The organism is Streptomyces sp. NPDC051740 (assembly GCF_044453165.1).
Lineage (GTDB): Bacteria > Actinomycetota > Actinomycetes > Streptomycetales > Streptomycetaceae > Streptomyces > Streptomyces atrovirens.
Genome location: NZ_JBITCL010000001.1, coordinates 168,319 through 223,271 on the forward strand (window position 1 = coordinate 168,319; position 54,953 = coordinate 223,271).

Sequence of the window (54,953 nt, forward strand, 5' to 3'; positions counted from 1 at the left end):
GTCCGGCCGTCGGTGAGACGCGCGCCGCACAGCAGCAGCGGGGCCGGATCGACCGCAGCCGGAGCCGGAGCCGGATCCGAGGACGAGGGCGGACGGGACGGTGGCTGCGGCCGGCTGTCGGGCATCGCGTTCCAGGGGCTCGGGCTGCGTACGGGGAGCAGGGGCACGCAGGCAAGATCACGCAGAGTGAGTCCGAGCCTAGGCCGGGGGCCCGTCCCTCGCCGGGAGGAGCCCAATAGTCGTACCGGCGTGGTCCACCCGGGAGAGGGGGGCCGAAACGGATTTGGGCGATCGGCGGCGGACCGTGTAATGTCTTCATCGCTCGCCCCAATAGCTCAGTCGGCAGAGCGTCTCCATGGTAAGGAGAAGGTCAACGGTTCGATTCCGTTTTGGGGCTCTGGTGTGAGAGGTTCCCGCCGCGAGGCGGGGCCCGATCGCATCAAAGCGGTGTAGCTCAGTCGGTAGAGCAAGCGGCTCATAATCGCTGTGTCACCGGTTCAAGTCCGGTCACCGCTACAGACAGTAGCCGATTGCGGGGTCGGTCCTTCGATCGGCTACTCTTCATTGCGTAAATACAGTCAATCCGTTCGTCAAGGAGCACTCACGTGGCTGCCACCGACGTCCGCCCGAAGATCACGCTGGCCTGCGTGGAGTGCAAGGAGCGGAACTACATCACCAAGAAGAACCGGCGTAACAACCCGGACCGTCTTGAGATGAAGAAGCACTGCCCGCGTTGCAACGCGCACACCGCGCACCGCGAAACGCGATAAAACAGGCTCGTACACGAGGCCGTCCCCCCAGCCAGGGGGGCGGCCTCGTGTCGTTTTCCCGTTGGCCGGATACGGTCAGGACCGGCCGACCGCAGGCAGACACCCGCAGAGACAGCCAGACACAGGAGGTGCCGCGCGCATGGCGCTCGACCAGTCCTTCGTGGGGCGGAGCTACCCGCCCACCGAGCCCTACGAGGTGGGCCGGGAGAAGATCCGCGAGTTCGCCGAGGCGGTGGGGGACGCCAACCCGGCGTACACGGACGCGGAGGCCGCCAAGGCGCTCGGCCACCCCGATGTGATCGCCCCGCCCACCTTCGTGTTCGCGATCACCTTCAAGGCCGCCGGACAGGTCGTCGCCGACCCGCAGCTCGGCCTCGACTACAGCCGGGTGGTGCACGGCGACCAGAAGTTCGCCTACGTCCGTCCCGTGCGCGCCGGTGACCGGCTCACGGTCACCTCGACCATCGAGGCGGTCAAGTCGATGGCGGGCAACGACATACTGGACATCCGCGGCGAGGTGCACGACCAGGCCGGCGAACACGTCGTGACCGCCTGGACCAAGCTGGTGGCCCGCGCGGCCGAGGAGGCGTGACCAACACCATGACGGCGAAGATCTCCTACGCCGACGTCGAGGTCGGCACCGAGCTGCCCGCACAGACGTTCCCCGTGACCCGGGCCACCCTCGTCCAGTACGCGGGCGCCTCCGGCGACTTCAACCCCATCCACTGGAACGAGAAGTTCGCCAAGGAGGTCGGCCTCCCCGACGTCATCGCGCACGGCATGTTCACCATGGCCGAGGCGATCCGCGTGGTGACCGACTGGACGGGCGACCCGGGCGCGGTCGTCGAGTACGGCGTCCGCTTCACCCGGCCGGTCGTCGTCCCCGATGACGACCGGGGCGCCGTCATCGAGGTCAGTGGCAAGGTCGCCGCCAAGCTCGACGACCACACGGTCCGCGTCGACCTCACCGCGACCAGCGCCGGACAGAAGGTGCTGGGCATGTCGCGGGCGGTCGTCCGGCTGAGCTGAGCCGAGCCGGACGCGGCGGGGGCTTGTCGGTGCCGTCTCGTAGTCTTGGGCCCGTGCAGGAACTCCACGACGCCCCCCTCGCCCCGCTGACCACCTTCCGGCTGGGCGGCCCCGCGACCCGGCTGGTCACCGCGACGACCGACGACGAGGTGATCGCCGTCGTCCGCGAGGCCGACGACAGCGGTACGCCGCTGCTGGTCATCGGCGGCGGCTCCAACCTGGTCATCGGCGACAAGGGCTTCGACGGCACCGCCCTCGTCGTCGCGACCAAGGGCTTCACCCTGGACGGCACACGCCTGGAGCTGGCCGCCGGCGAGGTGTGGACCGACGCCGTCGCCCGCACCGTGGAGGCGGGTCTCGCCGGCATCGAGTGCCTGGCCGGCATCCCCGGCTCGGCGGGCGCCACCCCGATCCAGAACGTCGGGGCGTACGGCCAGGAGGTCTCCTCCACCATCACCGAGGTCGTCGCCTACGACCGCCGCACCCGCGAGACCGTCACCCTCGGCAACGAGGAGTGCGCCTTCTCGTACCGCCACAGCCGCCTCAAGGCCGACCCCGAGCGTTACGTCGTCCTGCGGGTGCGTTTCGAACTGGAGGACGCGGGCGGCCTCTCCGGGCCCGTCAAGTACGCCGAGACGGCCCGTGTCCTCGGTGTCGCGCCGGGCGACCGGGTACCGCTGGCCACAGCCCGCGAGACGGTGCTGAAGCTCCGCGCGGGCAAGGGCATGGTCCTGGACCCCGAGGACCACGACACCTGGTCGGCCGGCTCCTTCTTCACCAACCCGATCCTCGACGACGAGGCGTTCGCGGCCTTCCGCGCGCGTGTACGGGAGCGGCTCGGCGACGGCGTGGAGCCCCCCGCGTATCCCGCGGGCGAGGGACACACCAAGACGTCCGCGGCCTGGCTGATCGACAAGGCCGGCTTCACCAAGGGCTACGGCCAGGGCCCGGCCCGCATCTCCACCAAGCACACCCTCGCCCTCACCAACCGGGGCGAGGCGACGACCGAAGACCTCCTCGCCCTGGCCCGGGAAGTCGTCGCGGGCGTCCGCGGCGCGTTCGGCGTCACCCTGGTCAACGAACCGGTCACGGTGGGCGTCAGCCTGTAGCCGAATCTCCGTCGCCGTCCGGCGCACGGGTCCGCGATCCTGGGCGCGTGAAGCCGGCCCCATGCATCTGAGACTGCGCGAGTTCCGTCCCCGGACCGGCCCGCGCGAGCACCGCGTCGTCCAGCCCCGGCACATCCTGCGCCGCACCTCGCCGCGTGCCCCGGAACCGATCGGCCTGCTCCTCGGCGACCACGACGGGCTGAACCGGCTCGTCGTCCTGTTCTCCTTCGCCGCGTACTCGCGCCGCACGATCGTCCATGTGCCGCTGTGCCCACCCGTGCCGCCCTGGGGGTATCTCCCAGGCCCTTGAGGCACTGGGGGAGGCACGATCGCCGACAGTTACGCCGGGGCGGTGAGCCAGTCGTCCACCCCTGCCAGCAGCTTTGCCTTCACGTCCTCCGGGGCCGTTGAGCCTCGTACCGACTGGCGGGCCAGTTCGGCCAGTTCCGGGTCCGTGAAGCCGTGGTGGTTCCGTGCGATCTCGTACTGGGCCGCCAGGCGGGAGCCGAACAGCAGGGGGTCGTCCGCGCCCAGCGCCAGGGGTACGCCCGCTTCGAAGAGGGTCCGCAGCGGTACGTCCTCGGGCTTGTCGTAGACGCCCAGCGCCACGTTCGACGCCGGGCACACCTCGCACGTCACCTGGCGGTCCGCGAGCCGCTTCAGCAGCCGTGGGTCCTCCGCCGCCCGTACGCCGTGTCCGATGCGGTCCGCCTCCAGGTCGTCCAGGCAGTCCCGTACCGACGCCGGGCCCGTCAGCTCGCCGCCGTGCGGCGCCGACAGCAGCCCGCCCTCACGCGCGATCGCGAACGCGCGGTCGAAGTCGCGGGCCATCCCGCGCCGCTCGTCGTTGGAGAGGCCGAACCCCACGATCCCCCGGTCCGCGTACCGCACCGCCAGCCGGGCCAGCGTGCGCGCGTCCAGGGGATGCTTCATCCGGTTGGCCGCCACCAGCACCCGCATCCCGATCCCGGTGTCCCGCGCCGCCGCGTCCACCGCGTCCAGGATGATCTCCAGTGCCGGGATCAGCCCGCCCAGCCGGGGCGCGTACGACGTCGGGTCCACCTGGATCTCCAGCCAGCCCGAGCCGTCCCGCACCTCCTCCTCCGCCGCCTCCCGCACAAGGCGCCGGATGTCGTCCGGCTCCCTGAGGCACGAGCGCGCCGCGTCGTACAGCCGCTGGAAGCGGAACCAGCCGCGCTCGTCCGTGGCCCGCAGTCTCGGCGGCTCCCCGCTCGTCAGGGCGTCGGTCAGCGCCTCGGGCAGGCGCACGCCGTACTTGTCGGCCAGCTCCAGCAGGGTGGTGGGCCGCATGGACCCGGTGAAGTGCAGGTGCAGATGGGCTTTCGGCAGCTCAGAGAGATCACGTACACGCGGGGGGTTCGGGGGGTACCCCCCTGAAGAGCTCAGCATTCGCCGATCCTGCCGCACGCTCCCGCCGTCCCGGTAGCGGTTTCCCCATTCGTGGTCTTGCTCGCACAAACAAACAGGGGCGCACGGGAGGAGACCCGGGCGCCCCTGTGGGGGAGGGCGACGTCAGTCGCGCGCCTCCGCCAGCAGCTTCTGGATCCGGCTCACGCCCTCGACGAGGTCCTCGTCGCCCAGCGCGTACGACAGCCGCAGGTAGCCCGGCGTGCCGAACGCCTCACCCGGCACCACCGCGACCTCGGCCTCCTCCAGGATGAGTGCCGCCAGCTCGACGGAGCTCTGCGGCCGCTTGCCCCGGATCTCCTTGCCGATCAGCGCCTTCACCGAGGGATAGGCGTAGAACGCGCCCTCGGGCTCCGGGCAGACCACGCCGTCGATCTCGTCGAGCATCCGCACGATGGTCTTCCGCCGGCGGTCGAAGGCCTCACGCATGGTCGCGACGGCGTCCAGGTCGCCGGAGACGGCGGCGAGTGCGGCCACCTGGGCGACGTTGGAGACGTTCGACGTGGCGTGCGACTGGAGGTTGGTCGCGGCCTTCACCACGTCCTTCGGGCCGATGATCCAGCCGACCCGCCAGCCCGTCATCGCGTACGTCTTCGCGACACCGTTGACCACGATGCACTTGTCGCGCAGCTCGGGCAGGAGCGCGGGCAGCGACACCGACACGGCGTCGCCGTAGACCAGGTGCTCGTAGATCTCGTCCGTCAGCACCCACAGGCCGTGCTCGACGGCCCAGCGGCCGATCGCCTCGGTCTCGGCCTCGCTGTAGACCGCGCCGGTCGGGTTCGACGGGGAGACGAAGAGGACGACCTTCGTCTTCTCGGTGCGGGCCGCCTCCAGCTGCTCCACGCTCACCCGGTAACCGGTCGTCTCGTCGGCGACCACCTCGACCGGGACACCGCCGGCCAGCCGGATCGACTCCGGGTACGTCGTCCAGTACGGCGCCGGGACGATGACCTCGTCGCCCGGGTCGAGGATCGCGGCGAAGGCCTCGTAGATGGCCTGCTTGCCGCCGTTGGTGACCAGGATCTGCGACGGGTCGACCTCGTAGCCGGAGTCGCGCAGCGTCTTCGCGGCGATCGCGGCCTTCAGCTCCGGCAGACCGCCGGCCGGCGTGTACCGGTGGTACTTCGGGTTCTTGCAGGCCTCGATCGCGGCCTCGACGATGTAGTCAGGCGTCGGGAAGTCGGGCTCACCGGCACCGAAGCCGATCACCGGTCGCCCGGCGGCCTTGAGGGCCTTGGCCTTGGCGTCCACGGCGAGGGTGGCGGACTCGGAGATCGCACCGACTCGGGCGGAGACCCGGCGCTCGGTGGGAGGGGTTGCAGCGCTCATGGGGCCCATCGTTCCAGACCGGAAACCCACGCGGCACGAGGGTTTCACGTACTGAACAACACCGGGCAAACCCCTGAACACCAGTCCGGATCGATGCCGCCGGTCCACCACGGCCGGGACGGTCCTCCGCCGGAACGGTGCCTCCCGCGTACTTTCTGTTCGACGCCCGGCCCAGGAACACGTACACTCTCACCTCGTTGGCCTTCAGCGGCCCGCGCTCAGCCGGTGCACACCAAGCATCCGGTCGGATGCGGTACGTTGGGGGACACACAAAGGGTCGTAGCTCAATTGGTAGAGCACTGGTCTCCAAAACCAGCGGTTGGGGGTTCAAGTCCCTCCGGCCCTGCTACACACACCTTCGCCAGGATGTGTGCGCATGTACGTACAGCAATGCACCGCCGTGCGGGCTCAGACCGGGCGCGGCACGGCCACGACCCGGAATCAGGTGAGGACGAGTGACGGACGCCGTGGGCTCCATCGACATGCCTGATGCCCAGGACGAGGCGCCGGACTCCCAGAAGAAGACCCGCAAGGGCGGCAAGCGGGCCAAGAAAGGCCCGCTGAAGCGCCTCGCGCTCTTCTACCGCCAGATCATCTCGGAGCTCCGCAAGGTCGTCTGGCCGACCCGAAACCAGCTGACGTCGTACACGACCGTCGTGATCGTCTTCGTCGTCCTGATGATCGGTCTGGTCACCCTGATCGACTATGGTCTCAGTCACGCCGCCAAGTACGTCTTCGGCTGAGCCGAGAGCGAAGAGCGCCGAGGTATCCGGCGCTCCTTTTCGCATGTTCCACCCCTTGTATCCAGGAAGAAGCAGCCACCGTGTCTGACCCGAACGTGAACGACGCCGTTGAGCCTTACGGCGAAGGGGCCGAGTCCGCCGAGGACGCGCTCGCCGCCGTCGAGGGCCCGGACGTCGAGGACACCGAGGCCTTCGCCGAGGCCGAGGCTGCCGACACCACCGCGGACGAGAGCGCCGAGACGGACGAGAGCGCCGAGACGGAAGAGAGCGCCGAGGCCGTGGAAGCGGCCGAGGAGCCCGAGGACGACCGTGACCCGGTCGAGAAGCTCCGTGAGGAACTGCGGACGCTGCCCGGCGAGTGGTACGTCATCCACACGTACGCGGGTTACGAGAACCGGGTGAAGACCAACCTGGAGCAGCGCGCCGTCTCGCTGAACGTCGAGGACTACATCTTCCAGGCCGAGGTGCCGCAGGAAGAGGTCGTCCAGATCAAGAACGGCGACCGCAAGACGATCCGCCAGAACAAGCTGCCGGGCTACGTCCTGGTCCGCATGGACCTGACGAACGAGTCCTGGGGCGTCGTCCGCAACACCCCCGGTGTCACCGGCTTCGTGGGCAACGCCTACGACCCGTACCCGCTGACGTTGGACGAGATCGTCAAGATGCTCGCCCCGGAGGCCGAGGAGAAGGCCGCCCGCGAGGCCGCCGAGGCCGAGGGCAAGCCGGCCCCGCAGCGCAAGGTCGAGGTCCAGGTGCTGGACTTCGAGGTCGGCGACTCGGTCACCGTCACCGACGGCCCGTTCGCCACGCTGCAGGCGACCATCAACGAGATCAACCCCGACTCCAAGAAGGTCAAGGGCCTGGTGGAGATCTTCGGCCGCGAGACCCCGGTCGAGCTCTCCTTCGACCAGATCCAGAAGAACTAGCTCTTCTGGCACACAGCTTCCGAACAGGTCAGGCGGGCGTGCGAGCGTCCGTCTGACCTGCTCGGTTTTTGGCCGCGCATCTATACCCGTTATCGTTGTGCGGTATGCCTGCGTCCGGGTTGTCCCCATGACGCGGGCAGGACCCGAACCGAAAGGACCCGGAGAGCCATGCCTCCCAAGAAGAAGAAGGTCACGGGGCTCATCAAGCTCCAGATCCAGGCCGGTGCCGCGAACCCGGCTCCGCCGGTCGGCCCCGCGCTGGGTCAGCACGGCGTGAACATCATGGAGTTCTGCAAGGCCTACAACGCCGCGACCGAGTCGCAGCGCGGCTGGGTCATCCCGGTGGAGATCACGGTCTACGAGGACCGTTCCTTCACCTTCGTCACCAAGACCCCGCCGGCCGCCAAGATGATCCTCAAGGCCGCGGGTGTGGAGAAGGGCTCCGGCGAGCCGCACAAGACCAAGGTCGCGAAGATCACCGCCGACCAGGTCCGTGAGATCGCCACGACCAAGATGCCCGACCTCAACGCCAACGACCTGGACGCCGCGTCGAAGATCATCGCCGGCACCGCCCGTTCCATGGGCATCACGGTCGAGGGCTGACCTCCACCCCCGTAAGCCAAGCAGTAGTGGAAGGGCCGGCTCGGCCCGGACCACGACTCCTCGACAATTCACAGGAGCTTTCAGTGAGCAAGCGCAGCAAGTCTCTCCGCGCTGCGGACGCCAAGATCGACCGGGAGAAGCTGTACGCCCCGCTCGAGGCCGTCCGTCTCGCCAAGGAGACGTCCACGACCAAGTTCGACGGCACCGTCGAGGTCGCCTTCCGTCTGGGTGTCGACCCGCGCAAGGCCGACCAGATGGTCCGTGGCACCGTGAACCTCCCGCACGGCACCGGTAAGACCGCCCGGGTCCTGGTCTTCGCGACCGGTGACCGTGCCGAGGCCGCGCGTGCCGCGGGCGCCGACATCGTCGGCGCCGACGAGCTGATCGACGAGGTGTCGAAGGGCCGTCTGGACTTCGACGCCGTCGTCGCCACCCCGGACCTCATGGGCAAGGTCGGCCGCCTCGGCCGCGTGCTCGGTCCCCGTGGCCTGATGCCGAACCCGAAGACCGGCACCGTGACCCCGGACGTCACCAAGGCCGTCAACGACATCAAGGGCGGCAAGATCGAGTTCCGCGTCGACAAGCACTCGAACCTGCACTTCATCATCGGCAAGACGTCGTTCGACGACACCAAGCTGGTGGAGAACTACGCAGCGGCGCTGGAGGAGATCCTCCGTCTGAAGCCGTCCGCCGCCAAGGGCCGCTACATCAAGAAGGCCGCCATCACCACCACGATGGGCCCCGGCATTCCGCTCGACTCCAACCGCACCCGCAACCTCCTCGTCGAGGAGGACCCGGCCGCCGTCTGAGCCGGGCGGGCCGGGTGACCGGCCCGTGCACACCGCGAAAAACCCGTCCCCGCGTCTCGTCCGAGGCGCGGGGGCGGGTTTTTTCGTACGACAGTGTCAGTGGCGTGGGTTACCTTTCTTCTGACTTCACAGGTGTGACACAGCGAAACAACCAGGGGTGGGATTCATGGGCATGGCCGCATGGAAGCGCGTGGGTGTCTGTCTGACGGCCGCGGCCGTCGTCGCGGGCGTCGCGGGCTGTCAGGACGGTGACGGGGGCGGGACGAAGAAGAAGGCCGCCGACTCGGCGGAGTCCGGGGTCCAGACGCAGAACGAGATGACGAAGGTCCTCCAGGCGGCCTTCAGGAACACCTCGGAGGCCAAGTCCTCCAAGGTCCGGATGACCATGACGACGCCGGCCGGGGTGGACGGCGGCGGCACCATGGAGCTCTCCGGCGTACAGGGCTGGGACCCGGCCGTCATGGACGTCACCATGAAGGGCTCCATGCTCACGGCGGGCGACCCGGACGCGCCCGAGCGGGTCCGCATGATCATGCTCGACAACGTCATGTACATGGACATGGGCGCGAAGCAGGCCGCCGAGATGGACGGCAAGCGCTGGATGAAGATGGACTTCGCCGCCATCGCCGAGGCGTCCGGCGACCCCGAGATCCAGAAGCAGATGACCGGCGGCCTGGAGAACATGAACCAGGACCCGGCGAAGCAGCTCGCCCTCCTGCTGGAGTCGCCGAGCCTGAAGCACGTCGGCCCGGAGAAGGTCGACGGCGTCCAGACGCAGCGCTACAAGGGCACGCTGAGCTTCGAGGAGATGATCGACGCCAACAAGTCGTTCGACCTGCTCTCCGAGAAGGAGCGCGAGGACCTGATCGCCACCGCCAAGAAGTCGGGCCTGAAGGGGTACGACACCCAGGTCTGGGTGAACGAGGACAACTACCCGGTCAAGATGGCCGTCGGCATGAAGACGCCGCAGGGCACGATGAACATGACGGCCAACTACTCCGACTACGGTGCCAAGGCCGAGGTCGAGGCACCGTCGGCGAGCGAGACCTTCGACCTCATGGAAATGCTGAAGGAGCTGGAGGACCTCGGGGCGGACCCCGAGGCCGGCCTCGACTCCTGAAGGACCTGACGCTCCCGATCGGCCGATTTGCTTGACGCCGATCCGTTCGCGTACTCTTCCACGGAAGCCAAAGACCGCTGGTCGTTGCCGTGAGCTCGTCAGAGTTCACGGTGGCCGAAGGATCCGCTGAACTGCGGACGACCCGCGCAGGTGTCAGTGGAAGAGTTCCCGGAGTTCGCTGCCGCAAGGAAGCGAGCAACCGGTTGAGCTACGCCCCGTGCGCCTGCGCCGGGGCGTTTCGTTTTCCCCAGTCCTCCTTCGGGTCCGCGCGGTCCGAATCACCCGGAAGGAGGCCGAGGCTCTATGGCGAGGCCCGACAAGGCTGCCGCGGTTGCCGAGTTGACGGACCAGTTCCGCAACTCCAGCGCCGCCGTGCTGACCGAGTACCGCGGTCTCACCGTGGCCCAGCTCAAGCAGCTGCGCCGTTCGCTCGGTGAGAACGCCCAGTACGCCGTGGTGAAGAACACGCTGACCAAGATTGCGGCCAACGAGGCCGGGATCTCGACGCTGGACGACCTGTTCAACGGTCCGACGGCAGTCGCCTTCGTCACCGGTGACCCGGTGGAGTCGGCGAAGGGTCTTCGTGACTTCGCCAAGGACAACCCGAATCTCGTCATCAAGGGCGGTGTCCTTGACGGCAAGGCGCTGTCCGCCGACGAGATCAAGAAGCTTGCGGACCTCGAGTCCCGCGAGGTTCTGCTCGCCAAGCTGGCGGGCGCTTTCAAGGGCAAGCAGACGCAGACTGCTCAGCTCTTCCAGGCGCTCCCCTCGAAGCTCGTCCGCACCGTGGACGCGCTCCGTGCCAAGCAGGACGAGCAGGGCGGTGCCGAGTAATTCGGCTCGCTCCCCGATCCTCGCCGCGTGAACCGCACGCGATGAGGATCGACGCGGGCCCGACGTCTACGGAGTAATGCCGTCAGGCATACGCCCGCCTCACCCCGTACACCCGGCACCTGCCGATTTAGTGGAAGGACCGCCATCATGGCGAAGCTCAGCCAGGAAGACCTGCTCGCCCAGTTCGAGGAGATGACCCTCATCGAGCTCTCCGAGTTCGTGAAGGCCTTCGAGGAGAAGTTCGACGTCACCGCCGCCGCCGCCGTCGCCGTCGCCGGCCCGGCCGGTCCGGCCGCCCCGACCGAGGCCGCCGAGGAGAAGGACGAGTTCGACGTCATCCTCACCGGTGCCGGCGACAAGAAGATCCAGGTCATCAAGGTCGTGCGTGAGCTGACCTCCCTGGGTCTGAAGGAGGCCAAGGACCTCGTGGACGGCGCCCCGAAGCCCGTCCTCGAGAAGGTCGCCAAGGACGCCGCCGAGAAGGCCGCCGAGTCCCTCAAGGGCGCCGGCGCCTCCGTCGAGGTCAAGTAACACCTTCGGGGTCCCCACGGGTCCCCTGCGCGTCCCCAGGGACGTGTAACGCTCAAGCGCTGAGGAGCGATCATCCATCCGGGTGGTCGCTCCTCGGCGTATGAGGGGTCCGGCGGCCGCTGCCTTGCACCCGGGACGGCGGGGAGTAAGGTGATCTTCGTTGTGCCTCCGGGGACCACGAAGATCTGCCTGGTGGCAGGCGGTTCCGGCGAGAGGGGCCTTGACGAACCGCACGCAGCGCGCAATTCTCAGGACGCGTCGTCACAAGGATCCGAATCCGAGGCATGGATCGACGGCAAAGAGGGCAGTATCAACGTGCGTTGAGGGCAGCGCCGTGTCGCAGGAGTTGAGAAGAACGAGGGCCTCCACCGGTTCCGTAAACCGGCATTGGACATCAGTGTGCCAAATGGCTACACTGACCCTTTGCGCTGCCTGTTAGCTGTCCCCTGCCCGTCACCAGGGGCATGCCCTCGCTCGAGCACCGACGACTAGATCATCTCTGACCTGGGATGTCTGTCTCTCTGCCCAGTGGGGGGCCGGTACGCGCGTAGTGAGTCCGAGCCCTCGGAAGGACCCCCTCTTGGCCGCCTCGCGCAACGCCTCGACCGCGAATACGAACAACGGTGCCAGCACCGCCCCGCTGCGCATCTCCTTTGCAAAGATCAAGGAGCCTCTCGAGGTTCCGAACCTGCTCGCGCTGCAGACCGAAAGCTTCGACTGGCTGCTCGGGAACACCGCTTGGCAGAGTCGGGTCGAGGAGGCTCTCGAGAGCGGGCACGACGTCCCCACCAAGTCCGGTCTGGAGGAGATCTTCGAAGAGATCTCCCCGATCGAGGACTTCTCCGGGTCGATGTCGCTGACCTTCCGCGACCACCGCTTCGAGCCGCCGAAGAACTCCATCGACGAGTGCAAGGACCGCGACTTCACGTACGCGGCCCCGCTCTTCGTCACCGCCGAGTTCACCAACAACGAGACCGGCGAGATCAAGTCCCAGACCGTCTTCATGGGCGACTTCCCGCTCATGACGAACAAGGGCACGTTCGTCATCAACGGCACCGAGCGTGTCGTGGTGTCGCAGCTCGTCCGTTCGCCGGGTGTCTACTTCGACTCCTCCATCGACAAGACGTCCGACAAGGACATCTTCTCCGCCAAGATCATCCCGTCCCGGGGTGCCTGGCTGGAGATGGAGATCGACAAGCGCGACATGGTCGGTGTCCGTATCGACCGCAAGCGCAAGCAGTCCGTCACCGTCCTCCTGAAGGCGCTCGGCTGGACCACCGAGCAGATCCTCGAGGAGTTCGGCGAGTACGAGTCCATGCGCGCCACCCTGGAGAAGGACCACACCCAGGGCCAGGACGACGCGCTGCTCGACATCTACCGCAAGCTGCGTCCGGGCGAGCCCCCCACGCGTGAGGCCGCGCAGACGCTGCTGGAGAACCTGTACTTCAACCCCAAGCGCTACGACCTCGCGAAGGTCGGCCGCTACAAGGTGAACAAGAAGCTCGGCGGGGACGAGCCGCTGGACGCCGGCGTGCTCACCACCGACGACATCATCGCCACCATCAAGTACCTGGTGAAGCTGCACGCCGGGGAGACCGAGACGGTCGGCGAGTCCGGTCGCTCGATCATGGTCGAGACCGACGACATCGACCACTTCGGCAACCGTCGTATCCGCAACGTCGGCGAGCTGATCCAGAACCAGGTCCGTACGGGTCTCGCCCGTATGGAGCGCGTCGTGCGCGAGCGCATGACCACCCAGGACGTCGAGGCGATCACGCCGCAGACCCTGATCAACATCCGGCCGGTCGTCGCCTCCATCAAGGAGTTCTTCGGCACCAGCCAGCTGTCGCAGTTCATGGACCAGAACAACCCGCTGTCGGGGCTGACGCACAAGCGTCGTCTGAACGCCCTCGGCCCGGGTGGTCTCTCCCGTGAGCGGGCCGGCTTCGAGGTCCGTGACGTGCACCCGTCGCACTACGGCCGCATGTGCCCGATCGAGACGCCCGAAGGCCCGAACATCGGTCTGATCGGTTCGCTCGCCTCGTACGGCCGGATCAACCCGTTCGGCTTCATCGAGACGCCGTACCGCAAGGTCGTCGAGGGCCAGGTCACCGACGAGGTCGACTACCTGACCGCCGACGAGGAGGACCGCTTCGTCATCGCGCAGGCCAACGCCCCGCTCAACGACGACATGCGGTTCGTCGAGAACCGGATCCTGGTCCGCCGCCGTGGCGGCGAGGTCGACTACGTCCCCGGTGACGACGTCGACTACATGGACGTCTCGCCGCGCCAGATGGTGTCGGTCGCGACCGCCATGATCCCGTTCCTCGAGCACGACGACGCCAACCGCGCCCTCATGGGCGCGAACATGATGCGCCAGGCCGTGCCGCTGATCAAGAGCGAGTCCCCGCTCGTCGGCACCGGCATGGAGTACCGCTCCGCCGTCGACGCCGGCGACGTGGTCAAGGCCGAGAAGGACGGTGTGGTCCAGGAGGTCTCCGCGGACTACATCACCACCGCCAACGACGACGGCACGTACATCACGTACCGCCTGGCCAAGTTCTCGCGCTCCAACCAGGGCACCTCGGTCAACCAGAAGGTCATCGTCAACGAGGGCGACCGGATCATCACCGGCCAGGTCCTCGCCGACGGCCCGGCCACCGAGAACGGCGAGATGGCGCTCGGCAAGAACCTGCTGGTCGCGTTCATGCCGTGGGAGGGTCACAACTACGAGGACGCGATCATCCTGTCGCAGCGCCTCGTGCAGGACGACGTCCTCTCCTCGATCCACATCGAGGAGCACGAGGTCGACGCCCGTGACACCAAGCTCGGCCCCGAGGAGATCACCCGGGACATCCCGAACGTCTCCGAGGAGGTCCTCGCCGACCTCGACGAGCGCGGCATCATCCGCATCGGTGCCGAGGTCGTCGCCGGCGACATCCTCGTCGGCAAGGTCACGCCCAAGGGTGAGACCGAGCTGACCCCCGAGGAGCGGCTGCTGCGCGCGATCTTCGGTGAGAAGGCCCGCGAGGTCCGTGACACCTCGCTGAAGGTGCCGCACGGCGAGATCGGCAAGGTCATCGGCGTCCGCGTCTTCGACCGCGAGGAGGGCGACGAGCTGCCGCCGGGCGTGAACCAGCTGGTCCGCGTCTACGTCGCGCAGAAGCGCAAGATCACCGACGGTGACAAGCTCGCCGGCCGCCACGGCAACAAGGGCGTCATCTCCAAGATCAACCCGATCGAGGACATGCCGTTCCTGGAGGACGGCACCCCGGTCGACATCATCCTCAACCCGCTGGGTGTCCCGTCCCGAATGAACCCGGGACAGGTCCTGGAGATTCACCTCGGCTGGCTCGCCAGCCGCGGCTGGGACGTCTCCGGCCTCGCGGAGGAGTGGGCCGAGCGGCTCCAGGCCATCGGCGCCGACAAGGTCGAGCCCGGCACCAACGTCGCCACCCCGGTCTTCGACGGTGCGCGTGAGGACGAGCTCGCGGGTCTGCTCCAGCACACCATCCCGAACCGCGACGGCGAGCGCATGGTGCTCCCGTCCGGCAAGGCGCGGCTGTACGACGGCCGCTCGGGCGAGCCGTTCCCGGAGCCGATCTCGGTCGGCTACATGTACATCCTGAAGCTGCACCACCTGGTCGACGACAAGCTGCACGCCCGTTCGACCGGCCCGTACTCCATGATCACCCAGCAGCCGCTGGGTGGTAAGGCTCAGTTCGGTGGCCAGCGGTTCGGCGAGATGGAGGTGTGGGCACTCGAGGCGTACGGCGCCGCCTACGCCCTCCAGGAGCTGCTGACCATCAAGTCCGACGACGTCACCGGCCGCGTGAAGGTCTACGAGGCCATCGTCAAGGGCGAGAACATCCCCGAGCCCGGCATCCCCGAGTCCTTCAAGGTCCTCATCAAGGAGATGCAGTCCCTGTGCCTGAACGTGGAGGTGCTGTCCAGCGACGGTATGTCCATCGAGATGCGTGACACCGACGAGGACGTCTTCCGCGCTGCGGAGGAGCTCGGCATCGACCTGTCCCGGCGCGAGCCGAGCAGCGTCGAAGAGGTCTGACGGGAGTGGGGCGGCCTTCCCCGTGAAGGCCGCCCGCCCCAGGACCCCCGTATCAGACCCCAAGACTTACAACCCTGAGAGGGATTGACGCATAGTGCTCGACGTCAACTTCTTCGACGAGCTCCGGATCGGTCTGGCCACCGCTGACGACATCCGTCAGTGGAGCCACGGCGAGGTCAAGAAGCCCGAGACCATCAACTACCGCACCCTCAAGCCCGAGAAGGACGGACTCTTCTGCGAGAAGATCTTCGGTCCGACCCGGGACTGGGAGTGCTACTGCGGCAAGTACAAGCGCGTCCGCTTCAAGGGCATCATCTGTGAGCGCTGTGGCGTCGAGGTCACGCGCGCCAAGGTGCGCCGCGAGCGGATGGGCCACATCGAACTGGCCGCGCCCGTCACGCACATCTGGTACTTCAAGGGCGTTCCGTCGCGCCTCGGCTACCTGCTCGACCTCGCCCCGAAGGACCTGGAGAAGGTCATCTACTTCGCGGCGTACATGATCACGTACGTCGACGAGGAGCGCCGCACCCGCGACCTGCCCTCGCTGGAGGCCCACGTCTCCGTCGAGCGCCAGCAGGTCGAGAACCGCCGCGACGCCGACCTGGAGGCCCGCGCCAAGAAGCTCGAGACCGACCTGGCCGAGCTGGAGGCCGAGGGCGCCAAGGCCGACGTGCGCCGCAAGGTGCGCGAGGGTGCCGAGCGCGAGATGAAGCAGCTGCGCGACCGCGCGCAGCGCGAGATCGACCGCCTCGACGAGGTGTGGACCCGGTTCAAGAACCTCAAGGTCCAGGACCTCGAGGGCGACGAGCTCCTCTACCGCGAGCTGCGTGACCGCTTCGGCACGTACTTCGACGGCTCGATGGGTGCCGCGGCGCTGCAGAAGCGCCTGGAGTCCTTCGACCTCGAGGAGGAGGCCGAGCGTCTCCGCGAGATCATCCGCACCGGCAAGGGCCAGAAGAAGACCCGTGCGCTCAAGCGGCTGAAGGTCGTCTCCGCGTTCCTGCAGACGTCCAACAGCCCCAAGGGCATGGTGCTCGACTGCGTGCCGGTCATCCCGCCGGACCTGCGTCCGATGGTGCAGCTCGACGGTGGCCGCTTCGCGACCTCCGACCTGAACGACCTGTACCGCCGTGTCATCAACCGCAACAACCGCCTGAAGCGGCTTCTCGACCTCGGCGCGCCCGAGATCATCGTGAACAACGAGAAGCGCATGCTCCAGGAGGCCGTCGACGCGCTCTTCGACAACGGCCGTCGTGGCCGCCCGGTGACGGGCCCCGGCAACCGTCCGCTGAAGTCGCTGTCCGACATGCTCAAGGGCAAGCAGGGCCGCTTCCGTCAGAACCTGCTCGGCAAGCGAGTCGACTACTCGGCGCGTTCCGTGATCGTCGTCGGCCCGCAGCTCAAGCTGCACCAGTGCGGTCTGCCGAAGGCCATGGCGCTGGAGCTCTTCAAGCCGTTCGTGATGAAGCGCCTGGTCGACCTGAACCACGCGCAGAACATCAAGTCGGCCAAGCGCATGGTCGAGCGCGGCCGCACGGTCGTGTACGACGTGCTCGAAGAGGTCATCGCGGAGCACCCGGTTCTGCTGAACCGTGCGCCCACCCTGCACCGCCTCGGCATCCAGGCCTTCGAGCCGCAGCTGGTCGAGGGCAAGGCCATCCAGATCCACCCGCTCGTCTGCACCGCGTTCAACGCGGACTTCGACGGTGACCAGATGGCCGTGCACCTGCCGCTGTCCGCGGAGGCGCAGGCCGAGGCCCGCATCCTGATGCTGTCCTCGAACAACATCCTCAAGCCGGCCGACGGCCGTCCGGTGACGATGCCGACCCAGGACATGGTCCTCGGTCTGTTCTTCCTCACCACCGACGGCGAGATGCGCGACCTCAAGGGCGAGGGCCGTTCCTTCGCCTCGGTCGCGGAGGCGATCATGGCCTTCGACGCGGGCGAGCTGTCGCTCCAGTCGAGGATCGACGTCCGCTTCCCGGTCGGCACCATCCCGCCGCGCGGCTGGACCCCGCCGGCGCGCGAGGAGGGCGAGCCCGAGTGGCAGCAGGGTGACAGCTTCCGGCTGAACACCACCCTGGGCCGCGCGCTCTTCAACGAGCTGCTGCCCGAGGACTACCCGTTCGTCGACTACGAGGTCGGCAAGAAGCAGCTCTCCGAGATCGTCAACGACCTCGCCGAGCGCTACCCGAAGGTCATCGTGGCGGCGACGCTCGACAACCTGAAGGCGTCCGGCTTCTTCTGGGCCACCCGCTCCGGTGTCACCGTCGCCATCTCCGACGTCGTCGTTCCCGAGGCGAAGAAGGAGATCGTCAAGGGTTACGAGGCGCAGGACGAGAAGGTCCAGAAGCAGTACGAGCGCGGTCTGATCACCAAGGACGAGCGCACGCAGGAGCTCATCAACATCTGGACCAAGGCGACCAACGAGGTCGCCGAGGCGATGAACGACAACTTCCCGAAGACCAACCCGATCTTCATGATGGTGAACTCGGGCGCACGAGGCAACATGATGCAGATGCGTCAGATCGCCGGTATGCGTGGTCTGGTGTCGAACGCGAAGAACGAGACGATCCCGCGTCCGATCAAGGCGTCGTTCCGTGAGGGCCTGTCCGTGCTGGAGTACTTCATCTCCACGCACGGTGCCCGTAAGGGTCTGGCGGACACCGCTCTGCGTACCGCCGACTCGGGTTACCTCACCCGTCGTCTGGTCGACGTCTCCCAGGACGTCATCATCCGCGAGGAGGACTGCGGCACCGACCGCGGTCTGCGTCTCAAGATCGCGAGCCGGGACGAGACGGGCGTGCTCCGCAAGGAGGGCGACGTCGAGACCTCCGTGTACGCGCGCTGCCTCGCCGAGGACATCGTGGTCGACGGACAGGTGCTGGCCCCGGCCGGCACCGACCTGGGCGACGTCCTCATCGAGGAGCTCGTCTCCCGCGGCGTCGAGGAGGTCAAGACCCGCTCGGTCCTGACCTGCGAGTCCGCCGTCGGCACCTGCGCGATGTGCTACGGCCGTTCGCTGGCCACCGGCAAGCTGGTCGACATCGGTGAGGCGGTCGGCATCATCGCCGCCCAGTCCATCGGTGAGCCCGGTACCCAGCTGACGATGCGTACCTTCCACACCGGTGGTGTGGCCGGTGACGACATCACCCAGGGTCTGCCCCGTGTCGTCGAGCTCTTCGAGGCCCGTACGCCGAAGGGTGTCGCCCCGATCTCCGAGGCCTCCGGCCGCGTGCGGATCGAGGAGACCGAGAAGACCAAGAAGATCGTCGTCACCCCGGACGACGGCAGCGACGAGACGGCGTTCCCGATCTCGAAGCGCGCCAAGGTCCTGGTCGGCGAGGGCGACCACGTCGAGGTGGGCCAGCAGCTCACCGTGGGTGCCACCAACCCGCACGACGTGCTGCGCATCCTGGGTCAGCGTGCCGTCCAGGTCCACCTGGTCGGCGAGGTCCAGAAGGTCTACAACTCGCAGGGTGTGTCGATCCACGACAAGCACATCGAGATCATCATCCGGCAGATGCTGCGCCGTGTGACGATCATCGAGTCGGGCGACGCCGAGCTGCTGCCCGGCGAGCTGGTCGAGCGCTCCAAGTTCGAGACCGAGAACCGTCGTGTGGTCCAGGAGGGCGGTCACCCGGCCTCCGGTCGTCCGCAGCTGATGGGTATCACCAAGGCCTCGCTGGCGACGGAGTCCTGGCTGTCGGCCGCCTCCTTCCAGGAGACGACCCGAGTCCTGACGGACGCGGCGATCAACGCCAAGTCCGACAGCCTCATCGGCCTCAAGGAGAACGTCATCATCGGTAAGCTCATCCCGGCCGGTACGGGCCTGTCCCGCTACCGCAACATCCGGGTCGAGCCGACCGAGGAGGCCAAGGCCGCGATGTACTCGGCCGTCGGCTACGACGACATCGACTACTCGCCGTTCGGCACGGGCTCCGGCCAGGCCGTTCCGCTGGAGGACTACGACTACGGTCCGTACAACCAGTAAGGCGTACGTCTGAAGCACTGAGGGGCGGTCACTCCGTACGGGGTGGCCGCCCCTCGGCTTCGTGTGCCGAACCGGTGCCGGAACGGCCGTCCGAGTGCATCATGGAGGGACCCGGTGTGACGGGGGAGATGGTGTCCGGTGTCGTATTCGCCGTATCCGCAGGGACAGCCCTGGCAGCCCTGGCAGCAGGGGCCCGGTGTGCCGCAGCCGTGGGGCGGGCAGGCCGTCCCGTCGATGCTGGCCTCGCACGCCGACCGGGAGCGGGCCGTGGACGTCCTCAGAGCCGGGTACGGGGAGGGGCGGCTGGAGAAGCCCGAGTTCGACCGGAGGGTCGCGCGGGCGTACGCCGCCCGTACGGTGGGGGAGCTGGCGCTGCTGGTGGCCGACCTGCCGCAGGGGCCCGTACCGCATGCGGCGCCCGTCGTGCCGGCGGTGTTCCGGCCGGTGTCCCGGGCGCGGGTGAACGGCAAGGCGGTCGCCTCCGCCGTCTGCGGCGGGCTCTGCCTGTTCACCTTCGGGCTCACCGGCATCCCGGCGGTGATCCTGGGGCACATGGCGCGGGCCGAGATCGCGCGTACGGGGGAGGAGGGCGACGGACTGGCGCTGACCGGTCTGGCGCTCGGCTGGCTGGCGAACGGGGCGTGGGTGGTCCTGATGCTGCTGTCGTTCGCGCTCGCGCTGGCCTCCGGTTGACAATCGAAGACCGGCGTGTTCCGCCTGGCGGCGCGGGCCGGGCCCATTTGTTTTGACCGCAGCGAATGCGATAGGTACGCTCAGACCTTGTGCCTGGGGTGTGCCCTGGCCTTCGTGCGTGCCATCACACCGCACCGGGGGCTGAGAAACGGCCACCGCAATCCACACGTTCTTTCCGTCGTGCGGCGGAGGTTCGCGGGATTCGACACACCCGACCGCGTGGGTCGGCGATGTTCCAGGTTAGCTTCACCATTCGGCACACAGAAACCGGAGAAGTAGTGCCTACGATCCAGCAGCTGGTCCGGAAGGGCCGGCAGGACAAGGTCGAGAAGAACAAGACGCCCGCACTCGAGGGTTCGCCCCAGCGTCGCGGCGTCTGCACGCGTGTGTTCACGACCACCCCGAAGAAGCCGAACTCGGCCCTGCGTAAGGTCGCGCGTGTGCGTCTGACCAGCGGGATCGAGGTCACCGCTTACATTCCGGGTGAGGGGCACAACCTGCAGGAGCACTCCATCGTGCTCGTGCGCGGCGGCCGTGTGAAGGACCTGCCGGGTGTTCGCTACAAGATCATCCGCGGTTCGCTTGACACCCAGGGTGTGAAGAACCGCAAGCAGGCCCGCAGCCGCTACGGCGCCAAGAAGGAGAAGTAAGAATGCCTCGTAAGGGCCCCGCCCCGAAGCGCCCGGTCATCATCGACCCGGTCTACGGTTCTCCTCTGGTGACCTCCCTGATCAACAAGGTGCTGCTCAACGGCAAGCGCTCCACCGCCGAGCGCATCGTCTACGGCGCCATGGAGGGTCTGCGTGAGAAGACGGGCAACGACCCGATCATCACGCTGAAGCGCGCGCTGGAGAACATCAAGCCGACCCTCGAGGTCAAGTCCCGCCGTGTCGGTGGTGCGACGTACCAGGTTCCGATCGAGGTCAAGCCCGGTCGTGCCAACACGCTCGCGCTGCGCTGGCTGGTCGGTTACTCCCGCGCCCGTCGCGAGAAGACCATGACCGAGCGTCTGCTCAACGAGCTTCTCGACGCCTCCAACGGCCTGGGTGCCGCTGTGAAGAAGCGCGAGGACACGCACAAGATGGCCGAGTCCAACAAGGCCTTCGCGCACTACCGCTGGTAGTCGCTACCCACATCGAGACCGAGAGAAGACTGAAGCCTTATGGCTACCACTTCACTTGACCTGGCCAAGGTCCGCAACATCGGGATCATGGCCCACATCGACGCGGGCAAGACGACCACCACCGAGCGGATCCTGTTCTACACCGGTGTGTCGTACAAGATCGGTGAGGTCCACGACGGCGCCGCCACCATGGACTGGATGGAGCAGGAGCAGGAGCGTGGCATCACGATCACGTCCGCTGCCACCACCTGTCACTGGCCGCTCGAGGACAACGACTACACGATCAACATCATCGACACCCCGGGGCACGTCGACTTCACCGTCGAGGTGGAGCGCTCCCTGCGTGTGCTCGACGGTGCCGTGACCGTGTTCGACGGTGTCGCCGGTGTCGAGCCGCAGTCCGAGACGGTGTGGCGTCAGGCCGACCGTTACGGCGTCCCGCGCATCTGCTTCGTCAACAAGCTGGACCGTACCGGCGCCGAGTTCCACCGCTGCGTGGACATGATCTCGGACCGCCTGGGCGCCCAGCCGCTCGTCATGCAGCTCCCGATCGGTGCCGAGGCCGACTTCCAGGGCGTCGTGGACCTGGTCCGCATGAAGGCGCTCGTGTGGTCCGCCGAGGCCGCCAAGGGCGAGATGTACGACGTCGTCGACATCCCGGCCACGCACACCGAGGCCGCCGAGGAGTGGCGCGGCAAGCTGGTCGAGGCCGTCGCCGAGAACGACGAAGAGATCATGGAGCTGTACCTGGAGGGCCAGGAGCCCACCGAGGAGCAGCTGTACGCCGCGATCCGTCGCATCACCATCGCCTCCGGCAAGTCCAGCGACACCACGGTCACCCCGGTGTTCTGCGGCACCGCGTTCAAGAACAAGGGCGTCCAGCCCCTGCTCGACGCGGTCGTGCGCTACCTGCCGACCCCGCTCGACGTCGAGGCCATCGAGGGTCACGACCCGAAGGACGCCGAGACCGTCGTCAGGCGCAAGCCGTCCGAGGACGAGCCGCTGGCCGCGCTCGCGTTCAAGATCATGAGCGACCCGCACCTCGGCAAGCTCACCTTCGTCCGGGTCTACTCGGGCCGCCTGGAGTCCGGCACCGCCGTGCTGAACTCCGTCAAGGGCAAGAAGGAGCGCATCGGCAAGATCTACCGCATGCACGCCAACAAGCGTGAGGAGATCGAGTCGGTGGGCGCCGGCGACATCGTCGCCGTCATGGGCCTGAAGCAGACCACCACCGGTGAGACGCTGTCCGACGACAAGAACCCGGTCATCCTGGAGTCCATGGACTTCCCGGCGCCGGTCATCCAGGTCGCCATCGAGCCCAAGTCGAAGGGCGACCAGGAGAAGCTGGGCGTCGCGATCCAGCGTCTGGCCGAGGAGGACCCGTCCTTCCAGGTCCACTCGGACGAGGAGACGGGCCAGACCATCATCGGTGGTATGGGCGAGCTGCACCTCGAGGTGCTGGTCGACCGCATGCGCCGTGAGTTCAAGGTCGAGGCCAACGTCGGCAAGCCCCAGGTCGCCTACCGCGAGACGATCCGCAAGGCCGTCGAGCGCGTGGACTACACCCACAAGAAGCAGACCGGTGGTACCGGTCAGTTCGCCAAGGTGCAGATCGCGATCGAGCCGATCGAGGGCGGCGACGCCTCGTACGAGTTCGTGAACAAGGTGACCGGTGGCCGCATCCCGAAGGAGTACATCCCTTCGGTGGACGCCGGTGCGCAGGAGGCCATGCAGTTCGGCATCCTGGCCGGCTACGAGATGACGGGCGTCCGCGTCACGCTCATCGACGGTGGCTACCACGAGGTCGACTCCTCCGAGCTCGCGTTCAAGATCGCCGGTTCGCAGGCCTTCAAGGAGGCCGCGCGCAAGGCTTCGCCCGTGCTCCTGGAGCCGATGATGGCCGTCGAGGTCACCACGCCCGAGGACTACATGGGTGAGGTCATCGGCGACATCAACTCCCGCCGTGGCCAGATCCAGGCCATGGAGGAGCGGGCCGGTGCCCGCGTCGTGAAGGGTCTCGTGCCCCTCTCGGAGATGTTCGGCTACGTCGGCGACCTGCGCAGCAAGACGTCCGGCCGTGCCAGCTACTCCATGCAGTTCGACTCCTACGCCGAGGTTCCGCGGAACGTCGCCGAGGAGATCATCGCGAAGGCCAAGGGCGAGTAACGGACTCCGTTTAACGGACCCCGTTCACACGCTTTAGGCTTGACCCCGGAGCCTGCAAGGGGCATTCCACCGCCAACCCGGCGGAATGCCCCGGGTCCGGGTTTCCCAGCAAAGATCACCTGGCGCCGATGAGTAAGGCGTACCAGAACCACTCTCAGGAGGACCCCCGTGGCGAAGGCGAAGTTCGAGCGGACTAAGCCGCACGTCAACATCGGCACCATCGGTCACATCGACCACGGTAAGACGACCCTCACGGCCGCCATTACCAAGGTGCTGCACGACGCGTACCCGGACCTGAACGAGGCCTCGGCCTTCGACCAGATCGACAAGGCTCCCGAGGAGCGCCAGCGCGGTATCACCATCTCCATCGCGCACGTCGAGTACCAGACCGAGACGCGTCACTACGCCCACGTCGACTGCCCCGGTCACGCGGACTACATCAAGAACATGATCACGGGTGCGGCGCAGATGGACGGCGCCATCCTCGTGGTCGCCGCCACCGACGGCCCGATGCCGCAGACCAAGGAGCACGTGCTCCTGGCCCGCCAGGTCGGCGTTCCGTACATCGTCGTCGCCCTGAACAAGGCCGACATGGTGGACGACGAGGAGATCCTGGAGCTCGTCGAGCTCGAGGTCCGTGAGCTGCTCTCCGAGTACGAGTTCCCGGGCGACGACCTGCCGGTCGTCAAGGTCTCCGCGCTCAAGGCCCTCGAGGGCGACAAGGAGTGGGGCAACTCCGTCCTCGAGCTGATGAAGGCCGTGGACGAGAACATCCCGCAGCCCGAGCGTGACGTCGACAAGCCGTTCCTGATGCCGATCGAGGACGTCTTCACGATCACCGGTCGTGGCACCGTCGTCACCGGTCGTATCGAGCGTGGTGTCCTCAAGGTCAACGAGACCGTCGACATCGTGGGCATCAAGCAGGAGAAGACCACCACCACGGTCACCGGCATCGAGATGTTCCGCAAGCTGCTCGACGAGGGTCAGGCCGGTGAGAACGTCGGTCTGCTGCTCCGCGGCATCAAGCGCGAGGACGTCGAGCGCGGCCAGGTCATCATCAAGCCCGGTTCGGTCACCCCGCACACCGAGTTCGAGGCCCAGGCCTACATCCTGTCGAAGGACGAGGGTGGCCGTCACACCCCCTTCTTCAACAACTACCGCCCGCAGTTCTACTTCCGTACGACGGACGTGACCGGCGTCGTGACCCTCCCCGAGGGCACCGAGATGGTCATGCCGGGTGACAACACCGAGATGAAGGTGGAGCTCATCCAGCCCGTCGCCATGGAGGAGGGCCTGAAGTTCGCCATCCGTGAGGGTGGCCGGACCGTGGGCGCCGGCCAGGTCACCAAGATCAACAAGTGAGCTTGCTGATCTGACCTGGTAGCTCCTACCGCGAGCACCTGAGAGGGCCCGTACGACTTCGGTCGTACGGGCCCTTCCGCCTGTGCGGCGCTTATGGGCGTCAACGCGGCGCCGGTCGGGTCGCTCGGTCGCGTGAACAGTGCCGCATATGTACGTGGCGTATGCCATCGCGCCCGTAGGTTCGCCGCATGGTCAGCTCATCCCATGAGGCCCTGCACCGGATCTTCCAGGAAGACCCAGGCCTCTTCGTCCGCGCCGCCAGAAACCTTGGCGCCACCTTCCCTCCGCCCGTCTCCACGGTCGAGCTCTCCACCGACCTGACGGAGACTCGGCCGTTGGAGCGCCGGGTGGACACGTTGCTGCAGATGAACACCGAAGACGGCAGTTTCCTCCTCGCGGTCGAGTCGCAGAGCGAGCCGGACCCGCGCAAGCTCGCGAGCTGGGCGTACTACCTCTCGTACGCGTACGCCAAGTACCGCATCCCGCCGGTACTCCTGGTCGTCTGCGCGGACCGGGGGACGGCCACGTGGGCAGCCCGGCAGTTCGACATCGGTCCCCGGCAGTGGCCCTCGCTCACCCTGCGCCCTCTCGTACTGGGGCCCGACGACGTGCCGGTGATCGCCAGCCCCGACGAGGCTGCCCGCGACATTCCGCTCACGGTCCTGTCCGCGGCGCTGCACCGCCGAGATCCGGACGCCGATGCCATACTGAATGCGCTGGCGAAGGCACTGAAAGGCCTGTCTGCCGACGACGAGAGCACCGCAGCCACCTACATCGAACTCATGGAACAAGGCCTCGGCAAGACGCCGGCCGCGGACATCTGGAGGCACCTCATGGCCGTCGACCTCTCTTTCTTCCAGTCGCAGACCGCCCAGCAGTTGCGGGCCGAGGGGGAAACAAAGGGCCGGGCGGAGGGCCGGGTGGAGGGCCGGGCGGAGGCCGTTCTGGTTCTGCTGGGCCACCGTGGTGTCGAGCTCAGCGAGGAGGACCGGGAGCGGATCGTCGGCTGCGGTGATCCCGAGATCCTGGACCTGTGGCTCAAGAGGGCCCTCACCGCGCCGTCGACGGCCGAAGTCTTCGACGGCGCGGCCGGCTGACCCGGCTCAGTGGGGCAGCGCCATCCCGAACGCGTCGCCGTCGCTGCCCGCCGAGAAGCCCAGATCGGCCTCGGCCAGGGCCTTGGCCGACTCCAGGGTGCCGGGCCCGACCTTGAGGACCGTGACCGTGCCGGCCGCGTTGCCCGGGGCACCGACCAGCGGTTCCACCCGGCCGTTGCCGTCGGTGTCCAGGGCGCCGACGGTCCAGCCGAAGTGGTCGCCCTCGCCGGCCGTGCCGGGCACCCCGGCCGTCTCCTGATCGATCCACAGGGCACCCTTGGTCGTGATGCCTCCGGTCGGATTGCCGAAGAGGACCAACGAGGCCCCGGCGCCCTTCACCGAGCCGATCGCCTCACTGCGCATACCGACCACCAGGTCGTCCACACCGTCGCCGTCGAAGTCGCCGGCGGCGAGGGACGAGGAGAAGAAGTCCTCCGACTCGGGCGCACCGGAGACACCCGGTGAGTCCTGGTCGAACAGCTTCACACGGCTGTTGGCCGACAGTCCCTGCGAGCCGCCGTACAGCACCGCCAGCCGGCCGGCGGCGCCCTCGGTGCCGATCTCCTCGTCCGAGACACCGAAGGCGACGTCCGCGTACTCGTCGTCGTCGAAGTGGCCCACGGCCAGGGCGCTCCCCGCGAACTCGCCGATGCCCGTGACGTTCCCGGCGTCGACATAGCCGCCGGAGGCGGGGGCGTCCTCGATGGGGCCGTACAGGATGTGCAGGGAGCCGCGGTCCGAGCTGCCGGGGACCTGCTCGCCGATCGTGGCGACGACGAGATCACCGGCGCCGTCGCCGTCGATGTCGCCCACCGCCATCTGCTCGCCGAAGCGGTCCTCGGCCTCCGGAGCACCGGGCACGTTCGCCGTGGACTGGTCGAGCTGGACGGTGTCCGCGGCGTTGAGGCCGCTGGGGGGTGCCGAACATCAGCCTGATGGTTCCGGAGTTCGGCTTGTCGCCGGCCATGTCGAGGGGGTGTCCGACGGCCAGGTCGCAGTAGCCGTTGCCGTTGACGTCCCCGGCGGCCAGCGAGTACGTGAAGATCTCGTCCCAGCCGACGGAGCCCGGGTAGCCGGTGGTGTCCTCGGAGAAGGTCTCGGTGGTCGCCTCGTAGATCCCGCCCGAACCGCCGTAGTGCACGCTCAGCATGCCGGTGCCCTGCGTGTCGCCGGTGGCAGGCGGTGTGTCGCGCAATGCCTGCGCACCCGACGGTTGCGAGGAATTCCTGGGCGAAGTGGGAGCGGCGATGGTGGGACCAGTTACTCCAGGGACGCGGGCGAAGATACCAGGGCAGTCCATGTACGTATGGAATGACCATGAGGCATGGACGAATTTTCTGGCGACGATGGGATATCGGTGAGTGTCATGGGCGACCCGCTCGACTGGCGTTTCGACGAGGTGCTGACAGCTCGGATCCAGAGGATGAACAGGGCGCAGCGCCATCAGGCAGCGTTTCTCGCGCTGCGTCGGTTTCAGGCGCCTTTGCTGGAGATCGAGATGCCGGAGGGCTGGGGAATCGAGCCCGCTGTGATCGAATCACTGGTCCATACCGGCGCCGAACGGTTGAATGGCGAGTCGGACGATGCGCTTCAACAGGGCATTGCTCAACTGATGCGGGCGCCGCTGTTCGAGTCCGAAATCGACCCGGAACTCGCAGAAAGCTTCCAGTTGGAGGCCATTGGTGGCTGGATCCTGTTGGGCCAAGCTCTGGGTGAGTTGAGTGAGGTCCAGACCGACAGGATCATCATCCTTGCCCGGGAACAGGCTGATTACCTCGATCAGTGCATGGAGGACACGCTTATGGTGATCGAAGGTGAACATCGCCGAGGGCGCTATCTGGAGAGCGTCGACGATCGTTTCCGCTCCTACGGCCTAGGGTATTTCGCCACTAGGAATCTCGAAGTCGAGAGTCGATGTCATGAAGTCATCCTGGCTGCTTCTGGTGGCCCTGAAGCGTTCGCCGATCAGGCAGGGCGTGAACTGCTGAATGTGTGTGACACCTACAGCGCCGAGGTGTTGTCGGCCCTGCGCTCATTCCCGCGGGAGCAGCTTTCGTGACACCGGCTGACGGGTGACGGAGAGCAGATATCGAGCGGCACCCGCAGGGCGGTTCTCGTCCAGGCGGGGGCGCGTGCCCGCAGGGCGCGAGGCCTTGCGGGGGCATGGGAAGGCGTCGTTGGCGAAGCACACGTCCCGCCGTCCGACTGTTCCGACCGGCCATCGGGCCATTCACCCTCCCCGACCACGAACAGTTGGTGGTGGGAACAGACGATCCGATCGGCACCCGGGCACCGGCACGGCGCATGGCCGAGCCGGACGAGGCGGGCTTCCCCCGGTCGGCCGTGACGTCACCCTCCTGTGAGGGCAACCGGCCCCGGCGGCGCCGTCACAGCGTGCCCGGGGCCGGTTCCATCCCCCGTCGACGTGGTCAGTGAGGGCTCACGCGCGCTGCCACAGCGCCGGGACGTTCGGCGGCTCCCAGCCGGTCTGGGCCTGGTGGCCCTGGAGACAGCGGTAGGTGGCGCCGCCGTACGTCACCGTGTCGCCCGGCCGGTAGACGGTGCCCGCGGCCCAGGTGCCTCCCGGCTCCTCCTCCCCGGGCGGCTCCTCGTCGTCGCCGGTGGTCCTCAGGGTGAGGCCGTAGTTCTGGAGCAGCGGGTTGATCGGCTGGAAGAACGTCGTACCGCCGCTGCCGCAGTTGCCCGAACCGCCCGAGGTGACCCCCTGCGCCTGGCTGCCGGAGATGTACGAGCCGCCCGAGTCACCGGGCTCCGCGCACACCGAGGTGCGGGTGACGCCGGTGATGGTGCCCTCGGGGTAGGTCACGCTGGTGTTGAGCTGCTGGATGGTGCCGCAGTGCCAGCCGGTGGTGGAGCCCGAGCGGCACACGGATGAGCCGACCGGGGCCTGGGTGGAACCGGTGACCTGGACGTTCTGGCCGCCCGCGCCCTTCACGTAGGGAGTCGCCGTCCACGGGGAGTCGGTGGCCACCCACGCCATGTCCCGGCCCGGGAAGACCGAGCCCTGGAAGGTGCCCTGGGCCACCCGGTTGTGGCCGCTCGTGTTGTCACCGGTCCGCCCGCAGTGACCGGCGGTGGCGTAGCCCTGCTGGGTGCCCCTGGTGACGGGGAAGCCGATCGAGCAGCGGCCGCTGTTGTTGATGTAGTACGCCTCGCCGCCCCGCAGGTCGTACAGCGCGCGGGGCCGGTCGGCCGACTTCTCGATCCGGGTGAGGGAGCGGTCGGTGCCGGCCGCCGACAGGAGGGCGCGGGCGGCGGAGGGGCGTACCGCCTGGACGACCACCGTGTTCGTGCGGACGTCCACGTACCGGACGGGGGCGTCGGTGGTGTCGTTGCGCTCGGCCGCCCGGTCCAGGCGGGACTTGGCCGCGTCCAGGTCGGTCAGGGAGTGGTGTACGACGGTGGCCTTCGCGCCCTGTGCCTCGATGGCCGGGATGTCGCGGGCGTCGGTCGTCGCCACGGTCAGGGTGCCGGATTCGGCGCCGTGCACCCAGGCGCCCGCGAAGTCGGCGCCGAGCGCCGCGCGCAGGCGGCCCGCCGTCGCTCCGGCCTCCGCCTCGTTGGCCAGGCGCCGTTCGGCCTGCGCCCGGTCCAGGCCGAGGTCGCGTTCCATGGCCTCGAGGAGGGCGGGCGGGGCGGCGTCCGTGCGCAGCGCCTGTGCCGCCGGGGTGGTCGGCTCCGCGCTCGCGGAGCCGCTGAGCCCGGCCACGAGCAGGGCGGCCGTCGCCGTGACGGCGGCCGCCACGGATCCGGTGCGGCGGGGGAGGTGTCGGTGGGGCATGGGGCATCTCCTCGGTTCGGTGGGGAGGTGCCGAAACCGTAGGGAGGGCCGATCGGCGGGCGTAAGAACCCGGCCTGCCCCCTCCCCGGTGTTATGGAACGGGCTGGGCGGCGAGCCACTCCGTATAGCTGTCGCTGCGCGCCGCCACGCCCGCGTGGGCCAGCCGGGCCTGTTCGAGGACGGTGGCGGCGGTCTCCGCCCGCTGTGTCACGGTGTGCCGGCCCAGCAGGTGCCGCCAGGTCAGTGGAGTGCCCGTGAGCGGCCGGGTGGTGATCCCGGGCGTGGTCGGGAAGGTCGCCCGGCACAGCCCGACCGCCCGGCCGACCTGCACCAGATGGACCAGGGACGAGGTGTCCGTCTCGTACATCCGGCGCGGGGTGAAGCCGGCGCGGGCGCAGGCCGCCGTGAAGCAGTCCCCGAAGCAGCCGTCGCCGGGGACACAGGCCCACTCCTCGCCGGCCAGCTCGGTCAGGTCCACCTCGCCGGGGTGGGCGAGCGGATGGCCCTCCGGCACCATGACGAACACCGGGTCGACCGCGACCTCCCGCCAGACCAGGCCCTCCGCGCCGGGCGGTTCGGCCGAGCCGCAGGTTCCGGCGAGGGCGTAGTCCAGCCGGCCTTCGACGAGCAGTGCGGCCAGCTCCCGCTCGGACCAGGACGCGCAGGTGGTGAGGCGGGCGTCCGGCACCGCGTCCGCCAGCCGGTCCACCAGGGCGCCCAGCAGCGGACCGTGGGTGCCGCCCAGCCGGAAGCAGGCGGTCGCGCGCGAGGTGCGGGCGAACCGCGCCGCCTCCTGCTGCAGTTCGGTCACCGCGGGCAGCACGATCCGGCTGCGTTCCAGTACGAGTTCGCCCAGCGCGGTGGCCCGCACTCCGTGCCGTCCGCGTTCGAACAGCTCACCGCCCAGGGCGCGTTCGATCCGCTTGAGCTGTGCGCTCAGCGCGGGCTGCGCGAGTCCGAGGGCCGTCGCCGCCCTGGTCAGGCTGCCGGCGTCGGCAATCGCCCGGATCGTCTTCAGATGCCGCAACTCCAGCTCCATGAGGGGAGCTTGCGACCTGACGGGTGCGGGAGCAAGGGGTTGGTACGGACCTGCTGTCCGGCCGGCCGTCGGCGCGGGCGCGACCTGCGCACAGGTGCGGGCGCGACCTGCGCACAGGTGCGGGCGCGACCTGCGCACAGGTGCGGGCATCGATACGCGCACGGGTATTGACGCGCGGCTCGGCCAGACCTTAGCGTCCGCCCATCCCTAATGTTTCGGATACAGATTCGAAACTTTCGAGAATGACGATGGGAATGAGACTCCCCGCATGAGATCCATTCGTTTCGCCACCGTGGCCCTCGCCACCGTCGCCCTGGCCCTGCCGCTCGCGACGGGCTCGGCCGCCGCCGGCCCGTCGGCCGGCGAGAAGGCCGCACTGCACTTCAACGCCAAGTCCGAACGGCTGCGCTCGGTCGCTCCCGAGGGCTTCGTCGTGGGCACCGCCGTGGCAGGCGGCGGCCACCACCTGGAACAGGACTACCCGGACCCCTTCACGTACGACAAGGAGTACCGGAAGGTCCTGGGGCACCAGTTCAGCTCGGTCTCCCCCGAGAACCAGATGAAGTGGGACTACATCCACCCCGAGCGGGACCGCTACGACTTCGTACAGGCCGACGCCATCGTCGAGTTCGCCAAGCGCAACAAGCAGGTCGTACGCGGCCACACCCTGCTGTGGCACAGCCAGAACCCGGCGTGGCTGGAGGAGGGCGACTTCTCGAAGGAGGAGCTGCGCACCATCCTGCGCGAGCACGTCACCACCGTCGTCGGACGCTACGCCGGCAGGATCCAGCAGTGGGACGTCGCCAACGAGATCTTCGACGACCAGGGCAACCTGCGCACCCAGGACAACATCTGGATCCGCGAGCTGGGCCCGGGCGTCGTCGCGGACGTCTTCCGGTGGGTCCACGAGATCGACCCTAAGGCGAAGCTGTTCTTCAACGACTACAACGTCGAGAGCGTCAACGCGAAGAGCGACGCCTACTACACCCTCATCCAGGACCTGCTCGAACAGGGCGTCCCCGTCCACGGCTTCTCCGTCCAGGGCCACCTGAGCACGCGGTACGGCTTCCCGGGCGACCTGGAGGACAACCTGAGCCGGTTCGACGCGCTCGGCCTGGAGACGGCCGTCACCGAGCTGGACGTCCGCATGGACGTCCCCGAGGGCGGTGTGCCCACCAAGGCGCAGGAGCGGCAGCAGGCCGACTACTACCAGCGGACGCTCGAGGCGTGCCTGGCCGTCGACGGCTGCAACTCGTTCACCATCTGGGGCTTCACCGACAAGTACTCGTGGGTGCCGGTGTTCTTCGAGGGCGAGGGCTTCGCGAACGTCATGACCGACGACTACAAGCGCAAGCCCGCCTTCTACGCCCTGCGGGACACGCTGAAGGAGGCGGCCCGGGAGGAGGACTGCGAGAAGGACCGCGGGCACCGGAAGGGCTGAGAACGCCCGGCGGGGCCGCCCCGGTCGGGATGCCACTCGGCGGGGCCGCCCCGGTCGGGATGCCACTCGGCGGGGCCGCCCCGATTGGGATGCCGTTGGCGAATCCCGTCACCGTTCGGTGATTGGAGCGTTTCTCCCGGTCCGACGCCGCTTACGCGGTGTTCCGCTGGGAGAGACGCTCCCCTCATGGTGCCGGGACGGGTGCCTGGCGGCCGTCCGACGGATGCGCCGACGGCATCCGGCCGGGGGCGGCCCCGCCGTCCCGATCCGCGAGGGGAGGGCTCACACCTTGCGGGCCACCGCCACGTACGCCCCGCTGTGGACGCCCTCCTGCCCGGGAACCGGCTCACCGAGCTCCGGGTGCCACTCCTCGGCCGCCACGATGCCGGGGTCGACGATCTCCAGTCCCTCGAAGAAGCGGGCGAACCGCTCCCGGTTGCGCATGTCCATGGTGAGCCCGCCCGCCCGGTACAGGTCGGTCACCTTCCGGGACGCCTCCTCCGGGTGGAAGTCGGGCGTGAGGTGGGACATGACCAGGTGACTGCCCGGCGCCAGCGCGTCCTTGAGCCGCTCCACCAGCTCGTACGCCCCGTCCTCGTCGCCGATGAAGTGCAGCAGAGCGATCAGGGAGAGCGCGACCGGCCGCTCGAAGTCCAGCGTCCTGCGGGCCCGTTCGACGATCGCGGCGGTGTCGCGCGCGTCGGCCTGCACGTAGTCGACGACCCCCTCGGGGGTGCCCCGCAGCAGCGCCTCGGCGTGGACCAGGACGATCGGGTCGTTGTCGCAGTACACGACCCGTGCGTCGGCGGCGGTCCCCTGGGCCACCTGGTGCAGGTTCGGCTCCGTCGGGATGCCGGTCCCGATGTCGAGGAACTGGCGCACGCCCTGGCCGGCCACCCAGCGGGTGGCACGGTGCATGAACGCCCTGTTCATCCGCGCCATGACCGGAATGGGCGGCGCGAACGCCACGAGCTGCCGACCCAGCTCCTCGTCCACCGGGTAGTTGTCCTTCCCGCCGAGGAACCAGTCGTACATCCGCGCGGGGTGCGGCTTGGCGGTGTCGATCCGTAGGGGAGCGTCCATGCCGGAGCCTTGCTGATCCACGTCGATTCCCCTTGTCCGCCCGGTGGTTGACCTTTCACGGTCGTGATCGCCACCATAGCCGGGCCTTGATCGGCACGGCGCGCGGGTCGATCTCATGGGCCGGTGGGTGGCAAGGGGCCGCTTTGCCGGAAACCGTGAACATTCGGTGATGAAATGCCGCACAGGTGCTCGGATGGGCGGCATGTGGGCAATGGCGGCCGAAGTGCGCACGCCTCGGGGGAACGTGCCACGTCCGGGCACGGACCGGCGTCACCTTCCCGCCTGCCGCACCGAAGCGCGGGACGCCGGCGGTTCCGGCGGGGTGAGGCGTGGGCGAACTCCGTGACGTACGCCCAGGAGCGAAACCCGCCGGGCCTCCGGACTCCGTACGGCATGTCCACATAGCGGACAATCGGGCCCGACCCTTGGTATCGAGTTAACACAGGGGTAACACTGGGAGGGTCGGCCGACCTGTCGTATACGACCGGGGCGGCCGCTGTCCTGCGCGCGGCAACGGCGCCGAGCGCCCATCACCGGTTTCCATACCGGTGTCAGCCGCGCCAGAAAGGGACCCCGTGACCTCACGACCCGACCCCAAGACCTCGCTCGACCTGCTGCGCGCCGAGATCGAGCGCCGCAACCCCGCGGAGCCCGAGTTCCACCAGGCGGCGCGCGAGGTGCTGGAGACCCTCGCACCGGTGCTCGCCGCGCGCCCCGAGTACGCCGAGCCGGGGCTCGTCGCGCGGTTGGTCGAGCCGGAGCGGCAGATCATGTTCCGGGTGCCGTGGCAGGACGACCAGGGCCGGGTCCACGTCAACCGGGGCTTCCGGATCGAATACAACAGCGCCCTCGGCCCCTACAAGGGCGGGCTGCGCTTCCACCCCTCCGTGAACCTCGGGATCATCAAGTTCCTCGGCTTCGAGCAGATCTTCAAGAACGCCCTGACCGGCCTCGGCATCGGCGGCGGCAAGGGCGGCAGCGACTTCGACCCGCAGGGCCGCAGCGACGCCGAGGTCATGCGCTTCTGCCAGTCCTTCATGAGCGAGCTGTACCGGCACATCGGCGAGTACACCGACATCCCGGCCGGTGACATCGGCGTCGGCGCCCGCGAGATCGGCTACCTCTTCGGCCAGTACCGGCGGATCACCAACCGCTGGGAGGGCGGCGTGCTCACCGGCAAGAGCGCCGGCTGGGGCGGCTCGCTGATCCGCCCGGAGGCGACCGGATACGGCAACGTGCTGTTCGCGGAGGCCATGCTGCGCGCCCGCGGCGAGGACCTGGAGGGGCAGACCGCGGTCGTCTCCGGCTCCGGCAACGTCGCGATCTACACCATCCGGAAGCTGGTCGCCCTCGGCGCCAACCCGGTGACCTGCTCCGACTCCAGCGGCTACGTCGTCGACGAGAAGGGCATCGACCTCGACCTGCTGCGCCAGATCAAGGAGGTCGAGCGCGGCCGGGTGAGCGACTACGCGGAGCGCCGGGGCGCCTCCGCGCGGTTCGTGCCCGGCGGGCGGGTCTGGGAGGTCCCGGCGGACGTCGCCCTGCCGTCGGCCACCCAGAACGAACTGAACGCCGTCGACGCCGACACCCTCATCCGCAACGGCGTGAAGGCGGTCTCCGAGGGCGCCAACATGCCGACCACGCCGGAGGCCGTGCAGCTCTTCCAGCGGGCCGGTGTCGCCTTCGGCCCCGGCAAGGCGGCCAACGCGGGCGGGGTCGCGGTCAGCGCGCTGGAGATGACGCAGAACGCGTCGCGCACGTCGTGGAAGGCCGACCAGGTCGAGGACGAGCTGGCCCGCATCATGACCGACATCCACACCACCTGCGCGGAGACCGCCGAGCGCTACGGCGCTCCCGGCGACTACGTGACCGGCGCGAACATCGCCGGCTTCGAACGGGTGGCGGACGCGATGCTCGCGCAGGGCGTCATCTGACACACGGGTGAACGCGCCGCCGGCCCGCAAGGGGCGCGGGCGGCAGGTCGCGGGGGGGGGGGGGGGGGGGGGGGGGGGGGGGGGGGGGGGGGGGGGGGCCCCCCCCCCCCCCCCCCCCCCCCCCCCCCCCCCCCCCCCGCTTTCCCGGACCCCGTGCGCCCGGCCACGGGGCGGGGCGCACGGGGAAGGGCGTCAGCCCGACGGCTCGACGACCTCCTGCGTCCCGACCACCGACAGCAGATCCAGCAGCCCCGCGCTGTCCGTCCCGACGGCCGGGGTGAACCAGAGCAGCCGCTGACGCCCGTCCTCGCTGAACAGGTGCAGACAGTTGACCTCGATCAGACCCAGCGTGGGGTGGACGAGCCGCTTCCGGTCGTCCCGCCGGAAGGCCACGTCGTGGTCGGCCCACAGAGCGGCGAACTCCGGTGAGACGTCGAGCAGCGTCCGTACCATCGCCCCGGCCTCGGGGTCCTTCGCGTCCCTCCGTGCGACGGCGGCCCGCAGATCCGCGACGAAGGAGCGGGAGTGCCTCTCGTGGTCGGCCCCGGGGTACTGGTCCCGGGCCGCGGGCTCGGTGAACCACCGGTGGACGAAGCTGGCCCGGGGGCCCCGGAAACCGGACTGGTCCCCGAGCAGCGCCACCGCGAGCGGATTCTGCACGAGGGTGACGTGCAGGTCGGTGATCACCTGCGCCGGCGTCGAGGCCAGGCGGCCGAGCAGGTCCAGCATGCCGGGGTGGACGTGCGAGGCGGCCCCGCCCTGCACCGGCACCGGGCGGTCCGCCAGGCGGTACAGGTAGTCGCGCTCGTCGGCGCTCAGCCGCAGCGCCCTCGCCAGCGCGGCGATCATCTGCTCGGACGGCTGGGATCCGGCCCCGCGCTCCAGCTCGTTGTAGTAGTCCACCGACGCTCCGGCGAGCTGGGCCACCTCCTCGCGGCGCAGCCCGGGCACCCGGCGTCTGGGCCCGGCCGGCAGACCGACGTCGGCCGGGCGGATGCGTTCCCGCCGTGAACGCAGGAACGTCCCCAGCTCGGCGTACTTCGCGGCGCTCATGGCGCCCATTGTGCGTCGGGCCGGGCCGCCGACCCAGGGGATGACATCCCCTGGATGCGCCGGCCGCCGCCGCGCATGGTGGAGGCATGACCACGAACCAGAACCAGGACACTTCCGCTCCGGCAGCCGTACGCGTCGCCGTCGTCACCGGCGGATCGCGTGGCATCGGCCGGGCGGTCGCGCGCAAGCTCGCCGAGGACGGCCTGGCCGTCGTCGTGAACTACACCCGTGACGAGGCTTCCGCCGAGGAGACGGTGGCGGCGATCACCGGGGTCGGCGGCCGGGCGGTCGCCGTACGGGCGGACGTGGCGGAGGAGAAGGAGGTCGCCGCGCTGTTCGACCGGGCGGAGGAGGAGTTCGGCGGCGTCGACGTGGTCGTGAACTCGGCCGGACGGATGGTCCTGTCGCCCATCGCCGACCTGGACCTGGCGGCACTCGACGCCCTGCACCGCACCAACATCCGGGGCACCTTCGTGGTCGCCCAGCAGGCGGCCCGGCGACTGCGCGCGGGGGGCTCGTTCGTGGCGTTCTCGTCCTCCGTGGTCGGCACGCAGTTCCCGGCGTACGGGGCGTACGCGGCGAGCAAGGGCGCCGTGGAGGCGATGACGCTCATCCTGGCGCGCGAGCTGCGCGGACGGGACGTCACGGTGAACACCGTGGCCCCCGGCCCGACGGCCACGGACATGTTCCTCACGGGCAAGACCCCCGAGCAGGTCGACCGGCTGGCCAAGACGCCGCCGCTGGAGCGACTGGGCACGCCCGACGACATCGCCGCCGTGGTCGCCTTCCTCGGCAGCCCCGCGGGGCGCTGGGTGAACGGCCAGGTCCTGCGCGCCAACGGCGGCATGGTCTGACGACGGCGCGACCGCACGACAACGAACCCACCACCACCCCCTGTCAGGAGACACCCATGCCTTTCGCCCAGTTCAAGGTCCCCGCGGGCACCCTCACCGCCGAGGACAAGAGGAAGCTCGTCGAGCGCACCACCGACCTCTACGCGGAGATCTACGGGGAACGGGCCCGCCCCACCACCGTCGTCCTCGTCGAAGAGGTCCCCGACGGCGGCTGGGGCGTCGCCGGCGACGTCCTCACGGCCGCGATGCTGAACGGCACCGCCTGACCGTCCTCACGGCCGCGATGCTGAACGGCACCGCCTGACCGTCCCCGAGGCCGCGGACCCAGGTCCGTCACGCCGTCACGGCGTGGGGATGCCGGCCGGACGGGCCGGGCGTCCGAAGCGGGCGGGGACGCCCGGTGAGTACAGCACGCTCACCGGCTCCCCGGCCGGCCTCGGCAGCCCGGCCGAGGTGACCAGGTCCTCCTCGCACTCCAGCAGCTCGGCCCGGTGCAGGGGCCAGCGCGGATGCGCGTTGGGCAGGTACATCGACCGCCCGAAGAAGGCTCCGTGCATGCCCCAGCGGGCGGTCAGGAAGTGCTCCAGCTCGGTCGGCTCCGCGATCAGCTCGCCCCTGCGTACGGTGATACGGCCGCCGGCGCCCCGCGGTCCGGGCCAGCGCCGGGAAGCGGTGTACGTCACCGTGCCGCCGTCGAGGTGCTCCACGCGCATCCGGGACCAGAGGTACGGCATCCGGAACCCCAGCCGGCCGACCGCCACCGGGATCAGCCGGGAGGCGTCCAGGGAGAGGAAGACGACCCCGCGCCGCCCGTGCGCGTCCACCGAGTACAGGCGGACGTTGGTCTCCGGGAAGTTCCCGAGATACGGCACACCCGGCAGGCGCAGCCACCCCACCCTGTGCATCCGGAACGCGACGAGACCGACGTACGTGACACCGTCCAGGGTGTCCGGCACGGTGCCCGGCGGCAGCAGCGGGGCCACGTCGGCCGGGTCCACCGCCCAGTGGACGAACGTCAGGTCCAGCCACGACTGGGTGAGCAGCGGACGCGCGATCGCCTCCGGCGGGTCGGGCGTGATGGGCTGCGGGGGCGGCGGTGTCGACTGCACCGCGCCAGTATCGCGGAGGGCACCGGCAGTCGTACGGCAGGACGGGTGGACGTGGCGGACACCACGGACGCCGCGGACATCACGATGTACCCCACATGGCCCTGGCGGCCGGCAAGGCCCCTCGGGAAGGCTCGGTGCCATGCAGAAGCTCTCCCTCGACGCCCTCGCCCGCGAACACCTGGAACGCGCCGCCACCGCCTCCAACGGCCGCAGCGCCACCACCGTCCACGGCGGCCACGAGCACACCCTGCGCCAGACCCTCCTCGCACTGACCGCCGGCACGTCCCTCGCCGACCACGACAGCCCCGGCGAGGCCACCCTGCTGGTCCTGCGCGGACGTGTCCGCCTCACCAGCGGTGACACCGACTGGGAGGGCCGCACCGGCGACCTCATCGTCATCCCTCCCGCCCGCCACGGCCTGGAGGCCCTGGAGGACGCGGCGGTGCTCCTCACGGTCGCCAAGACGGGCTGAGAAGAACCGCCCGGTTGAACGAGGAGGTGTCGCCCAGTGGCACGATGTCGGAACGGATGATCGAGTCATCGACCGAAGGGGGACGCCGGCGTCATGGCCCGTTACATGGAGGCGCTGACCGTCGAGCGGGGCGGTTTCCGGATCAAGGTGCCGGAGTCGTGGTGGGAGTTCGACGTGCGGCCGGAGTCGCGGGACGACTCCATCCACCGGATGGTGAACGACCGCCTGCGCGCACACCCGGAACTGGCCCCGCACCGGGACACGTACATCTCCTTCCTGCGGAAGGCCGCCGCGGACGCCTGGAAGTCCGGCGCGCTGTACTGCGGCTGCATGGCGGAGAGCTTCGGCGGCGACACCCCGATCACCGGCTCGGTGACGGTCTCCCTGGTCGGCGGCCGTACGAGCAAGGGCGACCCGCTGCCCACCGACCCGGCCGCCGTCGCCGCCCAGCTCGCCGTCAAGGAGGCGAAGAAGGAGGGCGACTCCTGGCGCAAGGTCACCACCGTCGACATACCCGGCGTCGGCCCGGCCGCGCGGACGTACGGCATCGAGGACATCCCGGTCCCCGGCGACGAACTCGGCCGGACCGTCCGTGCCGTGCTGACGCAGACCTTCGTTCCCGTGCCCGGCCAGGAGGGCAAGGTCGCCCTGGTCGCCGGCAGCAGCCAGGTCCTGGACCTCGCGGACTCCTTCTTCGACATCTTCGACGCGATCACGTCGACGTTCCGCTTCGTGGACTGAGTACCGCGGAGGGAAAGGGGGAGCGGCCATGGACACGGAGGACGCGGAGGACACGGCCCGCCGACTGCGCTTGATCGGGGACGAGTTGTCGGAGCGGTTCTACGAACGCGCCGACGTCGTACGGACGTTGCTGGTGACCCTGCTGGCCGGGCAGCACTCGTTGCTGCTCGGACCGCCCGGGACGGCGAAGTCCGAGATGGCGCGGGAGCTCACGGGCCGGATCGAGGGCGCGGCCTACTGGGAGATCCTGCTGTCGAAGTTCACCGCGCCGACGCGGATGTTCGGCCCCATCGACGTCGCCGCGCTGGCCCGGGGCGAGTACCGCCAGGTCTACGACGGCCGCGCCACCACCGCCCACGTCGCCTTCATCGACGAGATCTTCAAATGCTCCACGGCGGCGCTGAACGAGACCCTGGGCTACCTCAACGAGCGGATCTACCACCCCGAGAACGGCGGCGAACCGATCCGCTGCCCCCTCATCGGGGCCATCACCGCCAGCAACGAACTCCCCACGGGGGAGGACTCGGCCGCGATCTACGACCGGCTGCTGGTGCGGATCGAGGTCGGCTACCTGGAGGACCCCTCGAACTTCGCCGCGCTCGTCCGCTCCGCCGTCCACCGCCCGACCGCCCCGGCCCGGACGGCCATCGAGCTGACCGCGCTGCGGCACGCCGTGACCGAGGCCGTACCGGCCGTCGATGTCCCCGACGCGATCGTGGACGCGGTGTGCACCCTGCGGGCCGCCCTGCGCCGAAAGGAACTCGTCGCCTCCGACCGCCGCTGGCGGCAGGCGGTGGGCCTGCTCCAGGCATCCGCGTACCTCGACGGCCGTACGGCGGTCGCCGAGACCGACCTGCCGGTGCTGACCCATGTGCTGTGGGACTCCCCGGCCCAGCGCCCGACCGTCGAACGCGAGGTGCTGCACCTGGTGAACCCCGACGCCAAGGAGGCGCTCGACCTGGCCGACACCATCGAGGAACTGGAGGCCCAGCTCGACGCCATGGCCGGACAGTCCCGCGAGGCGCTGAGCGAGTGGGTCATCAAGAAGGCGCACCACCAGCTCGCCACGGCGGGCAGACGGCTGGAGAAGCTGCGTGCCGAGGCGGTGGGCGCCGGCCGCTCGACCACCGCCATCGACCGGGTCACCGGCCGCCAGCGCGCCGTCCGCGCCCGCGTCCTCACCGAGGCCCTCGGCGTGGACGCGAGCACGGTGCAGGCGCAGCTCTGAGCGGCACCATGGACGAGCTCGCGACCAGGGCCGGGGCATGGCTCGCCCGGCCTGCCACTACTGTCGAACGACACACCGCCGTCGTGGTCGCGGACCGGTTCGACCGCGTCACCTGGCACGACACCTACGAGCAGTCGTCCGCCCTGCGCGATCTGGCGGCGGAGCTGGGCGGCCACCACGGCCACCACGGTCACCACGGTCACCACACCACCGACCTCCTCACCGACGTGTTCCTGGCCGCCTACAAGGCCGGCCCGCGGCTGCGCGAACCGGCCGCGATGGACCCCTCCCGGCTGGTCAACCACCAGATCATGACCGCATTGACGGAGTCACCGGAGTTCGCCGGGCTGCGCCGGGAGACGGCCGGCGATCCCTACGCCGCCGCCATGGCCGTACTCGCCCAGGCCGGAGCGCTGCGCGGACTGCTGGAGCGCGCCCGGGACGCGCAGGAGCGGGGCGAGCGGGCGAAACAGGCGCAGCGGGCCGCCGCAGCGGCGGCGACCGCCGTGGACGAGACGCTCCAGGAAGCCGCCGAGGAGGCCACCGAGGAGGCCGGCACCGCGCGGGCCGCCGACGCCGTACGCCGGGCGATCGAGACCGCCGAGGCAGCCGAGGCAGCCGAGGCCGCGGCACGGCAGGCGGCCCGGGCCGCCGCGACGGCCGTCCCCGGAATCCGCGCCACCGCACGCGGCGCTGCGGCGAGGGCCGCGGAGACCGTCCGGCGGGAGGCCGCGCTGATGCGGGCGTGGGGAGTCGGATCCGGCGAACTGGAGCGGATGCCGTTCGCCGAGCGGGCCCGGCTCGCCGAACGGCTGCGCACCGGCCGCCTCGCCCAGTGGGCCGACCTGATCGGCCGCTTCCGGCAGATGGCCGACGGCGAGCGTGCCCGCAAGGTGGAGAACGCCACCGGGGAACTGGTCGGCGTCACCCTCGGCGACGACCTCTCCCGCGTCGTCCCCTCCGAACTGGCCCACCTCGGCCTGCCCGAGCTGCGCGCGGTGTTCGCCGCCCGCTACGCCGCCGGGGAACTGACGCTCTACGACAGCCGGGGTGAGCAGACCACCGGCCGGGGCGCGATCATCGCGTGCGTGGACACCTCGCACTCCATGTACGAGGAGGGGCCGGGCGGAATCACCCGGGAGGCCTGGTCCAAGGCGTGCGCCCTGGCCCTGCTCGACCAGGCCCGCGCCGCGGGACGTGACTTCGTCGGCATCCTGTTCTCCGCCCCCGGCAGACTCCAGGTCTTCCGCTTCCCGGCGGACGAGCCGGCCCCCGTCGACCGGACCGTGGACTTCGCCGAGACCTTCCTCGGCGGCGGCACCAGCTACCAGACCCCGCTGTCGGCGGCGGGCGAGCTGCTGGAGGCGGAATTCGACGACACCGCCCGCATGCGCGGCGACATCGTGATGATCACCGACGACGACTGCGGCGTCACCGAGCAGTGGACGCGCACCTGGAACGACACCCGGCACCGGCTCGGCTTCCGGGTCTTCGGCCTGGTCATCGGCGCCCCGCGCGCCGCCGCGGCCGACTCGGTCCTTCAGGCCCTGTGCGACAACCTCCGCCTCATCGAGGACCTCACCGACGTCCACACCACCGCCGACCTCTTCCGCGTGATCTGACCTCCGGGAGTCGAGAGTGATCGTCCACCGTTGGACGCGTCGTGTGGGCTGCTGCTTAGCTGAGCGGAGGACCGCGCCAGGTCGACAGTGAGCGAAAGAGGTGCCCGCGGTGGACACTCCCCGTCTTGAAGAGGTGCGACTGACCTCCTTCAAGAGCTTCACCGACCAGCGCCTGCCCTTACAGGATCTGACCGTGCTGATCGGGCGGAACGGCAGTGGGAAGTCCAACGCGCTCGACGGGCTGATGGTGTTGTCCCGGCTGGCGCTGGGCGAGCCGGTGCGGGACGCGCTGGACGGGCCCCGCACCGGAGGAGAGGAGCCGATCCGGGGCGGCGCCGAGGGGTGTGCGCCGCTCGGGGAGGACCGTTTCGCGCTCGGGTGCCGGGTGCGGTCGGGCGAGGCGGTCTTCGATCTGGACGTGGTGATCGCGGTCTCTCCCGAAGTGCGCATCCTCCGTGAGGAGCTGACGGCGGTCGAGGGCGTGCCCTATGCGGGCCGCCGGCTGGCGGCAGGTCGTTCTCTCCTGACGAGCGACGCACCGGACGCACGCCGCAGTGACCTCAACGTCCGCTACTTCAACGGGCGGCGCGGTCTCGATCCGGGGGTACCGTTCGCCGCCGACAGGCTGCTGGCCGGGCAGGTGCCGGTGAGGCTGCCCGCGACCACCGAGGCCACGAAGCTCGTACACCGAGCGGCGCGGGACGTGCTCGCCGTTCTGCGGGACGTCTTCCTCCTCGACCCGGTTCCGCATCTCATGAGGCAGTACGTCAATGCGCGCGACGCGGAACTCAGACGCAGCGCCGACAACCTGAGCGCGGCGGTCGCCGGCCTGGCCAAGACCGACCCCGCCGCTTTCGACAGGCTCACGGAGCTGGTGGCGGGTATGCCCGAGTACCCGGTACGGGGGGTGAGTAGCGTCGGTACCAGGTTGGGGGACGTGCAGCTGGTACTGCGCGAGGCGGGATATCACGGAGCGGAGCACGACGTTCCGGCGCGGCTCCTGAGCGACGGCATGCTGCGGTTCCTGGCCTTCGGTACCGCCTTGCTGAGCGCGCCCGTCTCCGACGGTGGAGCCGAACCGCTCCTGACGCAGCGGCACCTGGTGATCGAGGAGATCGAGAACGGTCTCTATCCCACCCAGGCCGCACGGGTACTGCGCCTGATGAAGGAGGAGTCCCAGCGGCGTCGCATCGACGTGCTCTTCACCACCCACAGCCCGGCCCTGCTCAACTCCCTGAACGCGCAGGACCATCCGGGAGTCGTCGTGTGCAGCCGGGACCCGGAGTCGGGGGAGAGCCGGCTGACCCGCCTCACGGAACTGCCCGGCTATGTCGACCTCCTGGCCGCAGGTGACCTCGGCGACGCGGTGACCAAGGGGCGCCTGCCGGATGCCGTGCGTCCCCGGGAAGAGGGCGTGACGAGTGTCGAGGACTTCCTGAGGAGCCTGTGAGTCCGTGAGCAGACAGCAACGGTCCGGGCTGCGGCTCCCCGTCGTCGACTTCCTGGACACGTCCGTCTTCGTCGAGATCCTCGGCGTACCCCACATGGACGGCCACCGCGACGAAGTCCTGTCGGAGATGGACGCCCGGCTGAAGGCCAAGGTGCGCTTCGTGCTGCCGACCGCGACCGTGATCGAGACCGGCAATCACGTCTTCCAGATCAAGAACGGTGACGCCCGCCGGAAGTGTGCCGCGGTCTTCATGAGCATGTTGCGCAAGACCGCGAACGGGGAGGCGCCCTGGGTGCTGCACGAGCGGACCTGGGACGGTGCCTTCCTCGCCTCGCTCTGTGACGGCGGTACCACGGGCATGGACCTGGCCACGCACGCCGTACGGCAGCAGCTGGGCACCGGCGACCTGAGCATCGTCTCCGAGCGGGACCTGTACGCGGACCGGGCGAGGGCCGAGGTCCGCATCTGGACACTGGAGGCCACGATGGGGACGTGGGCCGAGCTGCCCTGAGTCTGGTGTGTACGGTCCTCTCGTCGTCGGTCACCGGGGCGGGGCGTCGGGCCGGGATCCGGTGGGTCCGGTCCCCACCTCGGCCCAGACGGTCTTGAGCGGGGGCGGGCCGGGGGCGACTCCCCAGCGGTCGGCGAGAGCGTCCACGAGCAGCAGGCCGCGGCCGGACTCGGACTCGGCGTCGGTGGCGGCGGCGGAGCGCTGCGGGCGCGGCAGCCGGTCACCGCGCGTGTCGGTGACCTCGACGCGGAGGGTGTCGCCGACGACGTACAGCAGCAGCCGGAAGTCCCGGCCGGGGACGCGGCCGTGGGTGACGGCGTTGGCCGCCAGCTCCGCGACGATGAGCTCCGCCGGATGCGGCGGCAGCCCCCACGTGCGCAGCTGCTCGGTGGCGAGCAGCCGGGCGGCCACTCCCAGCGAGCCACAACACGGCAGAGAGCTATCAGCCACACCCGGCCCTCCCGGGCCACCTAACAACTTACGGAGAGCTATGAGCACGCCGGAACTCCACTGGTTCAAGAGCAGCTACAGCGACAGCAGCAACGGCAACGACTGCATCGAAATCGCCCCCACCCCCACCACCGTCCACGTCCGCGACTCCAAGAACGCATCCGGCCCGCGACTCGCGCTCACGCCGAGGGCGTGGGCCGCGTTCGTCGCGCCGTTCGGCTCGGAGCGTACGCCCGACTGATCACGACGGCGCAAGCTCCGTACCCTCCGTGACCTCATGTTTCCCGTGAGGGGCGGTTTGCTCCGTCATGCCGTGCCGAGTGTCGCGACTCGGTGAGATCGTCCGGCAGGGAATGATCTCTGGCGCTCAGGAGATTCGCGGGTTGCCCGGCAACGTGTCCTGGAGCGGTGAACCGCGATTCCGGCGCTCCGGCGTTTGATCCCCGTCACCTTCCGGGTAATCTCTTCCGCCCGATTGGCCAGCCCCGGTCCCCGTGTGGCAAACTGTCGGAGTTGCTCGGTCGAGTGTTGATGCTGCGCGCCTCCCGTCGGGAGGACCGGAAGCGAGTCCCACAGTACTCGTCGTCCCTGATGAGGGGCGGACGTACGGGAATCTTTCGGGAAGCGTATGCGCAGCGCCGGCCAGGCGCCCGGTGGGCCTTTCGCCCCCGGTCCGCGGTTCTGGTAGGGCCGTGTCAATCCCGCGGGGATGTTCGAAACAAGGGACATTCATGTCAGCGGGAGTGCGACACGCCCGACCGCGTGGGTCGGAGGACGAGACCTGGAGCATCGGGTTCCAGAGCGTAAAGAGAGACAGGACTACGGAGTAGCCATGGCGGGACAGAAGATCCGCATCCGGCTCAAGGCCTACGACCACGAGGTCATCGACTCTTCGGCGAAGAAGATCGTCGAGACGGTGACTCGCACTGGTGCGTCGGTCGCGGGCCCGGTGCCGCTGCCCACTGAGAAGAACGTGTACTGCGTCATCAAGTCGCCGCACAAGTACAAGGACTCGCGCGAGCACTTCGAGATGCGCACGCACAAGCGCCTGATCGACATCCTCGACCCGACCCCCAAGACCGTTGACTCTCTGATGCGACTCGACCTCCCGGCCGGTGTCGACATCGAGATCAAGCTCTGAAGGCCGGTGATCTGAGAATGGCTAAGCAGATCAAGGGCATCCTGGGCGAGAAGCTCGGCATGACGCAGGTGTGGGACGAGAACAACCGTGTTGTTCCGGTCACCGTCGTCAAGGCCGGCCCCAACGTCGTCACCCAGGTCCGCACGAACGACGTCGACGGCTACGAGTCGGTCCAGATCGCCTTCGGCGAGATCGACCCGCGCAAGGTGAACAAGCCCCTCAAGGGCCACTTCGCCAAGGCCGACGTCACCCCCCGTCGTCACCTCGTCGAGATCCGCACCGCGGACGCCTCCGAGTACACGCTGGGCCAGGAAGTCACCGCTGAGGTCTTCGAGTCGGGCGTGAAGGTCGACGTCACCGGCAAGAGCAAGGGCAAGGGCTTCGCCGGTGTCATGAAGCGTCACAACTTCAAGGGCCTCGGCGCCGGTCACGGCACCCAGCGCAAGCACCGCTCGCCGGGCTCCATCGGTGGCTGCGCCACCCCGGGCCGCGTGTTCAAGGGCCTCCGCATGGCGGGTCGCATGGGCAACGAGCGGGTCACCACCCAGAACCTGACCGTCCACGCCGTTGACGCGGAGAAGGGTCTGCTGCTCATCAAGGGCGCGGTTCCCGGTCCGAACGGCGGCCTCGTCCTGGTCCGCACCGCGGCCAAGGGGGCCTGAGGTAACCGATGAGCACTGTTGACATCCTTTCGCCTGCGGGCGAGAAGACCGGTAGCGTCGAGCTCCCCGCGGAGATCTTCGGCGTGGAGAAGATCAGCATTCCGCTGATCCACCAGGTCGTCGTCGCGCAGAACGCCGCTGCCCGCCAGGGCACGCACAAGACCAAGCGTCGCGGCGAGGTCCGTGGTGGCGGCAAGAAGCCGTACCGCCAGAAGGGCACCGGCCGCGCCCGTCAGGGCTCGACCCGCGCGCCGCAGTTCGCCGGTGGTGGCGTCGTGCACGGTCCCGTGCCGCGCGACTACTCCCAGCGCACCCCCAAGAAGATGAAGGCTGCCGCCCTGCGTCACGCCCTCACCGACCGGGCGCGCCACAACCGCATTCACGTCGTCACCGGCGTGATCGAGGGCGAGACCCCCTCCACGAAGGCCGCCAGGTCGCTGTTCGGCAAGATCTCGGAGCGCAAGAACCTGCTCCTGGTCGTCGACCGCGCCGACGAGGCCGCGTGGCTGTCCGCCCGCAACCTGCCCCAGGTCCACATCCTGGAGCCGGGCCAGCTGAACACGTACGACGTTCTCGTCTCGGACGACGTGGTCTTCACCAAGGCCGCTTTCGAGTCCTTCGTCGCCGGCCCGAACAAGGCCAACGACAACGAAGGGAGCGAGGTCTGATGGCTGCCCGTCACCCCTCGATCGCCTCGAAGGCCGCCAAGGCGGCCAAGGCTGCGCGTGTCGCCAAGGCGCGCCGCCACGAGGCCGAAGGCAAGAACACCGTCGTCACCCCGGCGAGCAAGGCGTTCACGGACCCCCGTGACGTCCTGCTGAAGCCGGTCGTGTCGGAGAAGAGCTACGCGCTCATCGACGAGAACAAGTACACGTTCATCGTCGCGCCGGGCTCCAACAAGACCCAGATCAAGGAGGCCGTCCAGGCGGTCTTCGAGGTCAAGGTCACCGGGGTCAACACGATCAACCGCATCGGCAAGCGCAAGCGCACCAAGACCGGTTTCGGTCAGCGTGCGGCGACCAAGCGCGCGATCGTGACCCTCGCCGAGGGCGACCGTATCGACATCTTCGGCGGTCCGACCGCGTAAGCGGTCAGGATCGTTCGATATCGGACGAGGACTGAGAAATGGGTATCCGCAAGTACAAGCCGACGACTCCGGGCCGTCGTGGCTCCAGCGTCGCCGACTTCGTCGAGGTCACGCGGTCCACGCCGGAGAAGTCGCTGGTCCGTCCCCTGCACAGCAAGGGCGGCCGTAACAATTCCGGTCGTGTGACCGTCCGCCACCAGGGCGGTGGCCACAAGCGCGCCTACCGAGTGATCGACTTCCGTCGTCACGACAAGGACGGCGTGCCGGCGAAGGTCGCGCACATCGAGTACGACCCCAACCGCACCGCGCGCATCGCGCTGCTGCACTACGCCGACGGCGAGAAGCGCTACATCCTCGCCCCGCGCAACCTGCAGCAGGGCGACCGCGTCGAGAACGGTCCCGGGGCCGACATCAAGCCGGGCAACAACCTGGCCCTCCGCAACATCCCGGTCGGTACCACGATCCACGCGATCGAGCTCCGTCCCGGTGGTGGCGCCAAGTTCGCCCGCTCCGCCGGTGCCTCCGTGCAGCTGCTCGCGAAGGAGGGCACGATGGCCCACCTGCGCATGCCGTCCGGAGAGATCCGCCTGGTCGACCAGCGCTGCCGCGCCACGGTCGGCGAGGTCGGCAACGCCGAGCAGTCGAACATCAACTGGGGCAAGGCCGGCCGTAAGCGGTGGCTGGGCGTCCGCCCGACCGTCCGTGGTGTCGTCATGAACCCGGTCGACCACCCGCACGGTGGTGGTGAGGGCCGGACCTCCGGTGGCCGCCACCCCGTGTCCCCGTGGGGCAAGAAGGAAGGCCGTACTCGTTCGCCCAAGAAGGCGTCGAACAAGTACATCGTCCGCCGCCGCAAGACGAACAAGAAGCGCTAAGGACGGGTTGAGATGCCTCGTAGCTTGAAGAAGGGACCCTTCGTCGACGACCACCTGATCAAGAAGGTGGACGTCCAGAACGAAGCCGGTACCAAGAACGTCATCAAGACCTGGTCCCGTCGCTCGATGATCGTCCCGGCGATGCTGGGCCACACGATCGCGGTGCACAACGGCAAGACCCACATCCCGGTGTTTGTCACCGAGTCGATGGTCGGCCACAAGCTCGGCGAGTTCTCGCCGACCCGCACCTTCCGGGGCCACGTCAAGGACGACCGGAAGTCGAAGCGCCGCTAGTCGGCGGGGTGCAATCGACCATGACAGACACTGAAGGGACAACCATGGAAGCCAGGGCCCAGGCGCGGTACATCCGCGTCACGCCCATGAAGGCCCGCCGCGTGGTGGACCTCATCCGTGGCATGAGTGCCACGGAGGCTCAGGCGGTCCTGCGTTTCGCCCCGCAGGCCGCGAGCGTGCCGGTCGGCAAGGTGCTGGACAGCGCCATCGCCAACGCCGCGCACAACTACGACCACACCGACGCCGACAGCCTCGTCATTTCCGAGGCGTACGTCGACGAGGGCCCGACCCTGAAGCGGTTCCGTCCGCGTGCCCAGGGCCGCGCCTACCGGATCCGCAAGCGGACCAGCCACATCACCGTGGTCGTCAGCAGCAAGGAAGGAACCCGGTAATGGGCCAGAAGGTTAACCCGCATGGGTTCCGGCTCGGCATCACCACCGACTTCAAGTCGCGTTGGTACGCCGACAAGCTGTACAAGGACTACGTCAAGGAAGACGTCGCCATCCGTCGGATGATGACGTCCGGCATGGAGCGCGCCGGCATCTCGAAGGTGGAGATCGAGCGCACCCGTGACCGCGTGCGTGTGGACATCCACACCGCCCGTCCCGGCATCGTCATCGGCCGCCGCGGCGCCGAGGCCGACCGCATCCGCGGTGACCTGGAGAAGCTGACCGGCAAGCAGGTCCAGCTGAACATCCTCGAGGTCAAGAGCCCGGAGACGGACGCTCAGCTGGTGGCCCAGGCCGTCGCCGAGCAGCTCTCCTCCCGCGTCTCCTTCCGTCGCGCCATGCGCAAGAGCATGCAGGGCACGATGAAGGCCGGCGCCAAGGGCATCAAGATCCAGTGCGGTGGCCGCCTCGGTGGTGCCGAGATGTCCCGCTCGGAGTTCTACCGCGAGGGCCGTGTGCCCCTGCACACGCTCCGCGCGAACGTGGACTACGGCTTCTTCGAGGCCAAGACGACCTTCGGCCGCATCGGTGTGAAGGTCTGGATCTACAAGGGCGACGTCAAGAACATCGCCGAGGTCCGCGCCGAGAACGCCGCTGCCCGTGCGGGTAACCGCCCGGCCCGCGGTGGCGCCGACCGCCCGGCCCGTGGTGGCCGCGGTGGCGAGCGTGGCGGCCGCGGCCGCAAGCCGCAGCAGGCTCCCGCTGCCGAGGCCCCCAAGGCCGAGGCTCCGGCTGCCGCTCCGGCTGAGAGCACCGGAACGGAGGCCTGACCGACATGCTGATCCCCCGTAGGGTCAAGCACCGCAAGCAGCACCACCCGAAGCGCCGTGGCATGGCCAAGGGCGGTACGACGGTTGCGTTCGGCGAGTACGGCATCCAGGCCCTCACGCCGGCGTACGTGACCAACCGCCAGATCGAGGCGGCCCGTATCGCGATGACCCGCCACATCAAGCGTGGTGGCAAGGTCTGGATCAACATCTACCCGGACCGCCCGCTCACGAAGAAGCCGGCCGAGACCCGCATGGGTTCCGGTAAGGGTTCGCCGGAGTGGTGGATCGCGAACGTGCACCCGGGCCGGGTCATGTTCGAGCTGTCCTACCCCAACGAGAAGATCGCCCGTGAGGCCCTCACTCGCGCAGCCCACAAGCTGCCGATGAAGTGCCGGATCGTCAAGCGCGAGGCAGGTGAAGCGTGATGTCGGCCGGTACCAAGGCGTCCGAGCTGCGCGAGCTGGGTGACGAGGAGCTTCTGGCGAAGCTCCGCGAAGCCAAGGAAGAGCTGTTCAACCTCCGCTTCCAGGCGGCGACCGGGCAGCTCGAGAACCATGGCCGTCTGAAGGCGGTCCGCAAGGACATCGCGCGGATCTACACCCTGATGCGCGAGCGTGAGCTGGGCATCGAAACGGTGGAGAACGCCTGATGAGCGAGAACAACGTGACTGAGACGAACACCGAGGCGCGGGGCGACCGCAAGACCCGTGAGGGCATCGTCGTCAGCGACAAGATGGACAAGACCGTCGTCGTCGCTGTCGAGGACCGCAAGAAGCACGCGCTGTACGGCAAGGTCATCCGCAGCACGAGCAAGCTCAAGGCCCACGACGAGCAGAACGCCGCCGGCATCGGCGACCGCGTCCTCCTGATGGAGACCCGGCCGCTGTCCGCCACGAAGCACTGGCGCGTCGTCGAGATCCTCGAGAAGGCCAAGTAGGTAGTTCCCGCAAGGGAATTCCCACAAGTACGTTCCTGCGGGGCATTCCTCGCAGGACAGTTCCGCCAGGCTCCGACGGGGTTGAGCGATCGACCCCGTCGGGGAACCGGCAGACAAACAGGAGATAGACGTGATCCAGCAGGAGTCGCGGCTGCGTGTCGCCGACAACACGGGTGCGAAGGAAGTCCTCTGCATCCGTGTGCTCGGTGGCTCGGGCCGCCGCTACGCGGGCATCGGTGACGTCATCGTCGCCACCGTCAAGGACGCGATCCCCGGTGGCAACGTGAAGAAGGGTGACGTCGTCAAGGCGGTCATCGTTCGCACCGTCAAGGAGCGCCGCCGTCCGGACGGCTCGTACATCCGCTTCGACGAGAACGCCGCCGTCATTCTGAAGAACGACGGCGACCCTCGCGGCACCCGTATCTTCGGCCCGGTCGGCCGTGAGCTGCGCGAGAAGAAGTTCATGAAGATCATCTCCCTCGCGCCGGAGGTGCTGTGAGCATGAAGATCAAGAAGGGCGACCTGGTCCAGGTCATCACCGGTAAGGACAAGGGCAAGCAGGGCAAGGTCATCGCGGCCTACCCCCGCGAGGACCGTGTCCTGGTCGAGGGTGTCAACCGGGTCAAGAAGCACACCAAGGCCGGCCCGACCGCAGGCGGTTCGCAGGCCGGCGGCATCGTGACCACCGAGGCCCCGGTCCACGTCTCCAACGTCCAGCTGGTCGTGGAGAAGGACGGCAACAAGGTCGTCACGCGCGTCGGTTACCGCTTCGACGACGAAGGCAACAAGATCCGCGTTGCCAAGCGGACGGGTGAGGACATCTGATGACGACCACCACCAGCCCGCGTCTGAAGACGAAGTACCGCGAGGAGATCGCGGGCAAGCTGCGTGAGCAGTTCTCCTACGAGAACGTCATGCAGGTTCCCGGCCTCGTCAAGATCGTGGTCAACATGGGTGTGGGCGACGCCGCCCGCGACTCCAAGCTGATCGAGGGCGCCATCCGCGACCTCACCACGATCACCGGTCAGAAGCCGGCCGTCACCAAGGCCCGCAAGTCCATCGCGCAGTTCAAGCTGCGTGAGGGCCAGCCGATCGGTGCCCACGTCACGCTCCGTGGCGACCGCATGTGGGAGTTCCTGGACCGCACCCTGTCGCTCGCGCTGCCGCGCATCCGCGACTTCCGCGGCCTGTCCCCCAAGCAGTTCGACGGCCGTGGCAACTACACCTTCGGTCTCACGGAGCAGGTCATGTTCCACGAGATCGACCAGGACAAGATCGACCGCACCCGGGGTATGGACATCACCGTGGTGACCACGGCGACCAACGACGAAGAGGGCCGCGCCCTTCTCCGTCACCTCGGCTTCCCCTTCAAGGAGGCGTGAGCGAGATGGCGAAGAAGGCTCTGATCGCGAAGGCTGCTCGCAAGCCCAAGTTCGGCGTGCGTGGCTACACCCGCTGCCAGCGCTGTGGCCGCCCGCACTCCGTGTACCGCAAGTTCGGCCTGTGCCGCGTGTGCCTTCGTGAGATGGCTCACCGTGGCGAGCTGCCGGGCGTGACCAAGAGCTCCTGGTAGTCCCGGTAATTCCGGACTCCCAGGGCTCTCGGTAAGCAATGGGAACGGCAGGAGGCCCGCTCCGTATGGCTTAGGCTTGCGGGGTTGGGCACCTGCCGTGCCCGTACGACTTACTACGCCGTAGGTCCACCGCGCCGCACCCGTCCCGTCTCGGATCGGGGAGAGGGATGGCGCACCAGGAAACCCCGGCGAGAGAGGCCGAAGGCCAATTCATGACCATGACTGATCCGATCGCAGACATGCTTACGCGTCTGCGGAACGCGAACTCGGCGTACCACGACTCCGTGGCGATGCCGCACTCGAAGATCAAGTCGCACATCGCGGAGATCCTCCAGCAGGAGGGCTTCATCACGGGCTGGAAGACCGAGGACGCCGAGGTCGGCAAGAACCTCGTCCTCGAGCTGAAGTTCGGCCCGAACCGTGAGCGCTCCATCGCGGGCATCAAGCGGATCTCCAAGCCCGGTCTCCGGGTGTACGCGAAGTCCACCAACCTGCCGAAGGTGCTCGGCGGCCTGGGCGTGGCGATCATCTCCACGTCGCACGGGCTCCTCACCGACAAGCAGGCCGGCAAGAAGGGCGTGGGTGGGGAAGTCCTCGCCTACGTCTGGTAGCGGAAGGGAACGGAGGAAACAGCTATGTCGCGCATCGGCAAGCTCCCCATCGCGGTTCCCGCCGGCGTGGACGTCACCATCGACGGCCGTACGGTCTCGGTCAAGGGCCCCAAGGGCACGCTGACCCACACCGTCGTGGCACCGATCGAGATCGTCAAGGGTGAGGACGGCGTGCTCAACGTCACCCGCCCCAACGACGAGCGTCAGAACAAGGCCCTTCACGGCCTGTCCCGCACGCTGGTGGCGAACATGATCACCGGCGTGACCCAGGGTTACGTGAAGAAGCTCGAGATCAGCGGTGTCGGTTACCGCGTTGTCGCCAAGGGTTCGAACCTGGAGTTCTCCCTCGGCTACAGCCACTCGATCACCGTCGAGGCGCCCGAGGGCATCACCTTCAAGGTCGAGGCTCCGACCCGTTTCTCGGTCGAGGGCATCGACAAGCAGAAGGTCGGCGAGGTTGCGGCCAACATCCGCAAGCTGCGCAAGCCCGACCCGTACAAGGCCAAGGGCGTCAAGTACGAGGGCGAAGTCATCCGCCGCAAGGTCGGAAAGGCGGGTAAGTAAGCCATGGCATACGGGCAGAAGATCCTCAAGGGCGACGCCTACAAGCGCGCCGCGATCAAGCGCCGTCACATCCGGATCCGCAAGCGGATCGCGGGTACCGCGGAGCGTCCCCGTCTGGTCGTGACCCGCTCCAACCGCCACATCGTGGCGCAGGTGATCGACGACCTGAAGGGTCACACCCTGGCGTCGGCGTCCACCCTGGACGCGTCGGTCCGCGGTGGCGAGGGCGACAAGTCCGCGCAGGCCAAGCAGGTCGGCGCCCTGGTCGCCGAGCGTGCCAAGGCCGCCGGTGTCGAGGCCGTCGTGTTCGACCGTGGTGGTAACCAGTACGCCGGGCGCATCGCCGCTCTGGCGGACGCCGCCCGCGAAGCCGGCCTGAAGTTCTAGAGCCGCCCGTCGCGGTAGCGACTTATGTTGCTGCGAGCTAGCGGAAACAGAGAGAGGTAATTCCAATGGCTGGACCCCAGCGCCGCGGTGGCGGTGCCGGTGGCGGCGAGCGGCGGGACCGGAAGGGCCGTGACGGCGGCGCAGCTGCCGCCGAGAAGACCGCGTACGTTGAGCGCGTCGTCGCGATCAACCGCGTCGCCAAGGTTGTGAAGGGTGGTCGTCGCTTCAGCTTCACCGCGCTGGTCGTGGTGGGCGACGGTGACGGCACCGTGGGTGTCGGATACGGCAAGGCCAAGGAGGTGCCGGCCGCCATCGCCAAGGGTGTTGAGGAGGCCAAGAAGCACTTCTTCAAGGTCCCCCGCATCCAGGGCACCATCCCGCACCCCATCCAGGGTGAGAAGGCTGCCGGCGTCGTGCTGCTCAAGCCCGCGTCCCCGGGTACCGGCGTGATCGCCGGTGGTCCGGTGCGCGCCGTGCTCGAGTGCGCCGGTATCCACGACGTGCTGTCGAAGTCGCTCGGCTCCGACAACCAGATCAACATCGTGCACGCGACCGTGGCGGCCCTCAAGGGCCTGCAGCGTCCCGAGGAGATCGCGGCCCGCCGTGGTCTGCCGCTCGAGGACGTCGCCCCCGCGGCTCTTCTCCGTGCGCGTGCCGGGGCGGGTGCGTAATCATGGCGCAGCTCAAGATTACGCAGGTCAAGTCCTACATCGGCAGCAAGCAGAACCACCGTGACACGCTGCGCTCGCTTGGCCTGAAGAAGGTCAACGACGTGGTCGTCAAGGAGGACCGCCCCGAGTTCCGCGGCATGGTGCACACCGTCCGCCACCTCGTGACGGTCGAGGAGGTCGACTGATCATGGCGGAGAACAACCCGCTCAAGATCCACAACCTCCGTCCCGCCCCCGGCGCCAAGACCGCCAAGACCCGTGTCGGTCGTGGTGAGGCGTCGAAGGGTAAGACGGCCGGTCGTGGTACGAAGGGCACCAAGGCCCGTTACCAGGTTCCGGAGCGCTTCGAGGGTGGCCAGATGCCCCTCCACATGCGCCTCCCGAAGCTGAAGGGCTTCAAGAACCCGTTC

63 protein-coding genes, 3 tRNA genes and 1 pseudogene (2 of these 67 only partly in view) are annotated in these 54,953 nt (G+C 68.7%); 56 read left to right on the forward strand and 11 right to left on the reverse strand.

The window, feature by feature from the left end:
• A protein-coding gene (locus ACIA6T_RS00805) for an amidohydrolase family protein (protein WP_399444802.1) crosses the window boundary here: on the reverse strand, window positions 1–125 show its 5' end (the start). Its footprint begins 1,198 nt before the window's first position; only the first 125 of its 1,323 coding nucleotides appear in the window; the start codon lies at window positions 123–125; its stop codon lies off the left edge, out of view.
• A gap of 199 nt (window positions 126–324) precedes the next feature.
• Between ACIA6T_RS00805 and ACIA6T_RS00810 the strand changes: the two genes are divergently transcribed.
• The 7 genes and pseudogenes from ACIA6T_RS00810 to ACIA6T_RS00840 form a co-directional block, all read left to right on the forward strand.
• Window positions 325–397: transfer RNA gene (locus ACIA6T_RS00810), tRNA-Thr, on the forward strand.
• Between the two features lie 46 nt (window positions 398–443).
• Window positions 444–516 (forward strand) — tRNA-Met (locus tag ACIA6T_RS00815).
• A gap of 89 nt (window positions 517–605) precedes the next feature.
• Complete coding sequence (gene rpmG, locus ACIA6T_RS00820) at window positions 606–770, forward strand: 50S ribosomal protein L33 (RefSeq protein WP_003948671.1); 165 nt, start codon at window positions 606–608, stop codon at window positions 768–770.
• 139 nt (window positions 771–909) lie between these two features.
• A complete protein-coding gene (locus ACIA6T_RS00825) occupies window positions 910–1,362 on the forward strand; it encodes a MaoC family dehydratase N-terminal domain-containing protein (RefSeq protein WP_399444432.1) in 453 nt (150 codons plus the stop codon).
• A gap of 8 nt (window positions 1,363–1,370) precedes the next feature.
• Window positions 1,371–1,799, forward strand: a complete 429-nt coding sequence (locus ACIA6T_RS00830) for a MaoC family dehydratase (protein WP_399444803.1) — start codon at window positions 1,371–1,373, stop codon at window positions 1,797–1,799.
• Between the two features lie 53 nt (window positions 1,800–1,852).
• The gene (locus ACIA6T_RS00835; protein ID WP_399444433.1) at window positions 1,853–2,908 is read left to right on the forward strand and encodes a UDP-N-acetylmuramate dehydrogenase; all 1,056 of its coding nucleotides are present in this window, start codon (window positions 1,853–1,855) and stop codon (window positions 2,906–2,908) included.
• 61 nt (window positions 2,909–2,969) lie between these two features.
• Window positions 2,970–3,194, forward strand: a pseudogene (locus tag ACIA6T_RS00840) (hypothetical protein); the annotation flags it as partial.
• Between the two features lie 53 nt (window positions 3,195–3,247).
• On the opposite strand, the gene ACIA6T_RS00845 reads toward ACIA6T_RS00840, so the two are convergent.
• Complete coding sequence (locus ACIA6T_RS00845) at window positions 3,248–4,318, reverse strand: adenosine deaminase (RefSeq protein ID WP_399444434.1); 1,071 nt, start codon at window positions 4,316–4,318, stop codon at window positions 3,248–3,250.
• A gap of 123 nt (window positions 4,319–4,441) precedes the next feature.
• Window positions 4,442–5,668, reverse strand: a complete 1,227-nt coding sequence (locus tag ACIA6T_RS00850; protein WP_399444435.1) for a pyridoxal phosphate-dependent aminotransferase — start codon at window positions 5,666–5,668, stop codon at window positions 4,442–4,444.
• A gap of 273 nt (window positions 5,669–5,941) precedes the next feature.
• Between ACIA6T_RS00850 and ACIA6T_RS00855 the strand changes: the two genes are divergently transcribed.
• From ACIA6T_RS00855 to ACIA6T_RS00930, 16 genes are all read left to right on the forward strand, one after another.
• Window positions 5,942–6,014, forward strand: a tRNA-Trp gene (locus ACIA6T_RS00855).
• A 109-nt stretch (window positions 6,015–6,123) separates the two neighbouring features.
• A complete protein-coding gene (secE, locus tag ACIA6T_RS00860) occupies window positions 6,124–6,411 on the forward strand; it encodes a preprotein translocase subunit SecE (protein ID WP_399444436.1) in 288 nt (95 codons plus the stop codon).
• Window positions 6,412–6,491: 80 nt separating this feature from the next.
• The gene (gene nusG / locus ACIA6T_RS00865; protein ID WP_399444437.1) at window positions 6,492–7,337 is read left to right on the forward strand and encodes a transcription termination/antitermination protein NusG; all 846 of its coding nucleotides are present in this window, start codon (window positions 6,492–6,494) and stop codon (window positions 7,335–7,337) included.
• Between the two features lie 168 nt (window positions 7,338–7,505).
• On the forward strand, window positions 7,506–7,940 hold the full coding sequence (gene rplK, locus ACIA6T_RS00870) for a 50S ribosomal protein L11 (RefSeq protein ID WP_073932788.1): 435 nt from the start codon (window positions 7,506–7,508) through the stop codon (window positions 7,938–7,940).
• A gap of 83 nt (window positions 7,941–8,023) precedes the next feature.
• Window positions 8,024–8,749, forward strand: a complete 726-nt coding sequence (gene rplA / locus ACIA6T_RS00875; RefSeq protein WP_004927356.1) for a 50S ribosomal protein L1 — start codon at window positions 8,024–8,026, stop codon at window positions 8,747–8,749.
• Window positions 8,750–8,915: 166 nt separating this feature from the next.
• Window positions 8,916–9,869: a hypothetical protein gene (locus ACIA6T_RS00880; protein ID WP_399444438.1), complete on the forward strand. Its 954-nt coding sequence runs from the start codon at window positions 8,916–8,918 to the stop codon at window positions 9,867–9,869.
• 303 nt (window positions 9,870–10,172) lie between these two features.
• Window positions 10,173–10,703, forward strand: coding sequence for a 50S ribosomal protein L10 (rplJ, locus tag ACIA6T_RS00885; RefSeq protein WP_085570272.1), 531 nt, complete (start codon window positions 10,173–10,175; stop codon window positions 10,701–10,703).
• Between the two features lie 147 nt (window positions 10,704–10,850).
• On the forward strand, window positions 10,851–11,234 hold the full coding sequence (gene rplL, locus ACIA6T_RS00890; protein ID WP_149552517.1) for a 50S ribosomal protein L7/L12: 384 nt from the start codon (window positions 10,851–10,853) through the stop codon (window positions 11,232–11,234).
• Window positions 11,235–11,814: 580 nt separating this feature from the next.
• Window positions 11,815–15,300: a DNA-directed RNA polymerase subunit beta gene (rpoB, locus tag ACIA6T_RS00895; protein WP_399444439.1), complete on the forward strand. Its 3,486-nt coding sequence runs from the start codon at window positions 11,815–11,817 to the stop codon at window positions 15,298–15,300.
• Window positions 15,301–15,394: 94 nt separating this feature from the next.
• Window positions 15,395–19,294, forward strand: a complete 3,900-nt coding sequence (locus ACIA6T_RS00900) for a DNA-directed RNA polymerase subunit beta' (protein ID WP_399444440.1) — start codon at window positions 15,395–15,397, stop codon at window positions 19,292–19,294.
• Between the two features lie 138 nt (window positions 19,295–19,432).
• Window positions 19,433–19,987, forward strand: a complete 555-nt coding sequence (locus tag ACIA6T_RS00905; RefSeq protein WP_399444441.1) for a DUF1707 and DUF4190 domain-containing protein — start codon at window positions 19,433–19,435, stop codon at window positions 19,985–19,987.
• A gap of 278 nt (window positions 19,988–20,265) precedes the next feature.
• Window positions 20,266–20,637, forward strand: coding sequence for a 30S ribosomal protein S12 (gene rpsL, locus ACIA6T_RS00910; protein WP_003948652.1), 372 nt, complete (start codon window positions 20,266–20,268; stop codon window positions 20,635–20,637).
• A gap of 2 nt (window positions 20,638–20,639) precedes the next feature.
• Window positions 20,640–21,110, forward strand: a complete 471-nt coding sequence (gene rpsG / locus ACIA6T_RS00915) for a 30S ribosomal protein S7 (RefSeq protein ID WP_003992340.1) — start codon at window positions 20,640–20,642, stop codon at window positions 21,108–21,110.
• A gap of 39 nt (window positions 21,111–21,149) precedes the next feature.
• Entirely contained in the window at window positions 21,150–23,276 is a 2,127-nt protein-coding gene (fusA, locus tag ACIA6T_RS00920) for an elongation factor G (RefSeq protein ID WP_371235505.1), read from the forward strand.
• A gap of 168 nt (window positions 23,277–23,444) precedes the next feature.
• Window positions 23,445–24,638, forward strand: coding sequence for an elongation factor Tu (tuf, locus tag ACIA6T_RS00925; RefSeq protein WP_030839706.1), 1,194 nt, complete (start codon window positions 23,445–23,447; stop codon window positions 24,636–24,638).
• A gap of 188 nt (window positions 24,639–24,826) precedes the next feature.
• Window positions 24,827–25,735, forward strand: a complete 909-nt coding sequence (locus ACIA6T_RS00930) for a hypothetical protein (RefSeq protein ID WP_399444442.1) — start codon at window positions 24,827–24,829, stop codon at window positions 25,733–25,735.
• Window positions 25,736–25,741: 6 nt separating this feature from the next.
• On the opposite strand, the gene ACIA6T_RS00935 is transcribed toward ACIA6T_RS00930, so the two are convergent.
• Both ACIA6T_RS00935 and ACIA6T_RS00940 read right to left on the reverse strand, forming a co-directional pair.
• Complete coding sequence (locus tag ACIA6T_RS00935) at window positions 25,742–26,596, reverse strand: hypothetical protein (RefSeq protein ID WP_399444443.1); 855 nt, start codon at window positions 26,594–26,596, stop codon at window positions 25,742–25,744.
• The gene (locus ACIA6T_RS00940) at window positions 26,517–26,930 is read right to left on the reverse strand and encodes an FG-GAP repeat protein (protein ID WP_399444444.1); all 414 of its coding nucleotides are present in this window, start codon (window positions 26,928–26,930) and stop codon (window positions 26,517–26,519) included. Before ACIA6T_RS00940 ends, ACIA6T_RS00935 begins: the two co-directional genes overlap by 80 nt.
• Window positions 26,931–27,059: 129 nt before the next feature.
• Here ACIA6T_RS00940 and ACIA6T_RS00945 point away from each other — a divergent pair, with 129 nt between their 5' ends.
• A complete protein-coding gene (locus ACIA6T_RS00945) occupies window positions 27,060–27,794 on the forward strand; it encodes a hypothetical protein (RefSeq protein ID WP_399444445.1) in 735 nt (244 codons plus the stop codon).
• Between the two features lie 381 nt (window positions 27,795–28,175).
• Here the strand turns inward: ACIA6T_RS00945 and ACIA6T_RS00950 are convergent, their stop codons facing one another.
• Together ACIA6T_RS00950 and ACIA6T_RS00955 are read right to left on the reverse strand one after the other, a co-directional pair.
• Window positions 28,176–29,537, reverse strand: coding sequence for a trypsin-like serine protease (locus ACIA6T_RS00950; protein ID WP_399444446.1), 1,362 nt, complete (start codon window positions 29,535–29,537; stop codon window positions 28,176–28,178).
• Between the two features lie 91 nt (window positions 29,538–29,628).
• Window positions 29,629–30,576, reverse strand: coding sequence for a LysR family transcriptional regulator (locus ACIA6T_RS00955; protein ID WP_399444447.1), 948 nt, complete (start codon window positions 30,574–30,576; stop codon window positions 29,629–29,631).
• Window positions 30,577–30,844: 268 nt separating this feature from the next.
• Here ACIA6T_RS00955 and ACIA6T_RS00960 point away from each other — a divergent pair, with 268 nt between their 5' ends.
• Window positions 30,845–32,017, forward strand: a complete 1,173-nt coding sequence (locus ACIA6T_RS00960) for an endo-1,4-beta-xylanase (RefSeq protein ID WP_399444448.1) — start codon at window positions 30,845–30,847, stop codon at window positions 32,015–32,017.
• 282 nt (window positions 32,018–32,299) lie between these two features.
• Here ACIA6T_RS00960 and ACIA6T_RS00965 read toward each other — a convergent pair whose 3' ends face one another.
• Complete coding sequence (locus ACIA6T_RS00965; RefSeq protein WP_399444449.1) at window positions 32,300–33,121, reverse strand: SAM-dependent methyltransferase; 822 nt, start codon at window positions 33,119–33,121, stop codon at window positions 32,300–32,302.
• Window positions 33,122–33,675: 554 nt separating this feature from the next.
• Here ACIA6T_RS00965 and gdhA point away from each other — a divergent pair.
• Complete coding sequence (gdhA, locus tag ACIA6T_RS00970; protein WP_399444450.1) at window positions 33,676–35,034, forward strand: NADP-specific glutamate dehydrogenase; 1,359 nt, start codon at window positions 33,676–33,678, stop codon at window positions 35,032–35,034.
• Window positions 35,035–35,226: 192 nt separating this feature from the next.
• Here gdhA and ACIA6T_RS00975 read toward each other — a convergent pair whose 3' ends face one another.
• The gene (locus tag ACIA6T_RS00975) at window positions 35,227–36,087 is read right to left on the reverse strand and encodes a helix-turn-helix transcriptional regulator (protein WP_399444451.1); all 861 of its coding nucleotides are present in this window, start codon (window positions 36,085–36,087) and stop codon (window positions 35,227–35,229) included.
• Window positions 36,088–36,173: 86 nt separating this feature from the next.
• On the opposite strand from ACIA6T_RS00975, the gene ACIA6T_RS00980 reads away from it, so the two are divergent.
• Together ACIA6T_RS00980 and ACIA6T_RS00985 are read left to right on the forward strand one after the other, a co-directional pair.
• The gene (locus ACIA6T_RS00980; RefSeq protein ID WP_399444452.1) at window positions 36,174–36,941 is read left to right on the forward strand and encodes an SDR family oxidoreductase; all 768 of its coding nucleotides are present in this window, start codon (window positions 36,174–36,176) and stop codon (window positions 36,939–36,941) included.
• Between the two features lie 56 nt (window positions 36,942–36,997).
• Window positions 36,998–37,207 (forward strand): 4-oxalocrotonate tautomerase family protein, encoded by a 210-nt coding sequence (locus ACIA6T_RS00985; RefSeq protein WP_399444453.1) that lies wholly within the window; start codon window positions 36,998–37,000, stop codon window positions 37,205–37,207.
• 75 nt (window positions 37,208–37,282) lie between these two features.
• Here ACIA6T_RS00985 and ACIA6T_RS00990 read toward each other — a convergent pair whose 3' ends face one another.
• Window positions 37,283–38,050 carry a YqjF family protein gene (locus ACIA6T_RS00990; protein ID WP_399444454.1) on the reverse strand — a complete coding sequence of 256 codons (768 nt, stop codon included), beginning with the start codon at window positions 38,048–38,050 and terminating at the stop codon, window positions 37,283–37,285.
• A 139-nt stretch (window positions 38,051–38,189) separates the two neighbouring features.
• On the opposite strand from ACIA6T_RS00990, the gene ACIA6T_RS00995 reads away from it, so the two are divergent.
• The 6 genes from ACIA6T_RS00995 (at window position 38,190) to ACIA6T_RS01020 (ending at window position 44,074) form a co-directional block, all read left to right on the forward strand.
• Window positions 38,190–38,522, forward strand: coding sequence for a cupin domain-containing protein (locus ACIA6T_RS00995; RefSeq protein WP_399444455.1), 333 nt, complete (start codon window positions 38,190–38,192; stop codon window positions 38,520–38,522).
• Window positions 38,523–38,615: 93 nt separating this feature from the next.
• A complete protein-coding gene (locus ACIA6T_RS01000; RefSeq protein ID WP_399444456.1) occupies window positions 38,616–39,263 on the forward strand; it encodes a hypothetical protein in 648 nt (215 codons plus the stop codon).
• Window positions 39,264–39,291: 28 nt separating this feature from the next.
• Window positions 39,292–40,491, forward strand: coding sequence for an AAA family ATPase (locus tag ACIA6T_RS01005; protein WP_399444457.1), 1,200 nt, complete (start codon window positions 39,292–39,294; stop codon window positions 40,489–40,491).
• 8 nt (window positions 40,492–40,499) lie between these two features.
• On the forward strand, window positions 40,500–42,113 hold the full coding sequence (locus ACIA6T_RS01010; RefSeq protein ID WP_399444458.1) for a VWA domain-containing protein: 1,614 nt from the start codon (window positions 40,500–40,502) through the stop codon (window positions 42,111–42,113).
• Window positions 42,114–42,222: 109 nt separating this feature from the next.
• Entirely contained in the window at window positions 42,223–43,563 is a 1,341-nt protein-coding gene (locus tag ACIA6T_RS01015) for an AAA family ATPase (protein WP_399444459.1), read from the forward strand.
• 4 nt (window positions 43,564–43,567) lie between these two features.
• Complete coding sequence (locus tag ACIA6T_RS01020) at window positions 43,568–44,074, forward strand: hypothetical protein (protein WP_399444460.1); 507 nt, start codon at window positions 43,568–43,570, stop codon at window positions 44,072–44,074.
• Window positions 44,075–44,104: 30 nt separating this feature from the next.
• On the opposite strand, the gene ACIA6T_RS01025 is transcribed toward ACIA6T_RS01020, so the two are convergent.
• The gene (locus ACIA6T_RS01025; protein WP_399444461.1) at window positions 44,105–44,524 is read right to left on the reverse strand and encodes an ATP-binding protein; all 420 of its coding nucleotides are present in this window, start codon (window positions 44,522–44,524) and stop codon (window positions 44,105–44,107) included.
• 40 nt (window positions 44,525–44,564) lie between these two features.
• On the opposite strand from ACIA6T_RS01025, the gene ACIA6T_RS01030 reads away from it, so the two are divergent.
• The 22 genes from ACIA6T_RS01030 to rplO form a co-directional block, all read left to right on the forward strand.
• Complete coding sequence (locus tag ACIA6T_RS01030; RefSeq protein WP_399444462.1) at window positions 44,565–44,765, forward strand: DUF397 domain-containing protein; 201 nt, start codon at window positions 44,565–44,567, stop codon at window positions 44,763–44,765.
• 591 nt (window positions 44,766–45,356) lie between these two features.
• On the forward strand, window positions 45,357–45,665 hold the full coding sequence (gene rpsJ / locus ACIA6T_RS01035) for a 30S ribosomal protein S10 (RefSeq protein WP_003948644.1): 309 nt from the start codon (window positions 45,357–45,359) through the stop codon (window positions 45,663–45,665).
• Window positions 45,666–45,682: 17 nt separating this feature from the next.
• Window positions 45,683–46,327, forward strand: coding sequence for a 50S ribosomal protein L3 (gene rplC, locus ACIA6T_RS01040; protein WP_030046373.1), 645 nt, complete (start codon window positions 45,683–45,685; stop codon window positions 46,325–46,327).
• Between the two features lie 8 nt (window positions 46,328–46,335).
• The gene (rplD, locus tag ACIA6T_RS01045) at window positions 46,336–46,995 is read left to right on the forward strand and encodes a 50S ribosomal protein L4 (RefSeq protein WP_399444463.1); all 660 of its coding nucleotides are present in this window, start codon (window positions 46,336–46,338) and stop codon (window positions 46,993–46,995) included.
• The gene (gene rplW, locus ACIA6T_RS01050; RefSeq protein ID WP_037929565.1) at window positions 46,995–47,414 is read left to right on the forward strand and encodes a 50S ribosomal protein L23; all 420 of its coding nucleotides are present in this window, start codon (window positions 46,995–46,997) and stop codon (window positions 47,412–47,414) included. Before rplD ends, rplW begins: the two co-directional genes overlap by 1 nt.
• Window positions 47,415–47,452: 38 nt before the next feature.
• Window positions 47,453–48,289, forward strand: a complete 837-nt coding sequence (gene rplB, locus ACIA6T_RS01055; RefSeq protein ID WP_030220992.1) for a 50S ribosomal protein L2 — start codon at window positions 47,453–47,455, stop codon at window positions 48,287–48,289.
• A gap of 12 nt (window positions 48,290–48,301) precedes the next feature.
• Window positions 48,302–48,583, forward strand: coding sequence for a 30S ribosomal protein S19 (gene rpsS / locus ACIA6T_RS01060; RefSeq protein WP_003948639.1), 282 nt, complete (start codon window positions 48,302–48,304; stop codon window positions 48,581–48,583).
• A 44-nt stretch (window positions 48,584–48,627) separates the two neighbouring features.
• The gene (rplV, locus tag ACIA6T_RS01065) at window positions 48,628–48,975 is read left to right on the forward strand and encodes a 50S ribosomal protein L22 (RefSeq protein ID WP_014054168.1); all 348 of its coding nucleotides are present in this window, start codon (window positions 48,628–48,630) and stop codon (window positions 48,973–48,975) included.
• Complete coding sequence (gene rpsC, locus ACIA6T_RS01070) at window positions 48,975–49,802, forward strand: 30S ribosomal protein S3 (protein WP_030220998.1); 828 nt, start codon at window positions 48,975–48,977, stop codon at window positions 49,800–49,802. Before rplV ends, rpsC begins: the two co-directional genes overlap by 1 nt.
• A gap of 5 nt (window positions 49,803–49,807) precedes the next feature.
• A complete protein-coding gene (rplP, locus tag ACIA6T_RS01075) occupies window positions 49,808–50,227 on the forward strand; it encodes a 50S ribosomal protein L16 (protein ID WP_007443989.1) in 420 nt (139 codons plus the stop codon).
• Entirely contained in the window at window positions 50,227–50,451 is a 225-nt protein-coding gene (gene rpmC, locus ACIA6T_RS01080) for a 50S ribosomal protein L29 (protein WP_030831683.1), read from the forward strand. Before rplP ends, rpmC begins: the two co-directional genes overlap by 1 nt.
• Window positions 50,451–50,738: a 30S ribosomal protein S17 gene (rpsQ, locus tag ACIA6T_RS01085; RefSeq protein WP_145867743.1), complete on the forward strand. Its 288-nt coding sequence runs from the start codon at window positions 50,451–50,453 to the stop codon at window positions 50,736–50,738. The genes rpmC and rpsQ overlap by 1 nt, the downstream gene beginning before the upstream one ends.
• A 130-nt stretch (window positions 50,739–50,868) precedes the next feature.
• Window positions 50,869–51,237 carry a 50S ribosomal protein L14 gene (gene rplN, locus ACIA6T_RS01090; protein ID WP_030831680.1) on the forward strand — a complete coding sequence of 123 codons (369 nt, stop codon included), beginning with the start codon at window positions 50,869–50,871 and terminating at the stop codon, window positions 51,235–51,237.
• 2 nt (window positions 51,238–51,239) lie between these two features.
• Complete coding sequence (rplX, locus tag ACIA6T_RS01095) at window positions 51,240–51,563, forward strand: 50S ribosomal protein L24 (RefSeq protein ID WP_030831677.1); 324 nt, start codon at window positions 51,240–51,242, stop codon at window positions 51,561–51,563.
• Complete coding sequence (rplE, locus tag ACIA6T_RS01100) at window positions 51,563–52,120, forward strand: 50S ribosomal protein L5 (protein ID WP_384722778.1); 558 nt, start codon at window positions 51,563–51,565, stop codon at window positions 52,118–52,120. Before rplX ends, rplE begins: the two co-directional genes overlap by 1 nt.
• Before the next feature lie 5 nt (window positions 52,121–52,125).
• Complete coding sequence (locus tag ACIA6T_RS01105) at window positions 52,126–52,311, forward strand: type Z 30S ribosomal protein S14 (protein ID WP_003948630.1); 186 nt, start codon at window positions 52,126–52,128, stop codon at window positions 52,309–52,311.
• 212 nt (window positions 52,312–52,523) lie between these two features.
• Complete coding sequence (gene rpsH / locus ACIA6T_RS01110) at window positions 52,524–52,922, forward strand: 30S ribosomal protein S8 (RefSeq protein ID WP_030831671.1); 399 nt, start codon at window positions 52,524–52,526, stop codon at window positions 52,920–52,922.
• A gap of 24 nt (window positions 52,923–52,946) precedes the next feature.
• The gene (gene rplF, locus ACIA6T_RS01115; protein WP_073932757.1) at window positions 52,947–53,486 is read left to right on the forward strand and encodes a 50S ribosomal protein L6; all 540 of its coding nucleotides are present in this window, start codon (window positions 52,947–52,949) and stop codon (window positions 53,484–53,486) included.
• A gap of 3 nt (window positions 53,487–53,489) precedes the next feature.
• Window positions 53,490–53,873: a 50S ribosomal protein L18 gene (gene rplR / locus ACIA6T_RS01120; protein WP_030860987.1), complete on the forward strand. Its 384-nt coding sequence runs from the start codon at window positions 53,490–53,492 to the stop codon at window positions 53,871–53,873.
• A 65-nt stretch (window positions 53,874–53,938) separates the two neighbouring features.
• A complete protein-coding gene (gene rpsE, locus ACIA6T_RS01125; RefSeq protein ID WP_189558415.1) occupies window positions 53,939–54,544 on the forward strand; it encodes a 30S ribosomal protein S5 in 606 nt (201 codons plus the stop codon).
• Window positions 54,545–54,546: 2 nt separating this feature from the next.
• On the forward strand, window positions 54,547–54,729 hold the full coding sequence (gene rpmD, locus ACIA6T_RS01130; RefSeq protein ID WP_004984515.1) for a 50S ribosomal protein L30: 183 nt from the start codon (window positions 54,547–54,549) through the stop codon (window positions 54,727–54,729).
• A 2-nt stretch (window positions 54,730–54,731) separates the two neighbouring features.
• Window positions 54,732–54,953: the beginning of a 50S ribosomal protein L15 gene (gene rplO, locus ACIA6T_RS01135; protein ID WP_006140897.1), read on the forward strand. 234 nt of this gene lie beyond the right edge of the window; only the first 222 of its 456 coding nucleotides appear in the window; it begins with the start codon at window positions 54,732–54,734; its stop codon lies off the right edge, out of view.

Bases quoted from the DNA above. Each gene is read 5' to 3' on its own strand.
- rplK (WP_073932788.1), top strand. From the start codon at position 7,506: ATGCCTCCCAAGAAGAAGAAGGTCACGGGGCTCATCAAGCTCCAGATC.
- rpsQ (WP_145867743.1), top strand. From the start codon at position 50,451: ATGAGCGAGAACAACGTGACTGAGACGAACACCGAGGCGCGGGGCGAC.
- rplR (WP_030860987.1), top strand. From the start codon at position 53,490: ATGGCATACGGGCAGAAGATCCTCAAGGGCGACGCCTACAAGCGCGCC.
- fusA (WP_371235505.1), top strand. From the start codon at position 21,150: ATGGCTACCACTTCACTTGACCTGGCCAAGGTCCGCAACATCGGGATC.
- rpsH (WP_030831671.1), top strand. From the start codon at position 52,524: ATGACCATGACTGATCCGATCGCAGACATGCTTACGCGTCTGCGGAAC.
- rpsG (WP_003992340.1), top strand. From the start codon at position 20,640: ATGCCTCGTAAGGGCCCCGCCCCGAAGCGCCCGGTCATCATCGACCCG.
- rplB (WP_030220992.1), top strand. From the start codon at position 47,453: ATGGGTATCCGCAAGTACAAGCCGACGACTCCGGGCCGTCGTGGCTCC.
- ACIA6T_RS00850 (WP_399444435.1), bottom strand. From the start codon at position 5,668: ATGAGCGCTGCAACCCCTCCCACCGAGCGCCGGGTCTCCGCCCGAGTC.
- ACIA6T_RS01000 (WP_399444456.1), top strand. From the start codon at position 38,616: ATGGCCCGTTACATGGAGGCGCTGACCGTCGAGCGGGGCGGTTTCCGG.
- rpsC (WP_030220998.1), top strand. From the start codon at position 48,975: ATGGGCCAGAAGGTTAACCCGCATGGGTTCCGGCTCGGCATCACCACC.
- rplX (WP_030831677.1), top strand. From the start codon at position 51,240: ATGAAGATCAAGAAGGGCGACCTGGTCCAGGTCATCACCGGTAAGGAC.
- rplW (WP_037929565.1), top strand. From the start codon at position 46,995: ATGGCTGCCCGTCACCCCTCGATCGCCTCGAAGGCCGCCAAGGCGGCC.
- ACIA6T_RS01010 (WP_399444458.1), top strand. From the start codon at position 40,500: ATGGACGAGCTCGCGACCAGGGCCGGGGCATGGCTCGCCCGGCCTGCC.
- ACIA6T_RS00980 (WP_399444452.1), top strand. From the start codon at position 36,174: ATGACCACGAACCAGAACCAGGACACTTCCGCTCCGGCAGCCGTACGC.
- ACIA6T_RS00955 (WP_399444447.1), bottom strand. From the start codon at position 30,576: ATGGAGCTGGAGTTGCGGCATCTGAAGACGATCCGGGCGATTGCCGAC.
- ACIA6T_RS01105 (WP_003948630.1), top strand. From the start codon at position 52,126: ATGGCGAAGAAGGCTCTGATCGCGAAGGCTGCTCGCAAGCCCAAGTTC.
- rpmC (WP_030831683.1), top strand. From the start codon at position 50,227: ATGTCGGCCGGTACCAAGGCGTCCGAGCTGCGCGAGCTGGGTGACGAG.
- ACIA6T_RS00985 (WP_399444453.1), top strand. From the start codon at position 36,998: ATGCCTTTCGCCCAGTTCAAGGTCCCCGCGGGCACCCTCACCGCCGAG.
- ACIA6T_RS00825 (WP_399444432.1), top strand. From the start codon at position 910: ATGGCGCTCGACCAGTCCTTCGTGGGGCGGAGCTACCCGCCCACCGAG.
- ACIA6T_RS00995 (WP_399444455.1), top strand. From the start codon at position 38,190: ATGCAGAAGCTCTCCCTCGACGCCCTCGCCCGCGAACACCTGGAACGC.
- ACIA6T_RS00945 (WP_399444445.1), top strand. From the start codon at position 27,060: ATGGACGAATTTTCTGGCGACGATGGGATATCGGTGAGTGTCATGGGC.
- ACIA6T_RS00950 (WP_399444446.1), bottom strand. From the start codon at position 29,537: ATGCCCCACCGACACCTCCCCCGCCGCACCGGATCCGTGGCGGCCGCC.
- rpsS (WP_003948639.1), top strand. From the start codon at position 48,302: ATGCCTCGTAGCTTGAAGAAGGGACCCTTCGTCGACGACCACCTGATC.
- rplE (WP_384722778.1), top strand. From the start codon at position 51,563: ATGACGACCACCACCAGCCCGCGTCTGAAGACGAAGTACCGCGAGGAG.
- rplF (WP_073932757.1), top strand. From the start codon at position 52,947: ATGTCGCGCATCGGCAAGCTCCCCATCGCGGTTCCCGCCGGCGTGGAC.
- ACIA6T_RS00845 (WP_399444434.1), bottom strand. From the start codon at position 4,318: ATGCTGAGCTCTTCAGGGGGGTACCCCCCGAACCCCCCGCGTGTACGT.
- ACIA6T_RS00830 (WP_399444803.1), top strand. From the start codon at position 1,371: ATGACGGCGAAGATCTCCTACGCCGACGTCGAGGTCGGCACCGAGCTG.
- ACIA6T_RS01030 (WP_399444462.1), top strand. From the start codon at position 44,565: ATGAGCACGCCGGAACTCCACTGGTTCAAGAGCAGCTACAGCGACAGC.
- rplD (WP_399444463.1), top strand. From the start codon at position 46,336: ATGAGCACTGTTGACATCCTTTCGCCTGCGGGCGAGAAGACCGGTAGC.
- rpsE (WP_189558415.1), top strand. From the start codon at position 53,939: ATGGCTGGACCCCAGCGCCGCGGTGGCGGTGCCGGTGGCGGCGAGCGG.
- rplJ (WP_085570272.1), top strand. From the start codon at position 10,173: ATGGCGAGGCCCGACAAGGCTGCCGCGGTTGCCGAGTTGACGGACCAG.
- rplL (WP_149552517.1), top strand. From the start codon at position 10,851: ATGGCGAAGCTCAGCCAGGAAGACCTGCTCGCCCAGTTCGAGGAGATG.
- rpmD (WP_004984515.1), top strand. From the start codon at position 54,547: ATGGCGCAGCTCAAGATTACGCAGGTCAAGTCCTACATCGGCAGCAAG.
- rpsJ (WP_003948644.1), top strand. From the start codon at position 45,357: ATGGCGGGACAGAAGATCCGCATCCGGCTCAAGGCCTACGACCACGAG.
- rplV (WP_014054168.1), top strand. From the start codon at position 48,628: ATGGAAGCCAGGGCCCAGGCGCGGTACATCCGCGTCACGCCCATGAAG.
- ACIA6T_RS00930 (WP_399444442.1), top strand. From the start codon at position 24,827: ATGGTCAGCTCATCCCATGAGGCCCTGCACCGGATCTTCCAGGAAGAC.
- rplP (WP_007443989.1), top strand. From the start codon at position 49,808: ATGCTGATCCCCCGTAGGGTCAAGCACCGCAAGCAGCACCACCCGAAG.
- ACIA6T_RS00880 (WP_399444438.1), top strand. From the start codon at position 8,916: ATGGGCATGGCCGCATGGAAGCGCGTGGGTGTCTGTCTGACGGCCGCG.
- rplC (WP_030046373.1), top strand. From the start codon at position 45,683: ATGGCTAAGCAGATCAAGGGCATCCTGGGCGAGAAGCTCGGCATGACG.
- ACIA6T_RS01005 (WP_399444457.1), top strand. From the start codon at position 39,292: ATGGACACGGAGGACGCGGAGGACACGGCCCGCCGACTGCGCTTGATC.
- ACIA6T_RS00975 (WP_399444451.1), bottom strand. From the start codon at position 36,087: ATGAGCGCCGCGAAGTACGCCGAGCTGGGGACGTTCCTGCGTTCACGG.
- ACIA6T_RS00960 (WP_399444448.1), top strand. From the start codon at position 30,845: ATGAGATCCATTCGTTTCGCCACCGTGGCCCTCGCCACCGTCGCCCTG.